We start from the raw sequence: 55,895 nt of genomic DNA on the forward strand, positions 1-55,895 counted from the left end.
GAGCCGCTATCCGCGCTGGCCGGCGCCGACGGTTATGCGCAACGCCTCAGCGTGCGCAGCGGCGAGCACATCCGGGTGATCGCCACGCGCGACATCGACTGGATCCGCGCCGACGGCAACTACCTGCATCTCCATGTCGGGGGCACCCGCCTGCTGCATCGCGAGCCGTTGCGCCAGCTGCTGGCGATGCTCGATCCGGCGCGTTTCCTGCGCATCCACCGCGGCATCGTGGTCAATGTGGAGCGCATCGCCGAAGTGCATCCGCTGTTCCAGGGGAATGCCGAAGTGGTGTTGCGCGATGGCACCCGGCTCAGCCTCAGCCGGCGTTTCCGCGCCGGTGCATGCGTGGCACTCGGCCTGCGCTGAAGCCTCGATGTTGCGCGTCGAAGGGAAGGATGCGCCACATGCTCGTGTCGCGTGCCTCTAGCGCTGCACGATCACCGCGAACCAGTTCCAGCTGCGCACACGTTCGGCGATCAGCTTGGTGCAGGTCAGCATCGGCACCGCCAGCAACGCGCCGGGAATGCCCCACAGCCAGCCCCATACCAGCAGCCACAGCAGGATCGCGATCGGACTCAGCCGCATGCTGTGACCCTGGATCATCGGCGTGATCAGGTTGCCTTCCAGCGCGGTGATGCCGGCGAAGGTCAGCACCGGCAGGAATACATGCAGGCTCATCTCGTTCGCGTAGAGCATGCACACCACCGCCAGCACCGAGGTGGTGACAATCGCACCGACGTAGGGAATGAAGTTGGCGAACATCGCCACCGCGCCCCACAGCAGCGGATCAGGCACCTTGTACAGCCACAGCATGCCCGCGGTGACCGCGCCCAGGCCGGCATTGATCAGCAGTGCGGTCAGCAGGTAGCGCGATACCTCGGTCTGGATGCCGCGCACGATCACCACCGCATGCCGCTTGTAACCAAAGCTGGGCGTGATCTCCACCAGCCGGCGCAACATGGTGTCGCCATAGACCAGGAAGAAGAACACCAGCAGCACCACGCTGAGTACCGCGGCCAGCACCTTGGGCGTGGTGGAGACCACGTCCCAAGCACTGATCGTCATCGGCGTGGCGGGTGTGGCCGATGTGTGGGGGGTGCTGGTACTGCCGCTGACCAGGGTCTGCGTGGCGCGATTCGCCGCCTCCAGCGGCTGGGTCAGGTGCTTCAGCTTCGGCACGAAGCTTCTGATCGCCTGCGGCGCGCCATGGAACCAGCCGACCGCGGGTTGCGCCAGCAGGCCGATGCCGCTGCCGATACCGACGATCAGGCCGATCATCAGCACACTTGCAGTGAGCCAGCGCGGCAGGTGGATGCGTGTCCCCGCGGCGACGATCGGATTCAGCGCCAGCCCGATGAAGGCGGCCAGCAACAACGGAATCAGCAGCGCCTTGGTCAGGGTGATGGTGTACATCAACGCCAGCAGCAGCAAGGCATTCAACACCATGCGGATCGCGCGCAGATGTCGGCGCACCCCACGTATCGTCTGCAGACTGCGCGTCATCTGTTGTCGCGGGCGAGGCGGCACCAGCTGATCCGGCGGTACCCGCGGCGCAAGATCGTCACAGGGGCCTTCATCCAATGGAGAGGGCAGCTGTTCGGGCTCGTTCATGACGATTCGCCAGCCGCCGCATCCTGACCTTCATCATCCTCACGGCGTCTCGCCGCCTCGAATCCCGCGATGCCCAGCTCGGCCAGCAGGCGGGTACCATGGGCCACCACCTCGGCCAGCCCGCCACCGATCAGCGAACCCAGTCCCGGCACCCGCAACGGATGCACGTTGAGGCTGCCCAGCACGAAGCCGGCGCCAGCCGCCACACTCACCGTGGTCAGCGGATGCTGGTGGCCGCGCGTCAGCAGCGATGCGGCGGGCATGCTCACCTCCTGCCGCGCCGCGCTCATGTGCAGCTGCGCCACCTGTACCCGGGCAAGCTGATCGAAGACGTTCACGGCTGACCCTCCTTCTCGTCACCCGGCACTGCGCCGGTCCGGATCCCGGTCTCGGCCTGCTGCAGGGTGTCACGCATCATCGCACTCCACTCGTTGCGCGTGGCCGGCAGGCTCATCCAGTGCATGCAACGACGGAACAGCGCGATCGCACCCAGCAGGAACAGCACCTGCAGCACCGCCAGCACCAGCAATGCCCAGATCCACGAACCGAGCCACGTCGCCAACACTACCCCGAGCAGACCCAGTACGGTCAGGCCCAGGCCTACGCCGGCGACGGTGGCGGCCAGCCCGGCCAGCAACATCCACGACACCGCGCTGCGCGCCAGTCCCAGTTCCGCCGCCAGCAGATGCAGCTGCGCGCCGAACAGCCGCTTGACCGCACGACCGAGCTGGCCGATGTCGTTCAACAGCCCAGACGACGACGGCGCCGGATTTGGCGCCGTCGCTTCGCGGGGTGAATCACCCTCGTTGTGCATTCCCTGGCTCCGCTGTGGCGTGGCTCAACGCCGCAGGATACGGCCAAGCAGCCAGCCCGCGCCAAGCGCGATGGCGACCGATTGCACCGGCTTCTCGCGCACGTACTCGCGTGCCTGTTCCAGCCACGCGTCGGCACGGTCCATGGTTTCGTCGTAGACCTCGCGACCACGCTCGCTGATTTCGGCCGCCTTGTCGGTGGCGCGGTTGGCCGCGCTCGCTGCCTTGTCGGTAGCGTGGTGCAGGCCTTCCTCGACATGGTCGGCAGCGCGATCCATCGCCTCCTTGGTGCTCTCCACGACATTCGAGGTGGCCTGCTTGATCCGCTCGGCGCGCTCGTCGATGCGGGTGGGCGACGGCTCGGGATTTTGTACCTGCTTGTTCATTGCATGCTCCGGAAAAGACTCAGTGTGACGCAAACACTCTGCAGCGGACGGCCAGTCAGCTGGCGCGGCGGAAGAACGCGATGACCGCCAGAATCAGAAAGATGATGAACAGGATCTTCGCAATTCCCGCTGCGGCACCCGCGATACCGCCGAAACCGAGCACGGCGGCAATGATGGCGATGACCAGAAAAACCAGGGCGTAATGAAGCATGGCAGTGTCCTCTTGAATGAAAGCCGGCTGCGGTCAGCGTGACCGCATGCCGCCATTCACCCATAGCCCGTGCCATGCGGGCGTGAAGGGAACCGACGACGCCCTGCACGCAACGCCGACGTTTGCTCAGCCCGGAAGCGCCGGATTCGGGACGGACGGATTGAGACTGTAGGTGCCGACCAGCTCGGCCTCGGCCAGCACATGGCCGACCATCGCCCCACGCAGCTCGGCCAGCGAAAAACCCTGGATGAGCGGCAGTTTCGCCACATCGAGTGCATACACCTTGAAATGATAGTGATGCAGCAGCGCATCATTCCACGGCGGGCATGGGCCGTCATAGCCAAGATACTCGCCGCTCATCTCGGCATCGCCGGCGAACCAGCCGGTGTAGTCGTTCACGCCCTGCACACTGCCGGGTGGCCCGAACGGTTCGCGCTTGCCGCGCGGGGCGATCTCGTCGCTGCATGCGGCGGCCGCCAGCTCGCCGCATTCAGCCGGGATATTCGCCATCAGCCAGTGCACGAACTCCACCCGCGGCAGGTCGGCCGGCACCGTGCGACCTGCCTGGTTCACATCGTCGCCGCGGCTTGGCACATCGGTGTCGATGCAGGTGAGCACGAACGATCGCGTGGCGTGCGGCGCATTTTTCCACGCCAGGTGCGGGCTGAGGTTGTCCGACAGCGCGAACGGATCGGCACGCTTGCCGAAGGCGAATTCGGCGGGGATCGGCTGGCCATTCCCGAAATTGTCACTGCGTAGTTGCATGTATCTCTCCGTATGAACCTTTAATCTTGTCATTCCGGCGTAGGCCGGAGGAGCTTTTCAACAGCGAAGCCGGTCATCGCATTCCAACAACGTCACTGACCACTCGCTTACAGAATAGTTGGATACAGATCGCACCACTCAGCATTCCCGCCGTCGATCAACCGCACCTTCCAGGCCCGCTTCCAGCCCTTGAGCGTCTTCTCGCGCAGGATCGCCGATTCCATCGTCGGGTGAAGCTCATACCAAACCAACGTGTGCACGCCATAGCGGTTGGTATAGCCCTCCACCACATCGTTCTTGTGTTGCCAGATGCGTTTGACCGGATCGCTGGTGACACCGATGTAGAGAACGCCATTCTTCTTGCTAGCCAGCATGTAGACGCAGGGTTGTCGCCGGTCCATGGCGTTTCTCCAATGTCGAAGTGCGATTCCGGCCTACGCCGGAATGACAAATATGAGAGTGATCGGTAATCGGGAGATTGTGGGCTTTCGCCTTCTAGCTCGTCATTCCGGCGTAGGCCGGAATCGCACTTCACTGCAACGCAGGAATGCGTGGTCGGATTCAGGGCTTGTACGTCACCCGATACACCGCCCCCGCCAGATCATCACTGACCAGCAAACTGCCCATCCGGCAGCGGCTGCACGTCGGCTGGGCGATCTCGCGTGCATTCGGTACCTGATCCGAATACACCGCGATATGGAAACCCTTCGGCAGGGTCAGTTTGTCCAGTTGCGGCGCGGCGAATGCCGGGGTGGCCAGCAGACACAACAGGGAGAGAAGCAAGGTGCGCATCGGCGTCTCCACTTCGTGGCGATAGCCGTGAATGCTAAACCCGATCGCATCACACCGAAGTGACGGCGACCGCTATTGCAGCGCCGCCTTTACCAGCTTGCTGACGTCACTCCACGGTGTCGGTCCTTCGTGCATCGCGAATACCGTGTCGACCTGCAAGTGTTCGCGCTCGACCGCCTGCACCACCTCGTGCATCAGCTCCGGGTCGTACAACGAATGGTCGGGGTTGAGCGCCAGCGTGTCGCTCGCATACAGCAGCCGCTGCTGCGGGAAATAGACCATGTACTGGCGCTCGGTCGAAGCGCCGCGCAACGGATAGAGCACGATTCGGTTGGCGCCACGCCCGATCTCCAGCCTGCCCGCCACGATGTTCCAGTGTGCCGCCTTCGGTGTGGTCTGCAGCCGGTCCGGATTCAGCCGATGCGGCGCGCTCACCAACTTGTCGAGCAACGGTTGATTGAGATCGAGCGCATATACCGGCAGCCCCTCGGCCACCGCTTCGCGCACGCCAGCGATATGCGGCCAGGAATCGGACGTGCTGAGCACACCCTTGATCGGCACGCCCGGATATTCGCTGCGCGCCCTGGCGAACACGCCCTGCGCATACCTGGGGGAAATCGGTGCCTCCAGCACCAGCACGCCGTCATCCTGCTTGATCAGGGTGGCATTCCACGATCCGCGGTACAGCTCGATGCCCGGTGCCAGTTCGACACGGTGCTTGTCGCTGAATTCACGGTTCCAGCCCTTCGACTGCGCACTCTTCGCTGCCACCGCCGGATCCATCGCGAAGGTCTTGTCGTCCAGCGCCGTGTTGAAGCTGGCATCGAGGATCTGCATGGATTGCCACAGCACGCCGTTGCGCTGCTCGATGCGGTTGGTCGGCAGCACCATGCCGCCCAGCAACTTCCAGTTGTCGTAGTAGACGCGCTGTTCCACATCGCCCCAGGCGAACCAGAAATCCTGGAACGTCGCCGTGCGCTCGAATGCATCCGGCAGGTGGTTGAACACATTGAGCAGCACGCGCACCGGCTGCCCGTTCCAGCTGAATTCCAGCACGCTGTGCGGCGTGGAACGCAGCCATTCGCCACGGGCGTAATGCAGGTCCGGTGCCGCCGCCGCGGTAAGCAGCAGCCGTTCCGGTCCCAGCGCCAGGGTGGTGCGGGTATCGTCCAGATCGGACAAACCGCACGGCGAGTCACCGCTCTTTCCGCGATACACGCCAGCCTGCGCGGTGGCCACCAGGGTCTGCTCGATGTCCGCCTGATGCGGGTCGGACTCCGGCCATACGGCACGGGCATGCTGCAGCAGCCGGCCCTTGTCGAAATCCAGCGTGAGCTGGTCGCGCTCGTAACTGCTGATGAACGGCGCCTGCCGGTACGACTGCTCGGTAAGTGCGGTGTGCCCGATCACGTCGAGCTGCACATTGTGGATGCCGGCCAGCTTGTCACGGCCGCCCATTGCCGCCAGCGCCAGATCGAGACACGCATGCACATCAAGCCGCTCGCAACCGGGATGACCCGCGATGCCTTCGCGGGAACCATCCTGCGGCGGCGGCGCGGACGCCTGCGCCGCCGTCATACCGACCAGGCTCAATGCGGCAAGGACGGCGATCGGAAAAGAGCTGATCCAACGCTGGCGGTTGTCCATCGCATGTCACTCGATCGGGCCCGACGGGCGATGACGCAGCCTAGGCGGTCTGCCTCGTGACGACGCATGAGAGAAGTCATGCCGTGCGGGAAGTCATGCCTCGCCGGTGGAACGGCGCGGCGCTCTGCTAACGTGGCGTACTTCGAAGGGAGGATGCATGAGCGAGTTGCAGGATCTCACCACGCTGGTACGCGCGGCCACGCCGTTGCTGGTGATCGAGACGGTGGACGAACAACGGGTGATCGAGTGCTTCCGCCACGTGATCGCGCAGGCGCTGCATCCGCTGTGGCGCTGGACGCTGACCGACGGCCTCAGCCGGCTCGACTTCGCCCAAACCGAGGGCGAGGTGGCGCCGGATGCCACCGCCACGCTGGAGGCGATCCGCGCGCAAGGCGAGCGCGGCATCTACCTGATGTTCGATTTCCACCCCCTGCTGCGCTACGCGATGAGCCTGCGCCAGATGCGCGAGATCGTGCAACGGCAACGCTGCGCCGCGCACACCATCGTACTGGTCGGCGCGAAGATCGAATTGCCCGAGGAACTGGAAGCGCTGGCTCTGCGCGTGCCGTTGTCGCTACCTGACATCAGGGAACTGGCCGGCATCCTGCGCGGCGAAGCCGTGGCCTGGCAGCGCGAACAAGGCCGCAAGGTCGAAGTGGACAACGATGCCGCACGCACCATCGTGCGCAACCTGCTCGGTCTGTCCGCGCCGGATGCACGGCGCATCGTGCGCAAGCTGATCTACAACGATGGCGCGCTCAACCACGCCGACCTGCCCGAGCTGATGCAGGCCAAATTCGACCTGCTCAACCGCTCCGGCCTGCTGCATTACGAATACGCCACCGCCAGCTTCGCCGACATCGCCGGCGTCAGCCGCGTGCGTGAATGGGTACAGCGCCGCCGCGCGGTATTCCTCGATCCGTCCACCACGCCGATGCTCGATCCGCCCAAGGGCGTGCTGCTGCTCGGCGTGCAGGGTTGCGGCAAGAGCCTCGCGGCGAAGGCGATCGCCGGCGGCTTCGGCGTACCGCTGGTGCGGCTGGACTTCGGCACGCTGTACAACAAGTACCAGGGCGAGACCGAGAAGAATTTGCGCGAGGCACTGAGCAGCACCGAACTGCTGGCGCCGTGCGTGCTGTGGATCGACGAGATCGAGAAAGGCCTCGCCGGTGGCGGCGATGACGGCGGCGTATCGCGCCGCGTGCTCGGCTACCTGCTCACCTGGATGGCCGAACGCAAGGCCAAGGTGTTCGTGGTCGCCACCGCGAATGCGGTCAACGAGCTGCCCGCCGAACTGCTGCGCAAGGGCCGCTTCGACGAGATCTTCTTCGTCGACCTGCCGCAGGCCTCCGTGCGCAGCGAGATCTTCGCGATGCACCTCGCCCGTCGCAAACTCGATGTCGCCGGCTTCGACCTGACCGCGCTGGCCGAAGCCAGCGACGGCTATTCCGGCGCCGAGATCGAACAGACCATCGTCAGCGCGCTGTACGACGCAGCCGGCAACGGCACGCCGCCCGATCAGGCGACCTTGCTCCATGCGCTGAAGCAGACGCGGCCGTTGTCGGTGCTGATGCGTGAACAAGTGGACGCATTGCGGGCGTGGGCTCAGGGACGGTGCGTGGCGGCGGATTGAGCACGACCTGCCCGAGGCATGAAGCCGGGGCTACACTAGCTGGCATGCAGAAACCGTATCGGATATCGGTGCACCGTCCTCCGCGAGGCCATGACCATGCTGCTTGATCTGTTGCATGTACAGAGAGAGGCCATTCATGCCGCATGCCGTCAATACGGCGCGCGTCGCATCCGCGTGTTCGGCTCGGTGGCGCGCGGCGAGGAGGGTCCGGACAGCGATATCGACTTCCTGGTTGATTTTCCACGCGGCTACGACCTGTTCGCCCAGCGCATGCCGCTCGCCGAACGGCTGGCCGAAATCACCGGGCGACGCCTCGATCTCATTCCCGAACATGAGCTCAACCGCCATGTGCGCGACACCGTGCTGAGTGAGGCAGTGGATCTGTGAGCAAGGTGTGGCAGGCCTATGCGCAACATATCCTCGACGCCATCGAGAAGATCCGCCGCATCCAGCAGCGTGGCGACCTGACCCGGGATGAGGTGCTGTACGACGCCACCCTGCGCAACCTGCAGACTCTGTCCGAGGCCACGCAACGCTTGCCCGATGACCTGAAACAGCCTTACCCGGCGATCCCGTGGCAACAGATCAGCGGCTTCCGCAATATTCTTGTGCACAACTATCTCGGCGATATTGACGCCGAAACCGTGCAGGCCATCGTGCAGCAACATCTGCCACCGCTGGAAGCTGCCGTCCGCAGCATGCTCGACGGCTGAACGAGTTCAGGGACAGCGTCAAACCCTGGATTTCCCCACCTGGATTTCTCCATGGTGTTGAATCGGGCAGCCATCCGGGCCTGTTGACGATGCTGAATCGGCGCGCCTGTTTCGGCGTACTCTTGAACACTCATCGTCAGGAGGGTCGAACCATGTTTCGTCGAACCTGCAAGCTGCTCGTCCCATTGCTCGTGACGTTGTTGCTCCCCACCATCGCCAGCGCCACGCCCGCAACCGACACCACCACCACGGCGCTGCAGCAGGCAGTGAACGGTCACTGGCGTTCGCCCGCCAACCAGGCGCGCGATCCATACCGCCACCCGGTCGAGACCCTGCAATTCTTCGGCATCAAGCCGGACATGACGGTGATCGAACTCTCGCCCGGCGGCGGCTGGTACACCGAAATCCTCGCACCCTTCCTCTACGCACACGGCCACCTGATCGAAGCTGCGCCGCCGAAAGCCGCGAAATTCACCTCCAGGCTCAAGGCCGATCCCGCGGTATACGGACACATCGCGAAAGTCATCCCGTTCGCACCGCCGGATCAGGTGAACCTCGGCGCCGACAACTCCGCCGACATGGTGCTCACCTTCCGCAACACGCACGACTGGCTCAACCACAGCCCGGCCACCCTCGATGCCGTGTTCCAGGCTGCGTTCAACGTACTCAAGCCCGGCGGCGTGTTCGGCATCACCGAACACCGCGCCAAACCGTTCGCCGATGCCGTGGAAAGCAGCAAGGCCCTGCACCGCCTGCCCGAGGATTACCTGATCACGCTCGCCCTCAAGACCGGCTTCCGCGTAGCCGGCGTATCGGAGATCAATGCCAACCCGAACGATCCGGAAGACATCAACGTGCATCACCTGCCGCCGGATCTGGCCGGGCCTGACAGCGAGCACGCGAAGATGAAGGCGATCGGTGAATCGGATCGGATGACGTTGCGGTTTGTGAAGCCGTGAGGGTAACTTGGGGGTGTAGCTTGGTCATGCCACTTCTGCTGGCGTATCGGAGTACCCATAAAAGGCTCTGACCCGCGGTTCCCGCTGCCAATCCAATCTGGAAATAACGTACTTTTGAACGATGGGTCGACTGCCGCGCCGTATTTGAGACAGCTCAGGGGGACAATATGGATGTCATGGGACAGAGAATTGCTTTCAACTTGGTGTATGACGGACCGGCGCTTCAAGAGCACCGGATGGACGTGCGTGCACTTGCACCTGCGTTGTTGGCCATGGGCGACTTGGTAGAACGGGCGAATGAAATTCTAAACGGCGAACAAGCGAAAGTTTCAGTCGATGTACACGCGTCGTTCCGACAGGGATCGTTCGGTATTGAACTCGACCTGGCGCAAAGTCTGTGGCAAAAGATGCTCGACTTTGCAGGCAATCATGAGATCGCAAGCATAGGCACCTTGATGGGCCTTCTTGGCCTATCGGTCAAGGATGGTGTTATCGGTGTTGTGCAGTTGATTTTGAAGCTTCGCGGCCGCGGCATTCGCAAGATTGAGCCAATAGGCGACGGCAAGATTCGCTTCATCGTGGATGATCAAGCCGTAGATGTCGAAGAAAGCGTTTATCGACTGCTTCAGGATTACAAAATTCGCAAGGCACTCCAGGGACTTATTACGGAGCCGCTTGAACACGAAGGTATCGATTCGATCTCAACCGTAGACAAGCAAGCTCGGCACGTCATGGTACATGTGGAGCGCAGCGAGGCACACTACTTTCGTGCACCTGAACCGCAAGAAGAACAACTGGAAAGTGACGAATACACTGCAACTCTCCAAGTGCTGACCTTGGCCTTCCAAGATGGAAACAAGTGGCGCTTCACGGAGGGTGGCGGCAACACTTTTTACGCCAACATCCTTGATGACGAGTTCCTTCAACGAATACGTTCGAACGAACAGTTCGCTAAAGACGACATCATCCGCGCTCTTGTTCGCCGCACTCAACGGATAACTAAGGATGGTCTAAAAGCGGACTATGAAATAGTCCGCGTGATAGAGCATCGCAGCGCGACACCCAAAGTGCAGCTAAAAATGGATTTTGGAAGCGACACAAAATAATTCGATAGTGGTACGGGGGTCAGAATCATTTATTTACCTGCTGCGTTGACTTAGAACTCATACGCCTCAGACCCTCGCACACTTTTCCCTCTTGAACTCAATCATGCTCGATCTCCCACCCTTCCACCTCGCCTTCCCGGTGACCTCGCTAACCAACGCCCGCACGTTCTACGGCGATCTGCTCGGCTGCCCCGAAGGCCGCTCCAGCGACAGCTGGGTCGATTTCGATTTCCACGGTCACCAGATCGTGGCGCATCTGGCGCCGGAGGAAGCACGCGCCGTGGCGGCACACGATGTCGATGGCGACAAGGTGCCGGTGCGTCACTTCGGCGTGGTGTTGTCGATGGAGGCGTGGCAGGCGCTAGCCGAGCGGTTGCAGGCGGCCGGTACGCGTTTCGTGGTGGAGCCGCATGTCCGCTTCAAGGGCCAGCCCGGCGAGCAGGCCACGATGTTCCTGCTCGATCCCTGCGGCAATGCGCTGGAGTTCAAGGCATTCGCGGACCGCACACAGTTGTTCGCGAAGTAGCCCGACAGGAACGATGATGGAAGCGGAAGACCTGCCGAAGCTGGTGAGCGCGCGCATGCCGTATGGCAAGTATCAGGGTCGGCTGATCGCCGACCTGCCCGGCGCGTATCTAGCGTGGTTTGCGCGCAAGGGCTTTCCGAACGGCGAGCTGGGCCAGCTGCTGGCGTTGATGCTGGAGCTTGATCACAACGGGCTGTCGTCGCTGCTCGATCCGCTGCGCAAGCGTTAGGGATGGTCTGAATAAGCCATTGCTCGTCATTCCAGCAAAAGCTGGAATCCAGCGTCTTCCGTGACTTGCAACCACACTGGATCCCAGCTTGACCAGCCTTCGGCTGTTGAAAAGCGCCTCGCTGGGATGACGAGTTATTCAGAGCATCCTTAGCTTTACATCGCTGGGTACACTGCGCCTGATGAACATTCCTTCCCATGAATTCAGCGGCGTGACGAACGCGCTGGCCACCGATGGCTGGTGCGTGGTGCCGGATCTGCTGTCGATCACGCAAACGCAGGCATTGGTATCCGAATGCCGCGCCATGCACGAGGCGCAACAACTGACGCCGGCGCGGGTCGGCGCCGCGCGCACGGCCACGCCGTTGCGCGGCGACAGCACGCACTGGTTCCAGGCCGGGGCGATGAGCCTGCCGCAGCAGGCGTTCACCGATCGCCTCGACGCGCTGCGCCTCGCGCTCAACCGCCAGCTGATGCTCGGCCTGGTCGAATGCGAATCGCACTATGCGGTGTATCCGCCGGGTGCCGGTTACACGCGGCATATCGACCGGTTGCGCGACAGCGATGCGCGCGTGGTGTCGGCGGTGTTCTACCTCAACGAAGACTGGCAGGTCGCCAATGGCGGTGCGCTGCGACTGTATCTGGACGGTGGCTCGCATCGCGACATCTATCCGTATGCTGGCAGCCTGCTGCTGTTTCTCTCGGCGCAGTTCGAGCACGAGGTGCTGCCGGCCACGCGCGACCGCATGAGCATCGCCTGCTGGATGCGGCAGCGTGCGCTCGGGCCGACGTTCTGAAACGTCGGCGATTACGGGCTCGCCGCGTCTGATCCGAGCAGTTCGATCTCAGCCAGCGCCGTGGGCGCCGCGCCCGGCGACGGATCAAGCTGCAGGCGGTAATACGTGTAGCTGCCCGGCGCATGCACGGCAAAGGCGCGCGTTTGCCGTGGCCAGGCAAAGCGCTCGTGCTGGCGTGCATCCAGCGTGTGCCAGTGCTGGCCATCGCTGGATGCCTGCAGCTGCCAGCTGGATGGGGCGGCGGTGCTGGCGCCTGAGGTGAGCGTGAGCAGCGCGACCTCGCGCGGCTGCGCAAAATGCCAGCTGATCGTGACCGGCACCGCGGGCAGCATGGCTTCGGTGCTGCTGTCGTTGTCGGACAGCGCGGCCAACTGCGGGATGGCTGGCGAGCTGCTGACTTCGCCCTGCCCGCCATCGGTGAGATCACGCAACGGTTGCGGATTGCCGTGGGCCGTGAGCGACGGCGGCAACGCGGCCTCGTCGCTACCCCATGTCGAGGGTTTCGGCCCCATCGTGAAATCCAGCGTGGCGCCCTGAGCCAGCAGCGCATGCGGCAGGGTCAGCCGGTTCCACGGCTGGCCGTTGACGCGCAGGCTCTGGATATAGCGGTTGCTGTCGCTGACCGCGGGCGCATCGATCACGATGTGCTTGCCGTTCTCCAGCCGGATATCCATGTGCGGGAAATACGGCGCGCCGATCACGTAGTCCGGCGTACCCATGCGCAAGGGATAGAAGCCGGCCGCACTGAACACGTACCAGCCGGACATTTCGCCGTTGTCCTCGTCACCAAGATAGCCCTGGCCGATCTCGCTGCCGACGTAGAGGCGCGACAGCACGTCGCGCACCTTGTCCTGCGCCTTCCACGGCTGCCCGGCGAGGTCGTACATGTAGATGATGTGGTGCGAGGGCTGGTTGCTGTGGCCGTACTGGCCCATGCGCACCGCGCGCGCCTCCAGCATCTCGTGGATCGGCTCGCCATAGCTGCCGACGTGGAAGTTGCCCGGCGTGGCGAAGAACGCATCGAGCTTCGCGGCCAGTCCCGCGCGACCGCCGTACAACGCGGCAAGGCCGGCGCCGTCCTGCGGTGCGTGGAAGGCCATGTTCCACGCGTCGGTCTCGGTGTAGTCACCGCCCCAGCGGAGCGGGTCGAAATCCTTGGCGTCGTAGCGCCAGTGGCCGGCGGCATCGCGGCCGACGAAGAAGCCCACCGCGGGATCGAACAGGTTGACGTAGTCGAGCGCGCGGTTGTGGAAGTACGCCGCATCATCGGCGTAATGCGCGGCATACGGATCGTCCGCCACAGGTTGCTGCGCCAGCGCGGCGGCCAGGTTGCCGATCGCGAAGTCGTTGATATAGCCGTCCATCGACCATGACAGTCCTTCGTCCACGCCGGTATCGGTGTAGCCGTTGAAGACTGAACGCTGCAGGCCCTTGCGGCCGGTGCCGGCAAGCGGGCTGACCACCGTGGCGTCCTTCAGCGCGGACTGGTAGAACGCACGTACATCGAAGTTGTGCACACCCTTCAGCCAGGCATCGCTGAACGCTACGTCGGCGCTGGTGCCGACCATCAGGTCGGCGTAGCCGGGCGAGGACCAGCGCGCGATCCAGCCGCCATCGCGGTACTGCTGCACGAAGCCGTCGATCATCTCGCCGGCCTTCGTCGGGGCGAGCAGGACATAGGCGGGCCACGCGGTGCGGTAGGTATCCCAGAAGCCGTTGTTGACGTAGGGCTTGCCGTCGAGGATGCGCGCGCCGGTCTGCGTGTCGGTATCGCTGCCGGTCGGCGCGGAGAACGGGCTGGCGTACTGGTAATGCGGCTGCGCTGCACTGCCGGTGTTCTCGTACGCCTCGTTCGGATACAGGAACAGGCGATAGAGATTCGAGTACAGCGTGGTCAGCTCGTCGCGGCTGGCGTCCTGCACCTGCACCGCGCCGAGCACCTTGTCCCATTGCTGCTGCGCCCGCTCGCGCACGCTTTCCAGCGTGTCGCCGGGGGCGATCTCCAGCGCGAGATTGTGCCTGGCCTGGTCGAGGCTGATCAGCGACGTGGCGATGCGCAGGTTCACCACTTTCTGCGTACGCGTGTCGAAGCCGAACCACGCGGCGATATGATCGCGGCCGGCACCGGTCAAGCGGCCGCTGCGCTGCACCGGCTGATCGACCGTGCCGTAGAAGAACAGCCGCGTAGCGCCGGTGGAAAGCCGGCTTTTGACATCGGACCAGCCGCTGAAGCTGCGCCCGGCGGCGTCCAGCGCGATGCTGGTGTGGTCATTGCCGCTGTGATCCGTAATGTTGTCGAACAGCAGCTGCGAGCGGTCACCGGCGAAGGTGAAGCGGAACATCGCCGCGTGGTCGGTCGGGGCGATCTCGGTGACGATGCCGTTGTCGAACGCCACGCGGTAGTCGTGCGCATGCGCCGTCTCGTTGGCGTGACTGAAGCCGAGCGAGCGCGCCATGCGATCGAGCAGCGGCACGCCACCGGCCTGCGCCTCGGGCATCAGTTGCAGGGTCTGGCGGTCGCCCATCCACGGGCTCGGCTCGTGCGACAGCGCGAACGCCTGCAGCCGTGGCCGGTTGTCCGGGCCGTTGTGATCCTGGTACTGGTACAGCCAGTTGCCGCTCGCGTCGGTCACCGGCGTCCAGAAGTTGAAGCCGTGCGGCACGGCCAGCGCCGGAAAGGTGTTGCCTCGCGAGAAGTTGGCATTGGCATTGCTGCCGCGGCGCGTGTCGACGAAGTCGCTGGGCCGCCTGCGCGTATCGGCGGGTTTGGCGCCGATACGCAGGTCGTCGACATAGCCGTCGAACATGGCCGCCGGACCGTCGTGGTCGAGCACGATCTGGCGGATGCGTCGCCCCGCGGCGACGCGGCCAAGATCGATCGACACGAGATTCCACTGATCCGGATAAAGCGTCCGGCCCACGCCCTGTCCGCGCGCCGTGGCGGCAATGCGGTGCTGATCCCGCGCGCCATGCATGGACAGGCGCGTGCCGTCGTCGAAAACCAGATCCACCGCGACGTAGTTGGCCGGGTCGCTCAGGTCGCCTTCGACGTGCTGGGGAAAGACCAGATAGGACAGTTGCGTATCGGCCCGTACCGGCAGGTCGACATCGAACAGGCGCTGCTGCTGATGGCCGGCCGCTGTGCCGTGGTAGTGCAGCGAATGCAGCCCGCTGAAGCCGGCGCCGGATTTGGCGGTAAGCGCAAACGCCTTGGCGGGGCCGCCCGCCACCTGCGCCGTGAACACGGCATGCGGCGTCGCCGGCAGGGGCATGGGTTCGCCGGGTTCGAACGAGGTCTGGAACAGGCCCGGACTCGACACGGCCGGGGCTTCGCCATGCAGCGCGGCTGCCCGGACGGCGGCGGCTCCCATCACTGCCGCCATGCCCAGATACAGGGTGCGACGCCATGTCGAAGTCTTCATGACCGGGCCTCTGAAGTCGCTGCTCAAGCTTTGTGAACAACGGCGTTGTGGCGGTTGCCGGCCTCGAAGTGACCGGAATGTCCGATTTGACTCGATCTAAATTCGCACTGTCAAACTGCAGTGCGGCATAAAGCCGGCCACGGAATCAGTGCTGGTCGGCAATCGCGTTGAAACGCGCGGCGATGTAGTCGTCGGTGAAGCTGGTCATGCCGTAGCCGCGGATGAAACCGCAGTGGCCGCCGTAGTCGGCGATGTCGAGTTCCACGTTTGGTGGCAGTTGGAGCTTCTCGAAGGCGTCGACCGGGATCACCGGATCATCGCGTCCGGTGAGGATGGTGGCGGGTATCTGCATCGCCTGCATGATGTCACCGGCCACCGAATAGCCGTCCAGATACTGCTGCAGCGACTTGAAGTCGGTATGCCGCAACACCATCGCCTCGGTCAGGCCGCGCAGGTTCTGCTTGAGCTCGGACATCTCGAAATACTGGTGTTGCGGAAACGCCTTCTGCTTGGCCTGCAGCGAGTGGCGCCACTTGCGCATGAAGTAGGCCTGGTAAAACCACGGCGCGGTTTCTTCCAGCGAGAACAGGCCTTCGCCGGGATCGATGATCGGGCATACCGCCAGCACATAGCTCAGCGGAATGCCGACGCGCGACGTCTGCAGCGCGGCACGCAGTGCGAAATTGCCGCCCAGCGAGAAGCCGGCCAGCGCGATCGGACGTGCCGGCCAGCGTTGCGCGATGTCACCCAGCGCATGCACCACCTCGTCGATGCGGCAGGAATGGAACAGCGCCTCGTTGAGCCCATGGCTGTCGCCGTGGTCGCGGAAGTTGAGCCGGAAGATGTCCCAGCCATCGGCGAGCAGGCGGCTGCCGGTCTGCAGCACATAGGTGGAATCGACGCTGCCTTCCCAGCCATGGAACAGCACGGCGAGACCGCGCGCCTGCGGATGCGTCTTCTGCGCCGTATAGGCACCGGTCAGGCGCACACCGCCACCGCCGTCGACCACCACCGCCTCGGCACCCTCCAGCACCGTCTGGGCTGCACGCGGCAGCAACATGCGGCGTACACCGCTGGACGACAGCATGGTCTGGATGTGGCCGCTGCGCAGCGGCCAGGGTGGACGGAAATCCTTTCCGCGCGGCAGGCTCATGCGTGACGATCGTCCGGCATGGTGTCTTCCAGCGCTGCGGCGATGCGCTCGCGTGACAGATCGGCCATGCGCCGCCGCGCATCCGGCGTGGCCGGTACCGGCGTGAGGAAATGGACTTCGGCATCCATCGGCGCCTCGCCCAGCATGCGCACGATGTTGCTCATGAAGCTCTCGTCCTCGCGGAAACCGGCGTCGATGACACGACGGCCGGCGCGGGCAAAGCGCAGCGCCACCGGCTGTACCGGAACCCCGGCATCCAGCGCGGCCTGGAAGATGCGCGCATGGAACACCTTGAGCACGCCGTTGTAGCCGGTGCCGCCTTCCGGGAACACCGCCACCGAACGGCCATCGCGCAGCCGCTCGACCATCACCTGCATCACGGTGGACAGCGAATGGTTGCTGCCGCGGCGGTGGAAGATGGTGCCACCGTTCGCAGCCAGCCAGCCGACCAGCGGCCAGTCGGCGATCTCGGCCTTGGCCACGAAGCAGGCGGCGCGCTGACTGTGCAGCATCTCGATGTCGATCCACGAGGTGTGATTGGCGACAAACAGCACCGGATCGGCCAGCGGCTGGCCGCGACGCACCGAACGCAGGCCGAAGATGCGCAGCAGCTTGACCGACCACCAGCGAATCATCCGGTGCGCGAACGGCTCCCTGCCGTCCTTCATCACCGCATGCTGGTTCCAGCTGAGGATCAGCGAGCACAGCAGGATGCCCAGCACGATGTGCAGAAGCACCAGCGGCACGCGCCACAGGTAACGCAGCGGGCGCAGCAGGTCGCGTTCGGGGGTGGTTGCGGTGTCGATACTCATCAGTCGATTAGTTTAGCGTTAGTCGACACGGGCAAGGACACTCAACGCTCCAGCTGGCTCAACGGCAGCGATGGCGAACGCTTCACCGTGCGCAGCACGAAGCTGGAATTGACGTCGGCCACACCGGCGGCGTTGAGCAGATGGTCGAGCAGGAAGCGCGAGAAATCCTGGAGGTCGGCCACATAGACGTGCAGCAGGTAGTCCATGTCGCCGGTCAACGCGTGGCAGGCGACCACCTCGTCCCAGCCGTTGACGTGCTCGACGAAGCGTTCGATCGCTTCCGCTTCATGCTTGCTCAGCTGCACGCGCACGAACGCCTGCAGGCCCAGGCCGACTGCCTGCGGATCGATCTGGGCGGCATAACCGGTGATGATGCCGTCCGCTTCCAATCGCTGCAGCCGGCGCAGGCAGGCCGACGGCGACAGGCTGACCCGTTCGGCCAGCTCGGCATTGGTGATGCGGCCCTCGCCCTGCAACACGGCGAGCAGGCGCAGGTCGGTGCGGTCGAGTGTCGTCATACGCAATAAACCTACGTTTTATTTACTTCCATGGCAATGATAGTGCAATACACAAGGTATTTTTGGCAACAAAACAAGCTTCGTGTGGCGAATCGGCCGTAAGCTGTTGCAAGGCATACCGCCACCCGGAGTCCAGCATGGAAAACACCACGCCCCGCAAGGTCGAGCACCAGCAGACCGATCGCGGTTATGTGCCGGTGTACGCCACCGGCGTGGTCGAGCAGCCATGGGCCAGCTACAGCCAGGCCGACCACGAGGTGTGGGACACCCTGTTCAAGCGCCAGCGCGAGATGCTGCCCGGCCGCGCCTGCAAGGAGTTCATGGCCGGCGTCGAACGCTTCGGCCTCGGCGAAGGCGGCATCCCGAAATTCGCCGAGCTCAACAAGGTGCTTGGCGCCGCCACCGGCTGGGAAGTGGTCGCGGTGGAAGGCCTGCTGCCGGACGAGGTGTTCTTCGATCACCTGGCCAACCGCCGCTTCCCGGTCAGCTGGTGGATCCGCAAGCCCGACCAGCTCGACTACCTCAGCGAGCCGGACCTGTTCCACGACCTGTTCGGCCACGTGCCGCTGCTGCTCAACCCGGTGTTCGCCGACTACATGCAGGCCTATGGCCGCGGCGGCATGAAGGCGTTCGCGATTGGCCCCGAAGCGCTGATGAACCTCACCCGCCTGTACTGGTACACGGTGGAGTTCGGCCTGATCCACACCGACGAAGGCATGCGCATCTACGGCGCCGGCATCGTCAGCTCCAAGGGTGAGTCGATCTATTCGCTGGATTCGCCATCGCCGAACCGCATCGGCTTCGGCCTTGAGCGCGTGATGAGCACGCGCTACCGCATCGACACCTACCAGCAGACCTACTTCGTGATCGATGGCTTCGAGCAGTTGTTCGAGGCGACGCATCCCGACTTCACGCCGATCTACGCGAAGCTGCACGAATTGCCTGCGCATGCTGCCGGTGACGTACTCGACGAGGATCGCGTGTTCACGCGCGGCAATCGCGAGGGCTGGGCGACTAACGCGGATACCTGAGGCTTACCGCGGCAACGCATCTACCCAGGGCCGGATCACACCGATCCACAGCAGATAGCCCTTGCGATTCATGTGCAAACCGTCCGCGCCGAACAACTCGGGCTGTGGCCGGCCGTCCTTGCCGAGAAGGGGCGTGAAGGCATCGAGATAAGTCACGCCCTTCTGTGTCGCGGCATACGCGCTGACCAAGGCATTCGCCTGACGGATCTCGGGCAGCAACGCGGCGCGCGCCACGCTGGGCTTGATCGCGATGAAGGCGATCGGCACGCCGGGGTCGACGGCACGCGCCTTGCGCACGAACGCGGCGAAATCGTCGCGTACCTGTTCCGGGCTGCTGCCTTCCTGCAGGTCGTTGTCGCCGGCATATATGACGATGGCGCGAGCGTGGTACGGCGCCACGATGCGATCGGCGAAGAAGGTCGAGTCGCTGATCACGGAGCCGCCGAAGCCGCGGTTGATGACGTTCACTTCCGGGAAATCCGCCGCCAGCGATTTCCAGTGCTCGATCGACGAGCTGCCGATGAACAGGATCGAACCCGGTGCCGATGCATGTGCCCGATCGGCTGCCTCGAACGCGGCGATCGCCGGGTTCCACTGCGCATGATCGTTCTCGCGGGCATGGGCCAGCAGCGGCAGCAACGCGAACAGCAGGATGATCAGTCGTTTCATCGTTCCACCTCGGCTCTGGGGCAAGCCCCGAGATTAGCGCGGACGAGAGAGCTCGGACACCTTGAGTACCATCGCGATGTGTTGTCCGTTCCAGCGATAGATCATGTGCTCGGACTGCACGCACGGCGCCACCAGGTCCGGATAGAAGACGGCCACGCATTCGCCCGCATGGCGGGCGCTGTTGTAGACGATGCCGTTGGAACCCGCCTTGCGCAGCTGTTGCGCCAACGCCACGCTGGCGACGTAGCTGTGCGGATCCTGCGCTTCGGGCCAGCCATCACGCACGTCGTGCAGCTTGCCGGCGATGCTGGTGCGGTAACAGCGCATCTCGATGTCGCAGGCTGGCTCGGCGGTGGCGGCAAGGAACTGCTCGCGGTGATACACGGTTTCCTCCACTGCGGTGGCGACGCTGTGCGCGGCGTAGAACACGCCCCAGCTGCCATCGGAGAAGCGACTGCCTTCCGGATTGAGATGGGTAAATGCGGCCATCACCGGGGTGGAGCCCGGCCCGCTGATGCGGCGCTCCTTCGGCACCAGCTTCAGTGCGCCAGCCTCCTCGCGCAGACGCGGATTGGTCATGGCCTCGATCGCGAATACGGCGTCCAGATCGGCCGGATCGGCAATGCGATCGTATACACCCACCGGCGGGAAGCGGCTGGGCACGATGCGATACGCCTGACTCCAGCGGATGCGCTTGACGGGAGGCAGATCGGTCGACATCGGATCTCCATTGGACTGAACCCTTGCATCAAAAAGCCCGGGCCTGGAACAGCAACAAGAGCATCGAAACTTTCAACGACGTCACTCCGGCGAAGGCCGGAATCGCTTCATGCAGATGAGCTGTCTGTTCTTCGCAAGATTGATGAATCGATGAACCGCATGATCGTCGTAAAGCGATTCCGGCCTTCGCCGGAATGACGGTCGGGAAGGTCGTTTCTGCAGCGCACGTCCATCAGCATCGCAAGAGCCCGTCTCGTCGGCCGCGACCGCCTGCAAAGTCCTGCTCAACCGCGCTGCGCATCCAGGTACTGGCGCACCACGTACAGGTCGGCGACGTTGCCCGACAGCATGCGTTCCAGTGCGGAGTGGCCGCCGAACAATAGCGCCTGGTTCGGCTTGTGCAGCCATGCGTCGGCCTGCGCCGGATCGGGGAACAGGATCTGCAGCGCCTTCCAGATGCCGAGCAGGTAGCTGATCCGCTCGATCGTGTCGCGGCCGAGACTGCCCTCCTGCTGACGCTTCCACTTGTAGAACGTGGATTCGGGCGGATCGCCGAGCAGCTTGCGCTGGTCAGCGATGCGCAGCTTCCACTGCTCGGCGAGGCGGAAGAAGCTGCGCAGGGCCGGGGCGGCCAGCGTATCGATGGGCTCCGCGTAGCGAGGCGAGATTTCGGCGACGCGAGTCGGATGAGCGGTCATGGCGATACTCTCTCCGTGAAGTACGACGACATATTACTTCATATCAAGATCTTGCGCCAGAAACCGTCGTACGGCCTCAGTGCGCGGCAGCGTCCTTCGCCTTCGCACACTCGCAACCGTAGTCCGGCTCCGGGCCACCCTCGGCGATGAAGCGGTCGATGCGCTGCTCCAGCACAGGCAGCGGCACCGAGCCGGTCGAGAGTACGGTGTCGTGGAAGTGGCGGAGGTCGAACTTCGCGCCCAGTGCCTTCTCCGCCTTGGCACGCAACTCGAGGATCTTCAGGTAGCCGAGTTCATACGACAGTGCCTGTCCCGGCCAGCTGATGTAGCGATCCACCTCGTTGGCAATCTCGCGCGAGGACAATGCGGTGTTCACGGTCAGGTAGTCGATGGCCTGCTGGCGCGTCCAGCCGAGGTGGTGGATGCCGGTGTCGACCACCAGCCGGCAGGCGCGCCACATCTGGTAGGTGAGGAAGCCGAATTTCTGATACGGCGTCTGGTAGATGCCCATCTCGTTGCCGAGGTATTCCGAGTACAGGCCCCAACCTTCGCCGTAGGCGGAGATGTAGCCATTGCGGCGGAACGCCGGCTGGCTGTGGCCCTCCTCGGCCAGCTCCAGCTGCAGGGCGTGACCGGGATAGGACTCGTGCAGGGTCAGCGCAGGCATGTTGTACAGCGGTCGCGACGGCAGATCGTAGGTGTTGACCAGATAGACGTCCGGACCGCCGCGGCCGGAGGTGTAATACGGCGCGATCCCCGCCGGCACCGGCTCGATGGTGAAACGCTCGCGCGGCAGATGGCCGAAGAATTTGGACATCTGGCCGTCCACTTCCTTGGCCACCCAGGCACTGCGCATCAGCAGCTCGTCCGGTGTCTTCGCGTAGAACTGCGGGTCGCTGCGCAGGAACTGCAGGAAGTCGGCAAAGCTGCCCTTGAAGCCGGTCTGCTGCATCACGTCGAGCATCTGCGCGTGGATCTTCGCCACCTGATCCAGCCCGATCTGGTGGATCGCATCGGGGCTCAGGTCCAGCGTGGTGTATTCGTGGATCTGCTGGCGATAGAACGCCTTGCCGTCCGGCATCGCCTCGGCGGCCAGGGTGGTGCGCGCCTTCGGCACGTACTCGTCGTGGAAGAAGGCCAGCAGCTTCGCGTAGGCGGGAATCACCTCATCGCGGATGCGTTGCAAAGCCTGCCCCTGCAGCGCCTGCGCCTGGTCGGCCGGAATCGTTGCCGGCAACTGCTTGAACGGTGCGTAGAAGCTGCTCTGGGTCGGGTCCTTCAGGTCGGCCACGGCGGCAATCGACACGTCGCGCCCCTTCAACACCTCGCGCGGCACGCTGAAACCGCGCTTGAGGCCGGCGCGCATGTTCGCGATCTGCTGGTCGAAATACGCGGGGATCTGGTCGAGTCGGTCGAGATACTTGCGGTAGTCGTCGACCGTGCGCAGCTTGTCGCTGCCAAGGTCGTAGTCGATGTCGGACCAGAATGCCGAGTCGCTGTTGAACGGCATCTGCCAGTTCATGAATTTCTGGTCGGCGACGAAGTTGCCGATCTGCTCCCGATAGACCGCGTAGTTGACCTGGTCCTCCGGCGACAACTGCGCCACATCGATGCCGTCGAGCTGCTTGAGCACGTGCTGCCAGTAATCCAGCCGTTGCTGCTGGCTGGTCGCGTCGACGTCATCGAGCCGACCATTGTTGGGCTGCGACTCGCCCGACGCGCTGACGCCGGCGTGGCCGGTGCGCCAGGCCCACTCGGTGCCGTAGATCTGCCTGAAATGCGCATCGGTGTCCTGCGCCGCCCATGCCGGCGCCGCCAGCGCCAGACCCAGTACCAGCCATTGCATGCCCGTGATGATCTTCACTGCAGAGATTTCCCCATCGGTTGCGGCGCGGGTGCAGCCGCCCTGGCGGCATCTTCCACGCTCCAGTAATTGAGCGCCTGTGGCAAAAGCTGGGGGAGTGCCGCACGCAGCAGCAGTTCGCGCACGGCATCCTTCAGGCGTGCCACCCGCAGCATGATGTCACGCGTGCCGAGCCAGGTCGCGAAATCGGCCAGCGCCTCCAGCGCGGTACCGTCCAGATCCGGCGACTCCTCCAGGCTGAGTACCACCACCCGGCTGCCGGGACTGCTTTCGACCTGCTGCCGTGCCAACGCCAGGATCGATTCCGCATTGGCGAAGAACAGCGGTTCCTCCGGCCGCAGGATCAGCACACCCGCCGGTGCCACGGCCTGTGGGTGCCGTTCGATGCTGACGAAGTCGTGGCTGCCGTCGAGCCGGCCAAGCACGCTCATGCGCGGCGTGGCGAGCTGGCGCAGCAGCATCACCAGACTGAACGCGATCGCCGCCAGCAGACCGTTGAGGATGCCCAGCGCCAGCACCGCCAGTACGGCGGCCAGTGCCACCAGCCGGTCGCGCTTCCATTGCAGGTAGGGTTTGAACACCGACAGCCGCCACGACTTGCTTACCGCGTGGATCACGATCGCCGCCAGCACCGGCTCGGGAATGCGCTCGATCCAGTGCAGCAACAGCAGCACCATCAGCAGGATGGTCGCTGCGGCAACCAGCCCGGCCAGCCGCGAACGCGCTCCGGCAGCCTCGTTCGCCGAGGTACCGGAGTAACCTGCGCCGAGCGGCATGCCGTGCAGCAGTCCCGACAACGCGTTCGCCACGCCGATCACCAGCAGGTCGCGGTTCGGGTTGACCGGATCGCCGTGCTTCAGGGCAAACGCGCGGATCGCCCCGTACGATTCCGCATACAGCACCAGCAGCAGGGCCGCGGCCAGCTCGATGCTGGGCAGCCACTGGCTGCTCGACGGCCATGCCGGTAGCGCCCAGTCCGGGGCGAGATTGATCGCACCGGTCAGCGCCACCCCGTGCCGTGCCAGCCAGCCGGACGCAGCCACACCCAGCACGATCACCAGCAGGCTGCCGGGCAATCGCCGCACCCGTTCGCACAGGAACAGCAACAGCAAGGCAATGACACCGGCGCCCATCGTGGCCGGCTGGATCTGGCCGATGGATTTGAACAGCGCCACCAGCAACAGCGGCACGAAGTCGCCGTGCAGACCTGGCAGACCAAACAGGTTCGGCAACTGCTTCAGCGCGATCACGCAGGCCAGGCCGAAGGTGAAACCGCGCAGCACCGGCCGTGCAATCAGATGCGAGAGTCCACCAAGACGCGCCGCACCGGCGACCAGGAAGCAGCCACCCGTAAGCAGCACCAGGGTCGCCGCCACCGCGGCGCGCGACACTGCCTCCGGCCCGGCCAGCGCCAGCGTGCCGGCGGCCAGCACCGCCGCCGAGGACGAGGTGGCCGAGACGATCGCGTAACGACTGCGGCCGAGCAGGCCATAGCAAACCAGGCCGATGAGCAACGCGATCACGCCCGCCTGTGGCGGCAATCCGGCAATGCCCGAATACGCCACCGCCTCGGGCAGCAGCAGGCCTGCGATCGACAGCCCGGCCAGCACATCGACGCCAGGCGTGAAGCCCGGGGCGACCGCGGGTGCCGCGCCCGCGCTCATTCGATCGTCCCGCTCCAGCCAGGCAGGTACGCCGTGTCGTGGCTGTGAGCAAGCAGCAGCGCCTGCTGCATCACCTTCGCGCTGATCTTGCCGCCTGGAAGTTTCAGATGGCGGCGATAGAAGTCCGCCCACAGGAATTCCGCGTACGGCACGGCGTCCTTGGCACAGCCGCCGGCCATGCGTACCCGCGCGGCGAGCGTGCGGTAGGGATCATCGGCCATGCCGGTGAGACTGGCCGGGATCGTGGTGTAGTCGGTGCGGGTGCCGTGCTGGTCGTACGGATGTGCCCAGCGGTTGAACTCCATCGTGCGCCAGAACACCGCCGGCTCCAGCCAGGAGAAATCGCGCTGGATCATCACCGGCACGCTCTTCACGCGCTCTTCCAGCAAGGCCAGGCCAAGGTGATGGTGGTCGACGATATAGACCTGATGCTTCGGCCCCAGCACGCCGGGAAACCAGTGCGATTCGAGCAGTTCCTTGCGCTTCTTCTTGCCGAGCTCCTTCCACTCCGTGCGCTTGGCCGCGACCTCGGCCTTGCCCACGGTCAGCTGGGTCGGCCGCAGCTTGGCCGGAGCGATCGACAACAACGGATGATGCAGACCTGACGACATGGCTCGACTCCCTCGGACAGACGCAGTGTTGCCGAGCGTACCCGAGCCGGCACGATGATGGCGTCATGTGTCACGCGAAATTTCCTGCGATAGCAGGACTATTCCATGCCGACGTAGTGACCGCCCACCGATTGCAGATAGGCATCCAGATTGCGGTCCGGATGCTCGTCGAAGCATTCGCCGGATGCCGTGCAAAGGACAATGCGGTCGGGGCGGAAATTGCGGAAACCCTCGCGCAACCGGCACCACGTGCCCAGCGTCCACTTGCCGCCCCAGAACGCCAGGCACAACGGTTCGACCTCGCGCGTGCTGGTGCTGCCGGCCTCGTCGCTGTATTCGATCTGCAGCACGTGGCGCGCCTCGATCGCCGCGTGCAGCTGGTCGATCCGCGCGGCGAAATCGGCCTTGCCCTGGTTGCGCCAGATCGGCGCATAGATGCGCGTTCGCGCCGAGCGCTCACGCAGTTCGGGCGGCAGCACCGCCTCGATCTTCAGCAATGCGGACTGCGCGCTTTCAGCCAGATGGGTGCCTGCGAACGCGCGTACAAAACGCGAACCGACCACCAGCGCTTCAAGCTCGTTGGCGGTGAACATCAGCGGCGGGATGTCCGAACCCTTGCGCAGCACGTAGCCGACGCCGGCTTCGCCTTCGATCGGCACGCCGGACAATTGCAGGTCGGCCACGTCGCGGTACACCGTGCGCAACGAAACACCCAGCGTCTGCGCCAGCGAGCGTGCCTGCAGCGCAGTCCGGCGACCACGCAAGGCATGGATGATGAGGAACAATCGATCGGCACGACGCATCCGTACATCATCGCCGAGACGGACGATGCCGAACAGCGCCGAACGTCACGCCTGTTGCGGTTCATGGCATCAAACCTTTTACATCGAACCCATCGAAATCAGGCCGTCTGCGCGGCTGCCAGCTCGGCATCCTTCGCCGCGGCGCGCTGCATCGCAGGTCGCGCCAGTACGCGATCGACATACGCGCGGATCACCGGCAGTTCCGGCACCAGCTTGAACATCGTGGTCCAGTTCAAGGCGGTGCCCCACAGCACGTCGGCCGCGCTGAAAGTGTCGCCGAGCAGGTACGGCCCGTTTTCGAGCTGGTCGGTGAGCGTCTTCAGCATGGTGTCGAAGTCGCCGTACGGGCAGGTCGACGGTGCCGCCGGCTCGCGCTGCATCGACTTGTCGACCAGTGCCGGTTCGAAGCACGAACCGTAGAACACCAGCCAGCGCAGGTACGGACCACGCAGCGGATCGCCGATGGGCGGGGCCAGTCCCGCTTCGGGGTAGAGGTCGGCCAGATACATGAACACCGCCGGCTGTTCGGTGATCAGTGCATCGCCATGACGGATCGCCGGCACCTTGCCCATCGGATTGACCGCCAGATATTCCGTCTGGCGCTGCTCGCCCTTCTTGAAGTTCAGCACGTGCATGTCGAACGGTATGCCGAGTTCCTCCAGCAGCGCCCGGGCGCCACCGGAACGGCTGTTCGGGGCATGGAAGAACGTGACTTTCGGATTCATGGCGATTTCTCGCTATGGCGACCAGGGCTATGACGATCAAAGATGCCGTGTCTCGGCAGGCGGCGATTGCCAGTTGTTGGCACGACCATCAGAGTAGTGCAGCGGTGCATCGATCAGCTCCTGCGGCTCGACATCGTCGAGGCAGGCCAGGTTGATGCTGTAGAAGTCCCCGCCGAGCACATCAAGATGACCGCGACCGAACGGACGCACGCCGCAATGGCGACAGAACAGGTGATGCATGCTGTTCGAACCGAACTGGTAGTCGGACAGCACATCCTCTCCCGACAGCAGGCGAAACGCCTCCGGTTTCACGATCACGCCCCACGACCGTGTCTTGCTGCAGATCGAGCAATTGCAGCGACCGGTGCCGGCGGCGAGGTCGATCGTCGCTTCGAGACGCACCGCACCGCAATGGCAGCTGCCGTGATAGGTCTTGTTCATGACTTGCTCCGCTTGAAGAAGTTGCCGTGATGCAGGCCTGTCAGCGCGGCCAGCAGCATGCGCCGGCGAGGTTGGCCAGCTGGCGACGATTCCTGCCGCTCGTTCGAAGCATCTGTAGCCGGCCAGCGGTACTGTCCATCCATCAGCAGGCCGCGCAGACAAAGCGGCCGATAGGCCATCAGGGTGCGTTGCAGAATCGGATTCATGCAGGTGTCCTCATGCCGCAGCCAGGGTTTCGCCCACGCACCACGGCGGCAGCTGGGCGTGCTTGAACAGTCGATACCAGTGCTCGCGGTCGCTGGGGCTGTAGAGATCCAGCGTGTGGATCACCTCGCGGGCGAACTCCACGCTGCCGAGGTGGCTGGCGGTGATCGTGCCGCCGTCGCTGACCGCCAGCACCCCGCTGTCGTACTGCCCGGCACCGGCATAGCCGGGCACCTGGCTGACAATCTGACCAGGCCAGTTTCCCGTGTGTCGGCAAGCGTCGAGCAGGCCGGCGCGGGCCAGCGCCAGCACACCGCTGTCGAGGGCAGCCACCGGCGCACCGCCTGCATGCAACTTGCGGATGGCGGCCACGGCCGGCTCGCCTTCGCCGCGTTGCCACAGGTGACCGCCGGGCACGATCAGCAGCGCCGCACACCGGGAATCGAGCTGGGCCAGCGACAGTTCCGGCTGCACGATGAGGCCGCCCATCGAAACCACCGGCGCCCGCGAGAAGCCCACCGTTCGCACCTGCCAATCACCCGGGCGGCGGATTTCGCACAGGGCCAGTGCGGCCTGCCAGTCGGCAAAGCCGTCAAATACCAGGTAATAGACCGTATCGCGCATGTCGTGTCCCTCCGCTGTGGACGTACAGCATGCGCAGCCCCTGCTGCCAACGTAGTGTCAGCAATGGGTCTGTGCTCGTCATTCCGGCGCAGGCAGGAATGACGGCTTTTACTGGTGTCATGGCTTTTACGAATGCCATGACTTTTGCTGGCGCCGTTCAGCGAGAGCCGGGACAATAGGCGTTCCTTCTGCCACGGACCCGACATGAAGCCCATCTCGCTGATCCAGTTCCTGATCGAGGAACGCCGCGCCGGCCACATCAATGCCGAACTCTCGTTGCTGATCGAGGTGGTCGCACGCGCCTGCAAGCGCATCGCGGTGGCCACCAACAAAGGGGCGCTCGGCGGCGTGCTGGGCATGGCCGGCAGCGACGATGCGCTGAGCATGAACATCCAGGGCGAGGCGCAGAAGAAGCTGGACGTGATCTCCAACGAGATCCTGCTGGAAGCGAACGCCTGGGGCGGCCACCTCGCTGCCTGCGCCTCGGAGGAGATGGAAGACCCGCAGCAGATCCCGGACGGCTATCCGAAGGGCAACCACCTGCTGTTGTTCGATCCGCTGGATGGTTCGTCGAACATCGACGTGAACATCTCGGTGGGCACGATCTTCTCGGTGCTGCGCTGCCCGGATGATGTCACCGAGCCGAAGGCCGAACACTTCATGCAGCCGGGCACCACCCAGCTCGCCGCCGGCTACGTGGTGTACGGGCCGGCCACCGTGCTGGTGCTGACCTTCGGCCACGGCACCCACGAGTTCACCCTGGACCGCGAGGTCGGCAGCTTCACGCTGAGCCGGCGCGGTATCAAGATCCCGGAAGAGACCGCCGAGTTCGCCATCAACATGTCGAACCAGCGCCACTGGCAGGCGCCGATGCAGCGTTATATCGGCGAGCTGCTGGCCGGCAAGGAAGGCCCGCGCGGCAAGGATTTCAACATGCGCTGGGTCGCCTCGATGGTGGCCGACGTACACCGCATCGTGACCCGCGGCGGCGTGTTCTATTACCCGCTGGACGCGAAGATCCTCAAGCAGGGCGGCAAGCTGCGCCTGATGTACGAGGCGAACCCGATGGCCTTCATCATCGAGCAGGCCGGCGGCGCGGCGACCACCGGGCGCGAACGCATCATGGAACTGCAGCCGACCGGGCTGCACCAGCGCGTGCCGGTGTTCCTCGGCTCGAAGAAGGAAGTCGAGGTGGCCACGCATTACCACCTCGAAGCCGACGGCGCGCAGGGCTGATACGGCAGTGCCCTCTTCCCTTGGAGAGGGCGCAAGCGCATGGCCCGTTTCATGCCCTGGTCACGCCATGACCAGGGCATAGACTCACCTCCATATCTACCCTCTAAGCGCGACACCGCCGATGTCATTTCGCCGCTACCTGCTGCCGCTGCTCGCCACGCTCGCGCTGAGTGCCTGCTTCAGCGGTAGCAAACCCACGCCGGCACCGCCGGTCATCGTGCCACCGCTGGCTCCCGTGAAGCTGAAGATCGGCCTCGCGCTCGGCGGTGGTGCCGCCAAGGGCTTCGCGCACATCGGCGTGATCAAGATGCTGGAAGCCAGCGGCATCCATCCGGACGTGGTGGCCGGCACCAGTGCGGGCAGTGTGGTCGGTGCGCTGTACGCCAGCGGCATGGATGCGTTCACCCTGCAGGAAACCGCGTTCGGCCTGGATGAAACGAAGATCCGCGACGTGCGGTTGTTCTCCGGCGGCCTGGTACAGGGGCAGGCGCTGCAGGATTACGTCAACCAGCTGGTGCATCGGCAGCCGATCGAGCAGTTGAAGATCCGGTTCGCCGCGGTTGCCACCCAGCTGGAGACCGGCCAGCGCACCGTGTTCGTGCGCGGCAACACCGGCCAGGCCGTGCGTGCCTCGTCCAGCATTCCCGGCGTGTTCGAGCCGGCCGAGATCAACGGCAAACACTATGTCGACGGCGGCGTGGTCAGCCCGGTGCCGGTCGACGCGGCGCGTCAGCTCGGCGCCGACTTCGTCATCGCCGTGGACATCTCGACCAAGCCCAATGGCAGCAATCCGCAGGGCATGGTCAACATCGTCGGGCAGACCATCGCGATCATGGGCCAGCAGCTTGGCGCGCAGGAAATGGCGCGCGCCGACGTGGTGATCCGGCCCAATATCAGCGGCATCGGCCCAACCGATTTCGAGCAGAAGAACCAGGCCATCCTCGAAGGCGAGAAGGCGGCGCTGGCGGCGATTCCGGGTATCCGCGCCAAGCTCGCCGCGATGACCGCGGCACGCGAGGCAGCCGTCGCGCCGGCAGCACCGCCTCACTGATCATGCCCGCCCGGCCATGCCGTCCTGCACTTGGCGTATGTGAGATCGGGTTGTAGCGTGATGATTTTCCCGCGCCGGAACACCTCATGCTGAAACGTCCGTCCCTGCCAGTCCCGCTGCTGTTGCTCGCCATGGTGCTGACACCTGCGGTGTTCGCCGAGCCGGCCCATGTCGACCCACGCATCGAGCAACTGCTGACCCAGTTGACCAAGGTGCAGCCGATCGAAGCAGTGGCGATCTCGCCGGATGGCAAACAACTGGCCTGGGTGATCGAGCGCGAGGGCAAGTCGACGATCGAGGTGGCTGCGGCCGATGGCAGCCACGTGCATGCGGTGAGTGCGGCGGCGAAGCCCGGCAGCTGCGCCGAATCCGGCATCGCATGGGCGCCCGATTCGCACCATCTCGCGTTCGTGTCCAACTGCAGCATCGACCTGACCAGCACCAAGGTGATGCAGAACGACATCTATCTGGCGGACATCACCGGCAACGACGCACCCGCACGACTGGCCCGGCTGCAGGGTTACGCACGCGCGCTGCAATGGACCGCCGACGGCAAATCGCTCGGCTTCCTGTATGTCCCCGGCGCCACCCGCCACGCCAGCGCGCTGGCGCCAGCCAAACCTGCGGCGGGTGAAGTGGGTGTGACCGGTGTGGAAGTGCAGCACGTCGCCAGCATCGACATCGCCGGTGGCACGCTGCATGAGCTCACCCCGGCCGGCATGTATGCGTACGAATTCGACTGGTCGCCGGACGGTTCACGGATCGCCTATACCGCCGCCCCACCACCCGGCGACAACAACTGGTGGATCGCCAAACTCTACGTGCAGCCGGCGCAAGCCGATGCCGCCCCGACCGTGCTGGTCGACCCCGCGAATGCCCGCAGCGGATCGCTGCATGGCCTGCAGATCGCGCTGCCCCGCTGGTCGCCGGACGGCTCGCGGATCGCCTTCATCGGCGGCCTGATGAGCGACCAGGGCGCCACCGGCGGCGACATCTATGCGGTGCCGAGCGCGGGCGGCACGCTCGGCAATCTCACGCCCGGCATCCACGTCACGCCGTCGTGGCTCAGCTGGAGCAGCCCACAATCGCTGCGGGTGAACCAGATCAGCAACGGCCAGGTGCAGCTGGCCGACTATGCCGTGCACGGCGACCGTGCGACCCAGCAGAAAGTGTGGTTCACACTGCCGGCCAACGTCGGCGACGGCACCGCGGCGCTGGCAATGTCGTTGTCACGCGACCAGCAGCGGATCGCCTTCATCCAGAGTTCCTATACCGCTGCGCCGGAGGTGCATGCCGGCGCACTCGGCAGCACGCCACCGCCAGCGGTCACCTCGATCAATGCCGCACTGAAACCGGCCTGGGGCAAGTCCGAATCGGTGGAATGGAACAACGAAGGTTTCCATGTGCAGGGCTGGCTGCTGTATCCGGCCGACTACGATCCGAAGAAGACCTATCCGATGATCGTGGTCGTGCACGGCGGCCCGTCCAGCGCGGTGATACCGAGCTGGCCGGGCGTGGGCTACGGCGGCGCACCGCTTTCCGCACTGGGCTATTTCGTGCTGATGACGAACCCGCGCGGCAGCTACGGTCAGGGTGAGAAATTCGTGCAGGCGAACCGCAAGGACTTCGGCTACGGCGACCTGCGCGACACCCTCGCCGGCATCGACGCCGTGGAGAAAAAATTCCCGGTCGATGACAAGCGCCTCGGCCTCACCGGCTGGAGTTACGGCGGTTTCATGAGCATGTTCGCGCCGACCCAGACCCAGCGCTTCCGCGCCGTGGTGGCCGGTGCCGGCATCTCCAACTGGCAGAGCTACTACGGCGAGAACCTGATCGACCAATGGATGCCGCCGTTCTTCGGCGCCTCCGTGTACGACGATCCGGCGGTGTACGCGAAGAGCTCGGCGATCAACTTCATCAAGCAGGTAAAGACGCCAATGCTGATCGTGGTCGGCGATCGCGATGCCGAATGCCCGGCACCGCAATCGTTCGAGATGTGGCATGCGCTGCGCGCGCAGGGCGTGCCGACCTCGCTGGTCGTCTATCCGAACGAAGGGCACCACTTCGTCGATCCCGCCCATCAGCGCGACGTGCTGCAGCGGGCGCTGGGCTGGTTCGAGAAATATCTGCCGGCGACGAAGTGAGCCAAGCGTGGCACCACCGGAGCTGACCGCCGCCATAGGCGTCAGACATCGTTGGTGCCACGTTCACTCGATCATGTTCGCAATGCCCCCTTCGCGCTCAGAACAACTCACCTTGCGGTGAGGGCTTTCGCGGCGGCACGAAGCGCGAGGTATCGAGCTGCAATTCGCGCGCCCGACCGAAGCCGTGCTTGCGGCAAGCAATCTCGAAACGGCGGCGCAGCAGATCGGCGAACACGCCCTGGCCGCGCATGCGGGTGGCGAAGTTGCTGTCGTAGTCGCGACCGCCGTTCATCTGCTGCACCAGGCTCATCACGTGTTCGGCACGCTGCGGTGCGTGCAGGGCGAGCCACTCGCGAAATAACTGCTTCAGTTCGTACGGCAGGCGCAGGGTGGTGTAGCCGGCGCAGCGCGCGCCGGCCTCGGCGGCCTGGCCCATCACTGCCTCCATGTACTTGTCGTTGAGTGCCGGAATGATCGGCGCCACCGGCACGCCGACCGGCACGCCGGCCTCGGCCAAGGTGCGGATCGCCTTGATCCGCCGATGCGGCGCGCTGGCGCGTGGTTCGAGTTTCGCGGCCAGGTGGTTGTCCAGCGAATTGACCGAGACGAATACCTGCACCAGCCGTTCGCGCGCCATCGGTACCAGGATGTCGAGATCGCGCTCCACCAGCGCGTTCTTGGTAACGATGGTGCATGGGTGATGGCATTCGGATAGCAGCTCCAGCGCGGCGCGGGTCAGCCGCCAGCGCTTCTCGATCGGCTGGTACGGATCGGTATTGCTGCCGATATTGATCGGGCTGATCACGTAGCCGGGCTTGGCCAGCTCGGCACGCAGCACTTCGGCAAAATTGCCCTTCGCGCGCAGCTTGGTCTCGAAATCCAGCCCCGGCGAAAGATTGAGATAGCTGTGCGAGGGTCGCGCGAAACAGTAGATGCAGCCGTGTTCGCAACCGCGATACGGATTGATCGCCTGGCTGAAAGCGATATCCGGCGAATCGTTGCGGCTGATCACGCTGCGCGCGTGTTCTTCCGTGACTTCGGTGCGCGGACGCGGCGCATCCTCGTCCAGCAGTTCACGCGACCAGCCGTCGGCCTCGGCCTGGTGGCGGATATGCTCGAAACGGCCCTCGGGATTGGAGGCGGCGCCACGGCCCTTGATCATCCGGCTCGACTGAGCCTGATCGTGCGGGGTTGGCGGTGGCAGCGAATCGTCCATCGGCACAGTTTTCCGCGCTGATGTCTCAGCCGCCGCGACATCTTTCGTCCGTGTGATGCAGCGCCTGCCGGGCTCGCTTCGGCAGCGTTATCATGCGCCGGTCCGGCCGCGGCAGGCGGCATGTTCCATGTGTCAGGGGCCCATCATGCGCTGGCTGTTGTTCGTCCTCACCCTGTTCGCCTTCGTGCTGTGCTTCACCCGCCACAGTGCCGGTGCCTGGGGCTTCTGGCTGCTGGTGGGCCTCGCTGGCATCATCGCCACCACGCTGGCGTTCGCGCAGTCGCGCATCGCCGGCAGTTCGCGCGGCGACAGCCTGTCCGAGTACGACCTGATGCGACTGCGCGAAGGCAAGAACCCGCTCGGTCACGATGGCGATCGCTCTGCGCAGTAAGGCCGCTGCTTTCAGCGCGACACGCCGGCCAGCTCGGCAGTCATCGCCTCGCGCATCAGGAATTTCTGCACCTTGCCGGTCACCGTCATCGGGAACGCGTCGACGAAGCGCACGTAGTGCGGCACCTTGTAATAGGCCAGGTGATGACGGCAGTAATCCTGGATCTCGGCCTCGCTGGCCGCGCAACCTTCGCGCAGGCGTATCCATGCACAGGCCTGCTCGCCGAACCTCGCATCGGGCACGCCGAACACCTGCACGTCCTGAACCTTCGGATGGGTGTAGAGGAATTCCTCGATCTCGCGCGGATACACGTTCTCGCCACCGCGGATGATCATGTCCTTGAGCCGGCCGACGATGCTGCAATAGCCGTCCGCGTCAAGCACCGCCAGATCGCCGGTGTGCATCCAGCCGGCCCGGTCGATCACCTCCTGCGTACGCACCGGGTCGTCCCAGTAGCCGAGCATCACCGAATAGCCGCGCGTGCACAGTTCGCCCGTCCCGCCACGCGGCACCACGCGACCCTGCTCGTCGACCAGCTTCACTTCCAGATGCGGATGGACGCGCCCGACGCTGTCGACGCGGCGCTCCAGGGGGTCGTCGGGCACGGTCTGGAAACTCACCGGGCTGGTCTCGGTCATGCCGTAGGCGATGGTGATATCGGCCAGGTGCATGTCGACGACCACGCGGCGCATCACCTCGGTCGGACAGGGCGAGCCGGCCATGATGCCGGTGCGCAGGCTGCCCAGGTCGAACTCGGCGAAGCGCGGATGCTCGAGCTCGGCGATGAACATCGTCGGCACGCCATGCAGCCCGGTGCAGCGTTCCGCCATCACCGTTTCCAGCGTCGCCAGCGCGTCGAAACCCTCGCCGGGAATCACCATGCAGGCGCCATGGGTCACGCAGGCGAGGTTGCCCAGCACCATGCCGAAGCAGTGATAGAACGGCACCGGGATGCACAGCCGGTCCTGCTCGGTGAGGCGCATCGCCTCGCCGATGAACCAGCCGTTGTTGATGATGTTGTGATGGGTCAGCGTGGCGCCCTTCGGCGCGCCGGTGGTGCCGGAGGTGAACTGGATATTCACCGGATCGTCGAAGCCCAGTTCCGGCTCCAGCGCATGCAACTGCGCCAGCGCCGCGGCGTCACCGAGCACTGCCAGCTGCTGCCAGCTGCGCGTGCCCGCAGCCGCTTCGTCGTCGAGCAGGATCACCTCGCGCAGCGCCGGCAGTCGTGTCGCATTCAACTGGCCGGGGATGCTGACGGCCAGTTCCGGCACCAGCTCGCCCAGCATGTCCAGGTAGCGCGAGGTCTTGAAGCGGCGCGGCAACACCAGTGCACGGCATGCGATCTTGTTGAGCGCGTATTCCAGCTCGTGCGCGCGATAGGCCGGATTGATGTTGACCAGGATCAGCCCGGCCTTCGGTGCAGCGAACTGCAGCACCACCCACTCGGCCCGGTTCGGCGACCAGATGCCGACGCGGTCACCACGCTGCAGTCCCAGCGCCAGCAGGGCAGCCGCCACACGCTCCACCTCGGCGTGGAATTCGCGATAGCTCATCCGCACGTGCTGCGCGCGCACCACCAGCGCCGGTCGCTCGGGGTGGGCGGCGGCGATGCGGTCGACCAGTGCGCCCAGCGTGTCGCCCAGCAGCGGCTGGGAACTTCCGCCATGGACATAGCTTGGTGCGGCACTCATCGGTGGTCCCCCGAGGTCGTCGTGCGAATCCGGTAACCAGCATAGCGCCAGCGTTGGCGCGCGGATCGCGGCATCTCGTGTACCGCGATGAGCCGGCAGATCACCATTCGATCACGATCACTGCACAGCGGAACACGGACGCTTGTGCTGACGCGGTGCCGTCCGGCACCACCTGTGCAAACCTGGGAGTTCATGATGACTTTATCCGGCCTGATCGTCTTTCTGCTCATCGGCGCGATTGCTGGCTGGCTCGCCGGCCTGATCGTTCGCGGCTTCGGCTTCGGCCTGCTCGGCAATATCGTGGTCGGCATCATCGGCGCCTTCCTCGCCGGCTGGCTGCTGCCGATGCTGGGCATCGGTTTCAGTCTCGGCAGCCCGATCGTCACCAGCATCGTCTACGCGATGATCGGTGCCATCGTGCTGCTGGTGATCATCGGCCTGATCAAGCGCGCCTGAGCCTGAGCGTTCCCGTCCGATCCGGGCCACCGCTGGCCATGCCGCGGTGGCCCTCGCACAGGCGGCGCGCTACTCTCGCACGCCTATGAGCGAACTCAACCAGCGCGATTTCACCCTCGATCCCGAAGACAACGGCCGCCTCGCCAACCTGTGCGGACCGTTCGACGAGCACCTGCGCCAGATCGAACTGCGTCTCGGCGTGGAGGTCAACCACCGCGGCAGCATCTTCCAGGTGATCGGCGAGGACGCTCCCACCAGGGCGGCGGAGAAAGTGTTGCGCGCCCTGTACGTCGTCACCGAGAACGAGGCGCTGACCGGGGCGAAGATCAACCTGCACCTGGCCGAATCAGGCATCGATGCGATCACCGCCGATGCGGCCGAGGGCGCGCAGGAGGTGGCGATCAAGGTCAAGCGCGGCGTGATCAAGGGCCGCGGCCCGAACCAGGCGCGCTACCTGCACGCGATCGCCAGCCACGACATCAATTTCGGCGTGGGCCCGGCCGGTACCGGCAAGACCTACCTGGCGGTGGCCAGCGCGGTCGAGGCGCTGGAGGCCAACCGCGTGCAGCGCCTGCTGCTGGTGCGCCCGGCGGTGGAGGCCGGCGAGAAGCTCGGCTTCCTGCCCGGCGACCTGTCGCAGAAAGTCGACCCGTACCTGCGCCCGCTGTACGACGCGCTGTACGAGATGCTCGGCTTCGAGAAGGTGGCCAAGCTGATCGAGCGCAACGTGATCGAGATCGCACCGCTCGCGTATATGCGCGGCCGCACGCTGAACGATTCCTATGTGATCCTCGACGAGGCGCAGAACACCACCGTCGAGCAGATGAAGATGTTCCTCACCCGGATTGGTTTCGGCACGGTGGCGGTGATCACCGGCGACGTGACCCAGGTCGACCTGCCACGCAGCACCCGTTCCGGCCTGCGTCAGGCGATCGAAGTGCTGCGCGGAGTCAACGGCATCAGCTTCACCTTCTTCACCTCGCGCGACGTGGTGCGCCATCCGCTGGTGGCGAAGATCGTGCGTGCGTACGAAGCGTTCGAGCAGAAGGACGAGGACGGCAGTGAGCCGGCCGCGCGCTGACGTCGCACTCGCCGTCGGCTACGCGGTGCCGCGCCGCGGCCTGCCCGCACCGGCGAGTTTCCGTCGCTGGGTGGAAGCGGCACTGCGCGGCGCCAGGCGCCGCAAGCCAGCCGAGCTGGCGATCCGTATCGTCGACGCCGACGAAGGGCGCACGCTCAACCGCGATTATCGCGGCAAGGATTACGCCACCAACGTGCTGTCATTCCCGGCCGAGCTGCCACCCGGCGTGGCGCTGCCACTGCTTGGCGACCTGGCGATCTGCGCCCCGGTGGTGCTGCGCGAAGCCGCCGAACAGGGCAAGGCCGCGCGCGATCACTGGGCCCACCTGACCATCCATGGCGTGCTGCACCTGCTCGGCTATGACCATATGGAAGACACCGAAGCCGAGGCGATGGAGGCCCTGGAAACCCGCATCCTGGCCGACCTCGGCATCGCCGATCCCTACGCCTGAGCGTTCTCCGTGGCTATCTGGCGCAGGCTTGTGCTCTGAATTGTCACGGATTTTCCGCTAGACTCGTGGATACCGCCCGCTTGCGGGCAGCACTCCAACAGTGAATGAACGACGACCCTGGCAGTACCAACGGCCCGGCACACCGCACATGGTGGGACCGGCTGGGCCACATGTTTTCCGGCGAGCCACGCAACCGCAGCGAACTGCTTGAGGAGTTGCGCGCCGCCCAGACCAACGGACTGCTGTCCGTCGACACCCTCACCATGGTCGAGGGTGCCATCAAGGTCACCGAGCTCAATGTCGACGATGTGATGGTGCCGCGCGCGCAGATCGTGATGCTCGCGGCCGAGTCGCCGTTGACCGAGATCCTCGCCACCGTGGTCGAATCGGGCCATTCGCGTTTCCCGGTGCACGGCGAGGACAAGGACGAGATCCTCGGCATCCTGCTGGCCAAGGACCTGCTGAAGTTCTTCGGCGCCGCCGAGCATTTCGACATTCGCGCGATCCTGCGCCCGGCGGTGCTGATTCCCGAATCGATGCGCCTGAACGTGCTGCTGGACGAGTTCCGCCGTTCGCGCAACCACATGGCGCTGGTGGTCAACGAATACGGTGGCGTCGCCGGCCTGATCACCATCGAGGACGTGCTCGAACAGATCGTCGGCGAGATCGACGACGAGCATGACGACGACGAGCCCGAGTTGATGCACGAGCAGCCCGGCGGTGACTGGCTGGTCAGCGCGCTGACCCCGGTCGAGGATTTCAACGAACAGGCCGGCACCGCATTCTCCGACGAGGAATACGACACCGTCGGCGGCATGGTCACCTCGGAGTTCGGCCACCTGCCCGAGGTCGGCGAGGAAGTGGCGATCGGCGGTTTCCTGTTCCATGTCACCGAAGCCGACGACCGCCGCGTGCAGCAGTTTCGCGTGGCGCGGCACACCTCGCGCTGAGGTGTGCCGGCTTTCATCGCATGCATCGACGCCACTGACTCAGGCGGCGCGCGGCGCCCCCACCGGCAGCACCGTGCGTTGCTGCGATTCGTTGATCACCTCGGCCGCGGACAAGTAGAACGCCAGTGCCGCCGTGAGCAACCCGGCATAGCCACCCGCCGTATGCAGCGCCGCCACGCCCGTCCACTCGCCCGCCGCGAGCAGGAAGAAGGTGATCCACAGCACCAGGAAGACCAGCTGCAACGCACGCGGCGCGCGGAACGTGGCCAGCCACATGTAGAACGTGAACACGCCCCACAGGCACAGATACCAGCCGACGAATGCAGGGGGCACCTTGTCGTGCAGGAACAGCACGAACAGCGCGAACGACCACCAGAATGCCCCGTAGCTCAGGAAGGCGGTGGTGCCGAACGTGTTGCCGCGCGGCAATTCCATCACGCCGGCAATCATCTGCACGGTGCCGCCATAGGCGAGCGCACAGGCCAGCACCATGTTCATCGCGTCGCCACTGAACCAGCCGGCATTGATCATGCTCAGCAGCCAGGTGGTCAGCGCAAAACCGGCCAGGCCCAACGGGGCCGGATTGGAAAACTTCAGCTGCGTCTCGGCGTTGCTCATCTGCAAATCTCCCCATCGGTGAATCGGAACTGCGTGTGGCGACGGGCAGCGGCGCTGCCGTCGGGCTCAGAAGTGATACAGCGCACTGACGCTCACCTGGTTGCCACTGGTGGTCTTGCGGTTCACACCGTCGCTGGTCGAGTCGAGCTTGTCATACACCCATTCAACACCGAGCTCATAGGCGCCAGCGGCGTATTGCACGTTCAATGCCGTCTGCCGGTTCCTGAGCAGGCCGGTCGCGCCGTTGCCCATCCAGCGGATCACGTCATCGGTATTCGGTTTGCTCATGCTGTAGAACGCATTGGCGCTCCAGTGGGGCGTGAAGTTGTAGCCCGCCTGCAGATAGCCACCGGTGTCCTTGATGTCGCCGAACTGGGACATGTCGCCGAAGATCTCGCCCAGGCCCTTGCCGGTATAGACGAGGCCCTTGAACATCCACGGACCCGGCTTCCACTGGCCGCCGACTTCGTAGCCCACGCTCTTCACCGTGCTCTGCACCGGTGTCGGCGTGGTGCCGCTCACGCCCCGCAGGTCGACCTCGCTGTAGTGCGCGACCGCATAGGCCAGCCAGTCCTTGTCCTGCACGTGCAGGCGCGCCTCGAGTTGCGGCCGGAATCCGACATTGCCGGCGGTCAGGAAATTGGTGTTGTTCACCGCACCGTCCGGACCGTTCCACGAACCCTCGAACGCACCGAGATCCAGCCGCCACTTCGGGCCCGACGTACCGTGGTTGAGATCCTGCATCCACACCACGCCAGGGAAGCGCCAGCCGATCATGCCGGTACCGAAGCCGAGCGGAAAAGCGATATGCGCGAGTGACGTCGAGACATTGTCCAGCGGGAACATGAGTTCCCATTGCTGACCGATCCGGATCGTGCTGCCGGTCTCGGGATTGGTCAGGTCCATGTAAGCCTGGCGCAGGCGTGGTGTGGGCTGTTGCTGGCTGTAGGCGCCGGTGCCGTTGAAGCCGCCGAAGAAATCCATCTCGATGCGGCCGCCGCCGGTCCAGTCACCGGCGAACTTCGCACCGCTGAAATCGAGCCAGAAACGCGTGTTGCGCACATCGACACCACTAAGCGATCCGCTGGAACCCGCGATCGGATACTCGGCATTCTGGCCGTTGCCATAGGTGAAGTTCCGGTTCTGGCTGAAAGCCGTCGCGCTGATGAATCCGTGCAGGGCCACCGACACCCCCGGGGCACTGGTGAAGGTCGGCGCCGCGGGCGCCGGCGCAGCAGCCACGTTCTGTGCAGGCGCGGCAGGTGCCGGTGCCGTCTGCGCCGGCGCCGTTTTCTGCGCCTGGATCATCGCCTTCAGTTCATTCAGTTGCTGCTCCAGCTGCGCCACGCGCTGCTCGAGCTGCTGTTCGCGCGTGTCACTCTGTGCATGGGCCGCCAACGGCAACAGCAACGCACACGCCATGCTCAGGGCGAGCGCGGTGTAACGGTTTGGAAATCGCGTCGTCATGCGTGCATCTCCCCGAGGTCAAAGTCGGGCCGAGCATGGCCATGCTGCGGCGCGCGCGACTATTCGCCATTGGTCGAAGTTCGACCAAAGTCGACGCCGGTCGCCGCCGCAACCCCAGCGGGGATCGGGCTACACTCGAACTTCAAGTTCCGCCGGGCGTTGGCGCCTGCTGCGGTTTCCGAGTTGCCACGTTCGATATCCCGCCAGCAGGAGGCCAGTCATGTCCAAGCTTTATCCGGTCAACCCCGCGTTTGCCGCCGCGGCGCGCGTTCGCCACGACGACTACACGCGGCTGTACGCCGAATCGGTCAGTGACCCGGAAGGCTTCTGGGGGCGTATCGGCAAGAGACTGGACTGGATCAAGCCACCGACGAAGATCAAGGACGTCTCGTTCGACCCGAAGGATCTGCACATCCGCTGGTACGAGGACGGCCAGCTCAACGTGTCCGCGAACTGCCTGGACCGCCACCTCGCCGAGCGTGGCGACAAGACGGCGATCATCTTCGAGGGCGACGATCCGAACGACTCGCGACGCATCTCCTACCGCGAGCTGCATGCAGAAGTGTGCAAGTTTGCCAATACGCTGAAGAACCTTGGCGTCGCCAAGGGTGATCGCGTGGCGGTCTACCTGCCGATGATCCCGGAAGCGGCGGTGGCGATGCTTGCCTGTGCGCGCATCGGCGCGGTGCATTCGGTGGTCTTCGGCGGTTTCTCGCCCGACTCGCTGGCCGGTCGTATCGCCGATTCTGCCGCGAAGCTCGTCATCACCGCCGACGAAGGCGTGCGTGGCGGCAAGAAGATCGCGCTGAAGGCGAACGTGGATGCCGCACTGGAACGCCCGGGCACGAACAGCGTGGAAACGGTGGTCGTGGTGCGCCGCACCGGCGCCGCGGTACCGATGCAGTCGCCACGCGACCGCTACTGGCACAACCTGATGGACGGCCAGACGGCCGAATGCCCGGCTGAGCCTATGGAGGCAGAGCATCCACTGTTTATCTTGTACACCTCCGGTTCCACCGGCAAGCCGAAGGGTGTACTGCACACCTCGGCCGGCTATCTGGTCTACACCAGCTATACGCATGAACAGGTGTTCGATCTGCGCGAGGACGACGTGTACTGGTGCACGGCCGACGTTGGTTGGGTTACCGGTCACAGTTACGTGGTGTACGGCCCGCTGGCCAACGGTGCGACCACACTGATGTTCGACGGCGTACCGAACTACCCGGACTTCAGCCGTTTCTGGCAAGTGGTCGACAAGCACAAGGTCAGCCTGTTCTATACCGCGCCGACCGCGATTCGCGCGCTGATGCGCGAGGGCGAGGCACCGGTGAAGAAAACCTCGCGCGCCTCGCTGCGCCTGCTCGGTTCGGTCGGCGAGCCGATCAACCCGGAAGCCTGGGAGTGGTACTACCGCGTGGTCGGTGACGAGCGCTGTCCGGTGGTCGACACCTGGTGGCAGACCGAGACCGGCGGCATTTTGATCACCCCGCTGGCCGGTGCGATCGACGCCAAGCCCGGTTCCGCCACGCTGCCATTCTTCGGCATCAAGCCGGCGATCGTCGACACGAACGGCGATGTGCAGGAAGGCGCCACCGAGGGCAACCTGCTGATCACCGATTCCTGGCCGGGCCAGATGCGCACGGTGTATGGCGATCACCAGCGCTTCATCGAGACCTATTTCAGCGCCTATCCCGGCAACTACTTCACCGGTGACGGCGTGCGCCGTGACGAGGACGGCTACTACTGGATCACCGGCCGCGTCGACGACGTGATCAACGTCAGCGGCCATCGCCTGGGCACCGCCGAAGTGGAGAGTGCCCTGGTGTCGCACCCGAAGGTGGCCGAAGCCGCCGTGGTCGGTTGTCCGCACGACATCAAGGGCCAGGGCATCTATGCCTATGTCACGCTGGTCGCCGGCGAACAGGGCAGCGACGAACTGCGCAAGGAACTGGTGGCATGGGTACGCAAGGAGATCGGCCCGATCGCCACGCCGGACTACCTGCAGTGGGCGCCCGGCCTGCCGAAGACCCGCTCCGGGAAAATCATGCGCCGCATCCTGCGCAAGATCGGCGAGAACCTGCCTGACCAGCTCGGCGACATCAGCACGCTGGCCGATCCCAGTGTGGTGAAGAACCTGGTGGATGAAAGATTGATCAAATAAGGAAACGGCAGGAGCGCACCCTGTACACGATGCTCTGAGATTGAAATTGATCCGTCAAAAACATCGCGCACAGGGTGTGCTCCTGCACCCCTCATGGACACCATGCCAGACATCCTGATTGCCGACGATCACCCGCTGTTCCGCGACGCCCTGCAGCGCGCAGTCGTCGCCGCGTTGCCGCAGGCACGGGTGCACAGCGCGGACAGCGTGGCTGCCCTGCTCGGTCTCATCGAACAGTTTCCCGATGCCGAGCTGCTGCTGCTTGATCTGCACATGCCTGGCGCGCGCGGCTACTCCGCGCTGGCGCACATCCGTGGGCAATACCCGGGGCTGCCGACCATCGTCGTGTCCGGCCATGAGGAGGCGCAGGTGGCCCGCCGCGCACTGGCGCATGGCGCCTCAGCCTACATCCCGAAATCCACGCCTGGCGAGGACATCGTCGCGGCGATCCACGCGGTACTCGATGGCGATGTCTGGCTGCCACATCCCCAGCTCGGCGGTGCCAGCGAACTCAGGCCCGACGAAGCAGCGGCCGCCGCACAGATCGCCACACTGACGCCGCAACAGTTCCGCGTGATGACGATGATCGCCGAAGGCCTGCTCAACAAGCAGATCGCCTACGACCTCGGTGTCTCCGAGGCCACGGTCAAGGCTCACATGACAGCGATCATGCGCAAGCTCGGGGTCAACAACCGTACCCAGGTCGCGCTGATCGCCAGTCAGCTGGCGGTCGACCCGGAAGCCATGCCGACGGTACCTGCCGACGAGGACTGAGCCCGTGCTGCGTCAGCGTCGCAGCAACGCCATCAGCAACGCGCGCAGCGCTGCCGGGCGCACGGGCTTGTGCAGCAGCGGATAGCCGAGCGTGCGGGCGCGCTGCTTCAGCTCGCTGCTGCCGTCGGCGGTGATCAGGGCGGCGGGCGGCAGCGGATCGAACGCGCCGCGCAGCTGCTGCAGCGCATGCAGGCCATCGACGCCATCGGCGAGGTGGTAGTCGGCGAGGATCAGGTCGACCGGGCCGCGGCGCAATTCCATCTCCGCCTGGGCCGCGTCACGCGCGGTGCGGCAATCCACGCCCCAGCGACCGAGCAGGGCACGCATGCCGTCGAGGATCGCCGTGTCGTCGTCGAGGCACAACACGGTGAGTGGCAGTTGTTCGTCCGGGCCGCTGCGGCGCACGTCGTGACGACGCTTCGGCACCGCCTCGGCACGCGGCAGGGTGACCGCGAAGCAGCTGCCGCGGCCCAGCTGCGAGTCCAGATCAAGCCGGTGGCCGAGGATGCCGGCGATGCGCTCGCAGATCGACAGGCCCAGGCCCAGGCCCTTCTCACCCCACGGCGAGGGTCGTTCCAGTCGCTGGAATTCGCCGAAGATGCGCGCCTGCTGCTCAATCGCGATGCCAGGGCCTGAGTCCCAGACCTCGATGCGCACGTCGCCGCGCACGCGCCTCGCACCCAGCAGCACGCCACCATGCTGCGTGTAACGCAGGGCATTGGACAGGAAGTTCTGCACGATCCGGCGCAGGAGCTGCGGATCGCTGCGCACTGCCAGCCGGGTCGGCACCACCCGCAGGCGCAGTCCGCGCTGCTCGGCAACTACCGCGAACTGCGCCTTCAGCGAATCGAACAGTTCGGCCAGCGCGAAACCGCCCACGTCCGGTCGGTAACTGCCGGTATCCAGTCGCGAGGTGTCGAGCAGTGCATCGAGCAGATCCTCTGCGGCGCTGAACGAGGCATCGATGCGTTCGGCCAGCAGGCTGGCCTCGGCATCCAGTCCCGGATGCTGGCGCAGCGCCGAGGTAAACAGGCGTGCTGCATTCAGCGGCTGCAACAGATCATGGCTCGCTGCGGCGAGAAAACGCGTCTTGAAGATGTTCGCCGTCTCTGCCACCCGCTGCGCCTGCGCCGTGGCGACCAACGCCTCGGACAGCTCGGCAGTGCGCTGCTCCACCCGCTGTTCCAGCGTTTCGTTCACTTCGATAAGCGCCTGTTCGGCATGCTTGTAGGCGGTGACATCGCTATAAGTGGTGACATAGCCTCCATCCGGCAGGGCGCGGCCGCGCATTTCGATCACCGTGCCGTCCGGCCGCACGCGCTGGAACAGATGCGATGAACCGGCGCGCATATGGTCAATGCGTTTGGCCACATGGCCATCCACTTCACCCGGGCCGCACTCGCCCAGTTCCGCATTGCGGCGGATCAGGTCGGCCACCGGCACACCGACGTTCACCATGCCGTCGGGGTAGTCGAACAGCTCCAGATAGCGTCGGTTCCATGCCACCAGCCGCATCTGCGCATCAACCACGCTGATGCCCTGCGAGACATTCTCCAGCGTGGTGGAAAGCAGCGTGCGATTGAAGCGAAGCTCCTGCGAGGCCTCGTCCATCAGCGCCACCGCCTCGGCCAGGTCCAGGCCGCTGCCCGACAGCGCGCTGATCAGGATGCGCCGTGCATTGGCAGCCCCCACCGCCGAAGCAAGCAGGCGCTCGGTGTACTGGATCAGTGCGCGGTCGGCCACGGCGCCGGCCTGCAGCGGCTGGCCATGGCGCTCGCCGTATTCGGCGAAGGCGCGCGTGCTGTTGCGCTCGCCCACGATGCGTTCCGCAATCGTGCGCAGGTCGGCTACGGCCACCCGGCCGCGCCAGTCACCGGCGCGATGGCGCGTGGCCGGATTGCCATCGACGAACATCGCCGCATGCAGGCGCTCCTCCAGGCTCGGCCGGAAGCGCAGCGAAATGAAAACCAGACAGCCCACGTTGACCAGCAATGACCAGAACGCGCCATGCATCACCGGATCCCAGCCACCGAGATGGAACAGCGCCTGCGGGCGCAACCAGCTCCAGCCGAACGGGCCGTCCCGCAACCAGAGCGGCGAACGGATGACCGCCGGCAGCAGCAACGTGTACAACCACACCGCAAAACCACCGATCAGCCCGATCACGACACCGCGACGGCTGGCGCCACGCCAGTACATGGCGGCGATCAGCGCCGGCGCGAACTGCACCACAGCGGCGAACGCCAGCAAGCCGGTGGCCGCCAGATTCTGTGCATCGGCGGCCACCCGATAGTACGCGTAGGCCATCAGGGCCAGCACCATGATGGCCGCCCGTCGCACGCGCAGCACCAGTTGTGACAGATCGCTGCGCTGCTCCAGCCGCAACCGGCGGATGCGCAACAAGGCCGGCATCACCAGGTCGTTGCTGATCATGGTCGACAGTGCCACCGATGCCACGATCACCATGCCGGTCGCCGCCGAGAGACCGCCGACGAAGGCGAGCAGCGCCACGCCGCGATCACCATTCGCCATCGGCAAGGTCAGCACCCACGCATCCGCCAGCCCTGCGCGCACCGTCGGCAGGTGCATGCCCGCCGCCACGATCGGCAGCACCGCCACGCTGATGACGACGAGATACAGCGGCAGCATCCAGCGCGCGCGCTTGAGATCGTCGATGTTTTCGCATTCGACCACGCCGATCTGGAATTGCCGCGGCAGACAGAACATCGCACCGAACGCCAGCATGGTCTGCGCCAGAAATCCCGAAGGCAGGCCGTCGTGCAACTGCGCCAGCGGAAGCTGCACGGTCGTGGTCAGCCCCGGCCCGCGCCAGAAGGCATAGCCGGCCAGCGCGACGAACACGAGCAGTTTGATCAGCGATTCCAGCGCGATCGCCAGCATCATGCCGTGATGATGCTCGGTCGCATCGATGCTGCGGGTGCCGAACAGGATCGCAAACACCGCCAGCAGCAGGGCGCACCACAACGCACTGTCGATACCGCCCGGCGGTACGCCTTGCGCGGCGCCGCCGAGCACGCCAAACGAGACCGCCACCGCCTTCAGTTGCAGCGCAATGTACGGCACCACCGCCACCACCGCGATCACCGCCACCAGTGCCGCCAGGCCGTGTGATTTGCCGAATCGCGCGCCGATGAAATCGGCAATCGAGGTGATGTTGCGCTGCCCGGCGATCTGCACCAGCCGGCGCACCAGGCCAAAGCCGAACGCGAACAGCAGGATCGGGCCCAGGTAGATCGGCAGATACGCCAGGCCGTCGCGCGCCGCGGTACCCACCGCGCCATAGAACGTCCATGACGAGCAGTACACCGCGAGCGCCAGGCTGTAGATGATCGGCCGCAGGCGGGGCTGGCGTGGATACAGTGGTCGACGGTCGCCCGCATAGGCAACCACGAACAGCAGTCCGACGTACAGCAGCGACACCAGCAGCAGCAACCAGCCCTGGATCAAGTGGTCATTCCTCTTTCGCGCGCCAGATCAAGCCACTGACCGAACGGAAACGGATCGCCACCCCGCATCGCTCGCGCGCTTGTGCGCGGACAAAGCCGGCGGCACCATGCATGGATGATCGCATCCCATGCACAGACGCTTGCCAACGTAGCAGAGCACCTGCGCGATGACGAGATTCATGTCTGGCACCTGGCCTACCGGCACGCCCAGGGCCGCGCGCCCTTGCGCCAGGTGCTGGCCGCGTATCTGGGTACCGAAGCCGATGCTGTGGCACTGATTGATGGCGAACACGGTCGGCCGGCATTCGCCGCTGCCCATGATTCTCCGATCGGTTTCAACTGGTCGCATAGTGGTGACCACGCCTTGATCGCGATTGGTCGACATGTCGTGCCGGGCATCGATCTGGAACATGTCCGACCGCGACCGCGCGCGCTCGACATTGCCCGGCGCTATTTCAGCGCGGACGAAGCAACCGCACTCGCGAGCCTGCCAACGGAAGACCGCAGCGTCGCCTTTCTGGAACTCTGGACTGCCAAGGAGGCTGTGCTCAAGGCGCTCGGACGCGGCCTCGCGTTTGGACTGCATCGGCTCAGCATTGCCAGCAACGACGCACATTTGAGCCTGCAGCAGCTTGAAGGCGAAGATGCCCAGGCCTGGCAATTGCAGCGACTGGCTGTCGATGCCACGCTGTTGGCCGCGCTGGCCTGGCGCGGCACGGCGCGACAGATCCGGCTGCACCGGCTTGCCAGCAACGAGTGATCGGCGCACTGTCGTCGTCCGCCCGCGAGCGCTCGTGTGACTGACACCGCCGTGCCGCGCCACCTCACTGCCAGAGACCGTTCATCCGCGATGACCCTGCTCAGCGTCAACCTCAACAAGATCGCCGTGCTGCGCAATTCGCGCGGCGGCAACGAACCGGATATCTGCCAAGCCGCGCAGACCTGCATCGAAACCGGCTGTGGCGGCATCACCGTGCATCCGCGGCCGGACCAGCGCCATGTGCGGCCGGATGACGTGCGCGCACTGGCCGCCATGCTGGCTGGCCGGGTGGAGTACAACATCGAGGGCAATCCGTTTGCCCCGGCCCGCGGCGAATATCCCGGGCTGGTGGCGCTGGCGCGTGAGGTGCGACCCACCCAGGTGACCCTGGTACCCGATGGCGATGGCCAGATCACCTCCGATCACGGTTTCGACCTTGCACGCGACCTCGATCGCCTGCGTCCGCTGGTGACCGAATTGAACGATCTCGGTTGCCGGGTCAGTCTGTTCGTTGATGCCTGCCGCCAGGACTTCGCCCTGGCGGCAGCGATCGGAGTGAAACGCATCGAGATCTACACCGGCCCGTATGCAAAGGCCTATGCCGACGGGAACCCTGCCACCGCCCTCGCCGCCTGCGCCGAAACCGCGCGCAGCGCGCAGCAGGCCGGCCTTGCCGTGAACGCCGGGCATGATCTCAGCCAGGCGAATCTGGGCACGTTCAAGGCGGCGATTCCCGGCCTTGCCGAGGTCTCGATCGGCCATGCGCTGATTGGCGAGGCGCTGTACCAGGGACTGGCAACGACCGTGCGCAACTATCTGCAGATCCTGCGTTGAGCCGGCCAGCATGTGGTTGATCAGATACGTCCGCGCCTGATGGCGCGACGGCACGAACAAAAACCCCCGCGCGTGGCGGGGGTTTTTGCGATGGTCGGTACTGCCCGGTCGGATCAATCGGCTTCGGTGAAGCCGACCTTGACCAGGTTGTAGCTCTTGGCGTCGGCCAGCACGCGTGCCACGTACTGGTAGGCGACGGCATCGTCGGCAGCAATCTGGATTTCCGGCTGATTGCTCTGCTGGGCGATCACCGCGAGCTGCGCCTTCAGGCCCAGCTCGTCGACCGGTGTGTCATTCCAGTAGAACGCGCCGCTCTGGTCGATCTTGAGATGGATCGGATCCAGCGGATTGGGCGGATTGATCACGTTGGGATTCGGCTGCGGCAGATCGACCTTGATCTTGAGCGCCGGTATCGGCGCCGTGATCATGAAGATGATCAGCAGCACCAGCATCACGTCGACCAGCGGCGTGACGTTGATGTCCGACATTGGTCCACTGGTTTTGGTTGAAAAGGCCATCTCTCGTCACCCCTTCGGCACGTCATGAGTCATGAAGCCGACGTGCACCATGCCCGAATCCTTCGCGTCGCCAATGACCTTCTTCACGATCTTGAACTCGGTCGCCTTGTCCGCACGGATCTGCAGCTCGGGCTGCGGTGACTTTTGAGCTTCCACCGCCAGCCTCGACTTCAGTTCCGCCTCGGTGGCCTGATGGTCATTGAGGTACATGCTGCCATCCTCTTTGATCGCGAGATCCAGAGGCGGTACCGGCAGATCCTCATCCTTGGTCTTCGGATTGGCGGTGGGCAAGTCGATGGTGATGGAGTGCGACATCAGCGGAGCGGTGATCATGAAGATGATCAGCAGTACCAACATCACGTCGACCAGCGGCGTGACATTGATTTCTGACATCGGCCCACCGGTATTGCCACCGGTACTCATTGCCATGGGTCAATCCCTCACTTCTGGCTTTCGACACGCGAGCCGGTGGCGAAGAAGTCGTGCAGGTCATGCGCGAATTCGTCGAAACGGGCGTAGGTCACGCGGTTCTGACGGCTGAAGAAGTTGTAAGCGAACAGAGCAGGGATCGCGGAGAACAAACCGAACGCGGTCATGATCAACGCTTCACCGACCGGGCCGGCCACGGCATTCATCGAGGCGTTGCCGGTAGCGGCAATGCCGATCAGCGCGTGGTAGATGCCCCACACCGTACCAAGCAGACCGACGAACGGCGCCGCGGAACCCACGGTGGCGAGCAGGGTCATGCCGCCTTCCAGACGCATGCTCTCACGGGCCACGGACTGGCGCAGGGCGCGGTCGATGAACTCCGAACGGCTCAGCGACTCAGCCAGACGACCGGTGGTACCGGCGGTGCTCTGCTGGTGATGGGCCACCGCGGAAGCGGCATCCAGTGCGATCTTGGAGAACGGCTCGCTCTTGGGCTGGGCCTCCAGCTCGCGGATCGCGTCCTGGGTGGAGCCATTGCCCCAGAAGCCGTCGATCACCTTGTCGGCGCGTGCCCGCACCGTGGCGTTGCGGATGCCGTTGGCGATGATGAAGTACCAGGACAGGAAGGACATTGCCACCAGCGTCACGAACACGACCCAGCCGAGCCAGTCGAAGTTCTGCATCAGGTTGGCAAAGCCCATCTGCTTCATGGCTTCGGCGTTGGTATTGCCACCCATGGCCTGGGCGGCATCGGTTGTTGCAGGAGTCTGTAGGAACATAACGCTACCCTAGGGAAGTCAAGCGTGAACTGTAACTGTAATCCACTGAAGCCGGATTACAGCGAATTGAGATTGAAGTTGACGGGAACGCGTGCGTAACCTTCAACCTTTTGTCCGTTTCTGATTGTCGGGTTGAATCGCCACTGCCTTGCCGCTTCCATGGCTGCACGATCAAGTTCGCGGAAACCACTGGACTTGTCGACCTTGATGTCCTTCGGTGACCCGTCCACTCCAACCAGGATCATCAGGATAACCGTGCCTTCGTGATGCTGCCGCATGGCTTGCGGCGGATACTTCGGCTGTATACGGCTGTTGTAGCTGAGATCCTGACTCGCCGTGATGTCTGCCGGCGGCGCCGGTGGTGCTGGCGGTGCCGGTGGCGGTGCCTGGGTCGCCATCTGCGAAACCTCTTCCACCGGCGGCGGCGGTGTCGGCGGCGGCGGTGTCGGCGGTGGCTTGACCTGCTGGATGATCTTCGGCGGCGGCTGCTTCGGCGGCTCCGGCGGCGGCGGCGGTGGCGGCGGCGGCGGCGGCGGCGGTTCCTGGAAGGTCACCTGGACGACGTGTTCCTTCTCTTTGTGGTTCTGGTGCGGCGGAGCCATCGGCGCCACCAGCAACAGAAATGCAAACGCATGCAGCCCGATGGCAACTGCCAACGCCCAGGTGCGTTTCCAACTAAACGGCTCGCGCCCGATTTCTTCGTTACTTGAGGCCATCTGTCACTGTCTGGAGCTGATCAATCGGAAGAGAACGTTGCCGCAGGGCGTAACTCGAATCCGTCTGTGATGCCTGGACGGAACTCGCCGCTGAGGTGACGCAGGGAAAGGTTTCAACGGTACAACAGCACATGACTTTTGTATAGCACCCGTGGGGCAGACAGATGGACGTCCATCTGCCTGCGCAAGCACAGAGCCCGGCATTATTTACCGGCACCGACCTGTTTTAGTCGCGCCTTGGCCCGGTCAGCTGTTTCCGGCTGTGCCTCGGCCTGCTTCAACGCTGCAATCGCAGCAGGTTTGTTCTTCAGGCCGATCTCGCTTTCAGCCAGCAGCATATAGGCAGGTCCCTTGTGCTGCACGCCCTTGTCAATGCTCTGCTGGAGCATGCTCTTGGCCTGGCCGTACTTGTTTTCGGTCAGCAGCAGCTGTCCGGCGCGCAGGGCAGCTTCGCCGTTGGTGGCGGTCGATGCGGCCTTGGTATAGGTGTCGAGCGCCTTGCTGCTGTTGTCCGCCATCTCGTAAGCCTGGCCGAGCAGCAATTCATTGTCAGCGCTGGAAGTGATCACGCCCTTGCTCATGCCCTCCTCGAGCACCTGCGAGGCCTTGACTGCGTTCGGCTTGGGATCGCTACCGGACTGGGCGGCGATCAGGTACAGCTTGGCCAGATTCACGTAATTGGATTCGGACTTGAGCGTGCCATTGGCACGCGCCTTTTCCATCAACTGGATCGCTTCGGGGTTCTTCTGCGCCTGCATCAGCACCGCGACGGCATTATTGAGTGCGTCCGGATCATTCGGATTCGCGGCGTAGTTGTCCTCGGCCACCTTCGCGGCCTGATCGCCCTGGCCGGATTCGGAATAGCTGGCCATCAGGATCTGGTTCCAGCTCGCTTCCGGCTTGTCGGTCAATGACTGCGCCTTCTTGATCGCGGCAATCGCCTCGGGATACTTGCCGAGGCGATAATCAGCATTGCCCTCGAGCGCGTAGGAGTTGGCGGTTTCCTTCTTGCCCTCGGCACGCCACTTGGTCACCGTGTCGAGCGCTGGCTGATATTGCTCGTCGGCCAGCTGGAACTGCGCCAGCATGTACTCCAGCTGGAAGTAGGTGTCGTTCGGCATCACGCCGATGGCCAGCGAACGCTGCAGCAAAGCAATGGCGTTCTTGAGGTCGCCGTCGTTGTACTTGATCGTGGCCAGACCCTGCAGCGCGAGCGCCTGGACGTATTTGCTCTTGCTGCCGTCGACCAGCGGCTGCAGCGTCTGCTCGGCCTTGGCCTTGTCGCCGGCACTGACCGCATCCAGACCCTCATTGAGCTGCTTCTGCTCTTTCTCGCTGGTCAGATCGAGTTTCGGTGCCACGCGGGTCGCGTTGGGATACTGCACTTCCTGCTTGGTCTTGGATGTGTCACTGGCCAGCGCCGGACTGCTTGCCAGGGTCAGCAGCAGGGCTGCGCTCGCCAGCATCGTCAACCCACGGACATGCTTCATGGTGATCCTCATCTCGTGTGCGCGTCGCTAGTGACGCGGGGGATTGCGGAGCGTAACCCGAGCGGACAAGCGATAACAAGTCGCACTGCCGCATTAAAGATTGTTAAAAATCAATTACTTGGGAGAAAATACTCGCCGAATCCACGACTTCTCGCGTCATCATGGTGATTCTGCCCCCGCGATCAGCCATGCGCCTGCAGGCGCAGGTGCAGGTGCATGGCTGGCAAGACACAGAAGCGTCAGATATCCAGATTCGCGACCTTCAATGCATTCGCCTCGATGAAATCGCGACGTGGTTCGACCGCCTCGCCCATCAACATCGAGAACATCTGATCGGCGGCGAAGGCATCCTCGATGCCCACCTGCAGCATGCGACGCGTTTCCGGGTTGACCGTGGTTTCCCACAGCTGTTCCGGATTCATTTCGCCCAGACCCTTGAAACGCTGGATGGTACGGCCCTTCTTGGCCTCGTCGAGCAGCCAGCTGCGTACTTCGGCAAAGTCGGTGATACCGCGAGAGGCATTCCCGCGACGCACGACCGCCTCGGGCCGGATCAGGCCGGCCAGCTGCTGGCTGACGGCAAGGATCGGGCGGAACTCGGCGCCGCCGAAGAACGGCTGCGGCAGCAGCAACGTATGGCTGAGGCCATGCTGGTCGCGCACCACCTCGATGGCCGCCGGCTGTTCGCCGACTGCGGGACGCAGCGACAGCTTGTAACGCGGCTTGCCCAGCCCGCTGGCAGCCAGACGCTGCGCGGCGCCATCCAGCCAGGCCTGCATGCCGGACTGATCGGTCCACAGTGCAGGACTGATCGGTGCGTGCTCAAGCAGCGCAGTGAGCACGCTGGTATCGAAGCGATGACCGAGCCGTTCGATCTGGTCCAGTGCACTCTGGTAGTCGCGCAACAGCTTTTCGAGCGCCTCGCCGGAGATCGCCGGAGCATCCGGATCGGCAATCAGTTCCGCGTTGTCGACCGCACTGGAGATGAGGTAAGCGTTGAGCGCCGCATCGTCCTTCAGATACAGCTCCTGCTTGCCCTGCTTGAGCTTGTACAGCGGTGGCAGGCCGATGTAGATGTGGCCACGCTCGATCAGCTCGGGCATCTGGCGGTAGAAGAACGTCAGCAGCAGGGTGCGGATATGCGAGCCGTCGACGTCCGCATCGGTCATCAGGATGATGCGGTGGTAGCGCAGCTTGTCCGGGTTGTACTCGTCCTTGCCGATGCCGGTGCCTAGCGCGGTGATCAGCGTGCCGACCTCGGCCGAGGCCAGCATGCGGTCGAAACGCGCCTTCTCGACGTTGAGGATCTTGCCCTTCAACGGCAGCACGGCCTGGGTCTTGCGGTTGCGACCCTGCTTCGCGGAGCCGCCAGCGGAATCACCCTCGACCAGGAACAGTTCGCACAGCGCCGGATCTTTCTCCTGGCAGTCGGCGAGCTTGCCGGGCAGGCCGGCGATGTCCAGCGCGCCCTTGCGACGGGTCATCTCGCGTGCCTTGCGCGCAGCCTCGCGGGCACGCGCGGCATCGACCACCTTGGAGGCGATCGCCTTGGCCTCGTTCGGATGCTCCAGCAGGAACTCGCCAAGCTTCTCGTTGACGACTTGCTCGACCACCGTCTTCACCTCGGACGAGACCAGCTTGTCCTTGGTCTGCGAGGAGAACTTCGGATCGGGCACCTTGACCGACAGCACGGCGATCATGCCTTCGCGCATGTCGTCGCCGGACAGCGCGCCCACCTTGGCCGTCTTGGCCAGGCCCGATTTTTCGATGTAACTCTGCAGCGAGCGGGTCAACGCGGCACGGAAGCCGGTGAGATGGGTACCGCCGTCGCGTTGCGGGATGTTGTTGGTGAAGCAGAACATCGTCTCCTGGTAGGAGTCGGTCCACTGCATCGCCACTTCCACCACGACGCCATCCTGTTCCGCCGTCAGGCTGATCACGTTCGGGTGCAGCGCCGTCTTCAACTGCGCCAGATGCTGCACGAACGAGCGGATGCCGCCTTCGTAGGCAAACGTGTCGTGACGGCCCTCGCCCCGCTCGTCCTTCAACTCGATGGTGACGCCCGAGTTGAGGAAGGCCAGTTCGCGCAGGCGCTTGGCGAGGATGTCGTAATGGAATTCGATGTTGTTGGTGAATGTGGCCGGGCTGGGCAGGAAGCGCACCAAGGTGCCGCGCTTGCTCGACGGTCCGACCACCTTGAGCGGATACAACGGCTCGCCGAGCGAGTATTCCTGCTGGTGTTCCTGGCCGCCGCTGTAGATCGTCAGCCACAGGTGGTCGCTCAACGCGTTCACCACTGACACGCCCACACCGTGCAGGCCGCCGGAGACCTTGTACGAGTTGGCGTCGAACTTGCCGCCCGCGTGCAGCACCGTCATCACCACCTCGGCGGCGGAGCGGCCCTCTTCCGGATGTATGTCGACTGGAATGCCACGGCCGTTGTCGCTGACGCTGACCGAACCATCTTCGAGGATGGTGACGATCACCGTGTCGCAATAACCGGCCAGCGCTTCGTCGATCGCATTGTCGACAACCTCGAACACCATGTGATGCAGGCCGGTGCCGTCATCGGTATCGCCGATGTACATGCCGGGGCGCTTACGCACCGCTTCGAGGCCTTTCAGTACCTTGATGTTGCTTGAGTCGTAGTGGGATTCGTTGAGCGGTTCGTTCATGCGTTGACCGTGTCCTGGCGCCAGCGACCCGCCCGACACGGCGCCGTGTTGGGCCGGGCAAAGGGTTATGCAATCTTTCGAGGATGCAACCCTTCGATTATAGCAGGCGCGCCAGCTGCCCCTGTTCCACGTGGAACACATGGTGGGTGCGCGCCTGCAGGGCCTGTGGCATCTCGGTCCCGGTTAGCAACACCTGGGCGCTCACCGCGGTCAGTTGCGCCACCACGGCAGCCTGATGTGTCTGATCGAGTTCGGAAGCCAGATCGTCCAGGCAGACCACCGGCCACTCACCGCGGTGCTCCGCATACAGCTGAGCTTGCGCCAACATGCAGGCCAATGCGGTGAGCTTTTCCTGGCCACGCGAAAGATGTTCGCGCAAAGGGGCCTGCTCG

The 55,895-nt window shown here is 64.5% G+C and carries 58 protein-coding genes (2 of these 58 only partly in view); 22 read left to right on the forward strand and 36 right to left on the reverse strand.

Annotation, left to right across the window (positions count from 1 at the left end; genetic code table 11):
- Positions 1–366, forward strand: the 3' portion of a protein-coding gene (locus ACYVKM_RS04760) for a LytR/AlgR family response regulator transcription factor (protein WP_460876189.1). It extends 390 nt beyond the left edge of the window; the window shows 366 of its 756 coding nt (coding positions 391–756); the start codon falls outside the window, past its left edge; its stop codon occupies positions 364–366.
- 57 nt (positions 367–423) lie between these two features.
- Here the strand turns inward: ACYVKM_RS04760 and ACYVKM_RS04765 are convergent, their stop codons facing one another.
- The 9 genes from ACYVKM_RS04765 to ACYVKM_RS04805 form a co-directional block, all read right to left on the reverse strand.
- On the reverse strand, positions 424–1,503 hold the full coding sequence (locus tag ACYVKM_RS04765) for an AI-2E family transporter (protein ID WP_460876534.1): 1,080 nt from the start codon (positions 1,501–1,503) through the stop codon (positions 424–426).
- Positions 1,504–1,607: 104 nt separating this feature from the next.
- On the reverse strand, positions 1,608–1,949 hold the full coding sequence (locus ACYVKM_RS04770; protein WP_460876190.1) for a hypothetical protein: 342 nt from the start codon (positions 1,947–1,949) through the stop codon (positions 1,608–1,610).
- Positions 1,946–2,425 (reverse strand): ABC transporter ATP-binding protein, encoded by a 480-nt coding sequence (locus tag ACYVKM_RS04775; RefSeq protein ID WP_460876191.1) that lies wholly within the window; start codon positions 2,423–2,425, stop codon positions 1,946–1,948. Before ACYVKM_RS04775 ends, ACYVKM_RS04770 begins: the two co-directional genes overlap by 4 nt.
- 24 nt (positions 2,426–2,449) lie before the next feature.
- Complete coding sequence (locus tag ACYVKM_RS04780; protein ID WP_460876193.1) at positions 2,450–2,809, reverse strand: ElaB/YgaM/YqjD family protein; 360 nt, start codon at positions 2,807–2,809, stop codon at positions 2,450–2,452.
- Between the two features lie 55 nt (positions 2,810–2,864).
- Complete coding sequence (locus ACYVKM_RS04785; protein ID WP_077440832.1) at positions 2,865–3,020, reverse strand: DUF1328 domain-containing protein; 156 nt, start codon at positions 3,018–3,020, stop codon at positions 2,865–2,867.
- Between the two features lie 126 nt (positions 3,021–3,146).
- Entirely contained in the window at positions 3,147–3,785 is a 639-nt protein-coding gene (locus tag ACYVKM_RS04790; protein WP_460876195.1) for a YbhB/YbcL family Raf kinase inhibitor-like protein, read from the reverse strand.
- 107 nt (positions 3,786–3,892) lie between these two features.
- Positions 3,893–4,186, reverse strand: a complete 294-nt coding sequence (locus tag ACYVKM_RS04795) for a GIY-YIG nuclease family protein (protein ID WP_460876196.1) — start codon at positions 4,184–4,186, stop codon at positions 3,893–3,895.
- Positions 4,187–4,346: 160 nt separating this feature from the next.
- Positions 4,347–4,577, reverse strand: coding sequence for a hypothetical protein (locus ACYVKM_RS04800; RefSeq protein ID WP_460876197.1), 231 nt, complete (start codon positions 4,575–4,577; stop codon positions 4,347–4,349).
- Between the two features lie 72 nt (positions 4,578–4,649).
- Positions 4,650–6,224 (reverse strand): MBL fold metallo-hydrolase, encoded by a 1,575-nt coding sequence (locus ACYVKM_RS04805; RefSeq protein ID WP_460876199.1) that lies wholly within the window; start codon positions 6,222–6,224, stop codon positions 4,650–4,652.
- Between the two features lie 157 nt (positions 6,225–6,381).
- On the opposite strand from ACYVKM_RS04805, the gene ACYVKM_RS04810 reads away from it, so the two are divergent.
- The 8 genes from ACYVKM_RS04810 (at position 6,382) to ACYVKM_RS04845 (ending at position 12,186) form a co-directional block, all read left to right on the forward strand.
- On the forward strand, positions 6,382–7,857 hold the full coding sequence (locus ACYVKM_RS04810; protein WP_460876201.1) for an AAA family ATPase: 1,476 nt from the start codon (positions 6,382–6,384) through the stop codon (positions 7,855–7,857).
- 90 nt (positions 7,858–7,947) lie between these two features.
- Positions 7,948–8,244, forward strand: coding sequence for a nucleotidyltransferase family protein (locus tag ACYVKM_RS04815; RefSeq protein WP_460876203.1), 297 nt, complete (start codon positions 7,948–7,950; stop codon positions 8,242–8,244).
- Positions 8,241–8,570, forward strand: a complete 330-nt coding sequence (locus ACYVKM_RS04820) for a HepT-like ribonuclease domain-containing protein (RefSeq protein WP_460876204.1) — start codon at positions 8,241–8,243, stop codon at positions 8,568–8,570. Before ACYVKM_RS04815 ends, ACYVKM_RS04820 begins: the two co-directional genes overlap by 4 nt.
- Before the next feature lie 152 nt (positions 8,571–8,722).
- Positions 8,723–9,529 (forward strand): class I SAM-dependent methyltransferase, encoded by an 807-nt coding sequence (locus ACYVKM_RS04825; RefSeq protein ID WP_460876205.1) that lies wholly within the window; start codon positions 8,723–8,725, stop codon positions 9,527–9,529.
- Between the two features lie 167 nt (positions 9,530–9,696).
- Complete coding sequence (locus ACYVKM_RS04830; RefSeq protein WP_460876207.1) at positions 9,697–10,635, forward strand: hypothetical protein; 939 nt, start codon at positions 9,697–9,699, stop codon at positions 10,633–10,635.
- Between the two features lie 103 nt (positions 10,636–10,738).
- Positions 10,739–11,161, forward strand: coding sequence for a VOC family protein (locus ACYVKM_RS04835; RefSeq protein ID WP_460876209.1), 423 nt, complete (start codon positions 10,739–10,741; stop codon positions 11,159–11,161).
- Between the two features lie 16 nt (positions 11,162–11,177).
- Positions 11,178–11,390 (forward strand): DUF3820 family protein, encoded by a 213-nt coding sequence (locus tag ACYVKM_RS04840; RefSeq protein ID WP_460876210.1) that lies wholly within the window; start codon positions 11,178–11,180, stop codon positions 11,388–11,390.
- Between the two features lie 181 nt (positions 11,391–11,571).
- Positions 11,572–12,186, forward strand: coding sequence for a 2OG-Fe(II) oxygenase (locus ACYVKM_RS04845; protein ID WP_460876212.1), 615 nt, complete (start codon positions 11,572–11,574; stop codon positions 12,184–12,186).
- Positions 12,187–12,197: 11 nt separating this feature from the next.
- Here the strand turns inward: ACYVKM_RS04845 and ACYVKM_RS04850 are convergent, their stop codons facing one another.
- The 4 genes from ACYVKM_RS04850 to ACYVKM_RS04865 form a co-directional block, all read right to left on the reverse strand.
- The gene (locus tag ACYVKM_RS04850) at positions 12,198–15,608 is read right to left on the reverse strand and encodes a GH92 family glycosyl hydrolase (protein WP_460876213.1); all 3,411 of its coding nucleotides are present in this window, start codon (positions 15,606–15,608) and stop codon (positions 12,198–12,200) included.
- Between the two features lie 145 nt (positions 15,609–15,753).
- Complete coding sequence (locus ACYVKM_RS04855) at positions 15,754–16,761, reverse strand: YheT family hydrolase (RefSeq protein ID WP_460876215.1); 1,008 nt, start codon at positions 16,759–16,761, stop codon at positions 15,754–15,756.
- A complete protein-coding gene (locus ACYVKM_RS04860) occupies positions 16,758–17,573 on the reverse strand; it encodes a lysophospholipid acyltransferase family protein (RefSeq protein WP_460876217.1) in 816 nt (271 codons plus the stop codon). Before ACYVKM_RS04860 ends, ACYVKM_RS04855 begins: the two co-directional genes overlap by 4 nt.
- A 41-nt stretch (positions 17,574–17,614) precedes the next feature.
- Positions 17,615–18,091, reverse strand: a complete 477-nt coding sequence (locus ACYVKM_RS04865) for an Lrp/AsnC family transcriptional regulator (protein ID WP_460876218.1) — start codon at positions 18,089–18,091, stop codon at positions 17,615–17,617.
- Between the two features lie 137 nt (positions 18,092–18,228).
- Between ACYVKM_RS04865 and phhA the strand changes: the two genes are divergently transcribed.
- Positions 18,229–19,122, forward strand: coding sequence for a phenylalanine 4-monooxygenase (gene phhA, locus ACYVKM_RS04870; RefSeq protein ID WP_460876219.1), 894 nt, complete (start codon positions 18,229–18,231; stop codon positions 19,120–19,122).
- 3 nt (positions 19,123–19,125) lie between these two features.
- On the opposite strand, the gene ACYVKM_RS04875 is transcribed toward phhA, so the two are convergent.
- The 11 genes from ACYVKM_RS04875 to ACYVKM_RS04925 form a co-directional block, all read right to left on the reverse strand.
- Positions 19,126–19,791 carry an SGNH/GDSL hydrolase family protein gene (locus tag ACYVKM_RS04875; RefSeq protein WP_460876221.1) on the reverse strand — a complete coding sequence of 222 codons (666 nt, stop codon included), beginning with the start codon at positions 19,789–19,791 and terminating at the stop codon, positions 19,126–19,128.
- A 33-nt stretch (positions 19,792–19,824) separates the two neighbouring features.
- The gene (locus tag ACYVKM_RS04880) at positions 19,825–20,511 is read right to left on the reverse strand and encodes an RES family NAD+ phosphorylase (protein WP_460876223.1); all 687 of its coding nucleotides are present in this window, start codon (positions 20,509–20,511) and stop codon (positions 19,825–19,827) included.
- Between the two features lie 284 nt (positions 20,512–20,795).
- Entirely contained in the window at positions 20,796–21,209 is a 414-nt protein-coding gene (locus tag ACYVKM_RS04885; RefSeq protein WP_460876224.1) for an antitoxin Xre/MbcA/ParS toxin-binding domain-containing protein, read from the reverse strand.
- A gap of 76 nt (positions 21,210–21,285) precedes the next feature.
- Entirely contained in the window at positions 21,286–23,055 is a 1,770-nt protein-coding gene (locus tag ACYVKM_RS04890; RefSeq protein WP_460876535.1) for a DUF885 domain-containing protein, read from the reverse strand.
- 14 nt (positions 23,056–23,069) lie between these two features.
- Entirely contained in the window at positions 23,070–24,737 is a 1,668-nt protein-coding gene (locus ACYVKM_RS04895; protein WP_460876226.1) for a SulP family inorganic anion transporter, read from the reverse strand.
- Positions 24,734–25,348, reverse strand: a complete 615-nt coding sequence (locus ACYVKM_RS04900) for a ParB-like protein (protein WP_460876228.1) — start codon at positions 25,346–25,348, stop codon at positions 24,734–24,736. Before ACYVKM_RS04900 ends, ACYVKM_RS04895 begins: the two co-directional genes overlap by 4 nt.
- Before the next feature lie 98 nt (positions 25,349–25,446).
- Positions 25,447–26,151: a helix-turn-helix transcriptional regulator gene (locus tag ACYVKM_RS04905; protein WP_460876230.1), complete on the reverse strand. Its 705-nt coding sequence runs from the start codon at positions 26,149–26,151 to the stop codon at positions 25,447–25,449.
- A 98-nt stretch (positions 26,152–26,249) separates the two neighbouring features.
- Positions 26,250–26,876, reverse strand: coding sequence for a glutathione S-transferase family protein (locus ACYVKM_RS04910; protein WP_460876231.1), 627 nt, complete (start codon positions 26,874–26,876; stop codon positions 26,250–26,252).
- A 36-nt stretch (positions 26,877–26,912) separates the two neighbouring features.
- The gene (locus ACYVKM_RS04915) at positions 26,913–27,317 is read right to left on the reverse strand and encodes a GFA family protein (RefSeq protein WP_460876232.1); all 405 of its coding nucleotides are present in this window, start codon (positions 27,315–27,317) and stop codon (positions 26,913–26,915) included.
- Positions 27,314–27,523 carry a hypothetical protein gene (locus ACYVKM_RS04920; protein ID WP_460876234.1) on the reverse strand — a complete coding sequence of 70 codons (210 nt, stop codon included), beginning with the start codon at positions 27,521–27,523 and terminating at the stop codon, positions 27,314–27,316. The genes ACYVKM_RS04915 and ACYVKM_RS04920 overlap by 4 nt, the downstream gene beginning before the upstream one ends.
- A gap of 10 nt (positions 27,524–27,533) precedes the next feature.
- Entirely contained in the window at positions 27,534–28,145 is a 612-nt protein-coding gene (locus ACYVKM_RS04925) for a DJ-1/PfpI family protein (RefSeq protein WP_460876236.1), read from the reverse strand.
- A 204-nt stretch (positions 28,146–28,349) separates the two neighbouring features.
- Here ACYVKM_RS04925 and ACYVKM_RS04930 point away from each other — a divergent pair, with 204 nt between their 5' ends.
- The 3 genes from ACYVKM_RS04930 to ACYVKM_RS04940 all read left to right on the forward strand — a co-directional run bounded on the left by ACYVKM_RS04930 (position 28,350) and on the right by ACYVKM_RS04940 (position 32,576).
- Positions 28,350–29,381 (forward strand): class 1 fructose-bisphosphatase, encoded by a 1,032-nt coding sequence (locus tag ACYVKM_RS04930; RefSeq protein WP_460876238.1) that lies wholly within the window; start codon positions 28,350–28,352, stop codon positions 29,379–29,381.
- Positions 29,382–29,502: 121 nt separating this feature from the next.
- Positions 29,503–30,432 (forward strand): patatin-like phospholipase family protein, encoded by a 930-nt coding sequence (locus tag ACYVKM_RS04935; RefSeq protein WP_460876239.1) that lies wholly within the window; start codon positions 29,503–29,505, stop codon positions 30,430–30,432.
- Between the two features lie 86 nt (positions 30,433–30,518).
- Positions 30,519–32,576, forward strand: a complete 2,058-nt coding sequence (locus ACYVKM_RS04940; RefSeq protein WP_460876241.1) for a S9 family peptidase — start codon at positions 30,519–30,521, stop codon at positions 32,574–32,576.
- Between the two features lie 97 nt (positions 32,577–32,673).
- Here the strand turns inward: ACYVKM_RS04940 and ACYVKM_RS04945 are convergent, their stop codons facing one another.
- Positions 32,674–33,792 (reverse strand): PA0069 family radical SAM protein, encoded by a 1,119-nt coding sequence (locus ACYVKM_RS04945; RefSeq protein WP_460876243.1) that lies wholly within the window; start codon positions 33,790–33,792, stop codon positions 32,674–32,676.
- A gap of 145 nt (positions 33,793–33,937) precedes the next feature.
- On the opposite strand from ACYVKM_RS04945, the gene ACYVKM_RS04950 reads away from it, so the two are divergent.
- The gene (locus ACYVKM_RS04950) at positions 33,938–34,183 is read left to right on the forward strand and encodes a hypothetical protein (protein ID WP_460876245.1); all 246 of its coding nucleotides are present in this window, start codon (positions 33,938–33,940) and stop codon (positions 34,181–34,183) included.
- Positions 34,184–34,194: 11 nt separating this feature from the next.
- On the opposite strand, the gene ACYVKM_RS04955 is transcribed toward ACYVKM_RS04950, so the two are convergent.
- Complete coding sequence (locus ACYVKM_RS04955; protein ID WP_460876246.1) at positions 34,195–35,877, reverse strand: AMP-binding protein; 1,683 nt, start codon at positions 35,875–35,877, stop codon at positions 34,195–34,197.
- Between the two features lie 195 nt (positions 35,878–36,072).
- Here ACYVKM_RS04955 and ACYVKM_RS04960 point away from each other — a divergent pair, with 195 nt between their 5' ends.
- From ACYVKM_RS04960 to ACYVKM_RS04975, 4 genes are all read left to right on the forward strand, one after another.
- Positions 36,073–36,333, forward strand: coding sequence for a GlsB/YeaQ/YmgE family stress response membrane protein (locus tag ACYVKM_RS04960; RefSeq protein WP_077440920.1), 261 nt, complete (start codon positions 36,073–36,075; stop codon positions 36,331–36,333).
- Positions 36,334–36,418: 85 nt separating this feature from the next.
- The gene (locus tag ACYVKM_RS04965) at positions 36,419–37,414 is read left to right on the forward strand and encodes a PhoH family protein (RefSeq protein WP_460876248.1); all 996 of its coding nucleotides are present in this window, start codon (positions 36,419–36,421) and stop codon (positions 37,412–37,414) included.
- Complete coding sequence (gene ybeY / locus ACYVKM_RS04970; RefSeq protein ID WP_460876249.1) at positions 37,395–37,865, forward strand: rRNA maturation RNase YbeY; 471 nt, start codon at positions 37,395–37,397, stop codon at positions 37,863–37,865. The genes ACYVKM_RS04965 and ybeY overlap by 20 nt, the downstream gene beginning before the upstream one ends.
- A gap of 104 nt (positions 37,866–37,969) precedes the next feature.
- Positions 37,970–38,815 (forward strand): HlyC/CorC family transporter, encoded by an 846-nt coding sequence (locus tag ACYVKM_RS04975; RefSeq protein WP_460876250.1) that lies wholly within the window; start codon positions 37,970–37,972, stop codon positions 38,813–38,815.
- A gap of 39 nt (positions 38,816–38,854) precedes the next feature.
- Here the strand turns inward: ACYVKM_RS04975 and ACYVKM_RS04980 are convergent, their stop codons facing one another.
- Together ACYVKM_RS04980 and ACYVKM_RS04985 are read right to left on the reverse strand one after the other, a co-directional pair.
- Positions 38,855–39,433: an acetate uptake transporter gene (locus ACYVKM_RS04980; protein WP_460876252.1), complete on the reverse strand. Its 579-nt coding sequence runs from the start codon at positions 39,431–39,433 to the stop codon at positions 38,855–38,857.
- Between the two features lie 66 nt (positions 39,434–39,499).
- Positions 39,500–40,900: a hypothetical protein gene (locus ACYVKM_RS04985; protein WP_460876254.1), complete on the reverse strand. Its 1,401-nt coding sequence runs from the start codon at positions 40,898–40,900 to the stop codon at positions 39,500–39,502.
- A gap of 220 nt (positions 40,901–41,120) precedes the next feature.
- Here ACYVKM_RS04985 and acs point away from each other — a divergent pair, with 220 nt between their 5' ends.
- Both acs and ACYVKM_RS04995 read left to right on the forward strand, forming a co-directional pair.
- Positions 41,121–43,061, forward strand: coding sequence for an acetate--CoA ligase (gene acs / locus ACYVKM_RS04990; protein WP_460876256.1), 1,941 nt, complete (start codon positions 41,121–41,123; stop codon positions 43,059–43,061).
- 102 nt (positions 43,062–43,163) lie between these two features.
- Positions 43,164–43,835 carry a response regulator transcription factor gene (locus ACYVKM_RS04995; RefSeq protein WP_460876537.1) on the forward strand — a complete coding sequence of 224 codons (672 nt, stop codon included), beginning with the start codon at positions 43,164–43,166 and terminating at the stop codon, positions 43,833–43,835.
- Positions 43,836–43,847: 12 nt separating this feature from the next.
- Here the strand turns inward: ACYVKM_RS04995 and ACYVKM_RS05000 are convergent, their stop codons facing one another.
- The gene (locus tag ACYVKM_RS05000) at positions 43,848–47,303 is read right to left on the reverse strand and encodes a hybrid sensor histidine kinase/response regulator (RefSeq protein WP_460876258.1); all 3,456 of its coding nucleotides are present in this window, start codon (positions 47,301–47,303) and stop codon (positions 43,848–43,850) included.
- Positions 47,304–47,417: 114 nt separating this feature from the next.
- Here ACYVKM_RS05000 and ACYVKM_RS05005 point away from each other — a divergent pair, with 114 nt between their 5' ends.
- Complete coding sequence (locus ACYVKM_RS05005) at positions 47,418–48,062, forward strand: 4'-phosphopantetheinyl transferase family protein (protein WP_460876259.1); 645 nt, start codon at positions 47,418–47,420, stop codon at positions 48,060–48,062.
- 90 nt (positions 48,063–48,152) lie between these two features.
- Positions 48,153–48,896, forward strand: coding sequence for a pyridoxine 5'-phosphate synthase (locus ACYVKM_RS05010; protein ID WP_460876539.1), 744 nt, complete (start codon positions 48,153–48,155; stop codon positions 48,894–48,896).
- Positions 48,897–49,009: 113 nt separating this feature from the next.
- Here ACYVKM_RS05010 and ACYVKM_RS05015 read toward each other — a convergent pair whose 3' ends face one another.
- The 7 genes from ACYVKM_RS05015 to recF form a co-directional block, all read right to left on the reverse strand.
- Positions 49,010–49,414 carry an ExbD/TolR family protein gene (locus ACYVKM_RS05015; protein ID WP_460876260.1) on the reverse strand — a complete coding sequence of 135 codons (405 nt, stop codon included), beginning with the start codon at positions 49,412–49,414 and terminating at the stop codon, positions 49,010–49,012.
- 6 nt (positions 49,415–49,420) lie between these two features.
- On the reverse strand, positions 49,421–49,843 hold the full coding sequence (locus tag ACYVKM_RS05020; RefSeq protein ID WP_460876262.1) for an ExbD/TolR family protein: 423 nt from the start codon (positions 49,841–49,843) through the stop codon (positions 49,421–49,423).
- Positions 49,844–49,854: 11 nt separating this feature from the next.
- Positions 49,855–50,580: a MotA/TolQ/ExbB proton channel family protein gene (locus ACYVKM_RS05025; RefSeq protein ID WP_449429627.1), complete on the reverse strand. Its 726-nt coding sequence runs from the start codon at positions 50,578–50,580 to the stop codon at positions 49,855–49,857.
- 98 nt (positions 50,581–50,678) lie between these two features.
- Complete coding sequence (locus ACYVKM_RS05030; RefSeq protein ID WP_460876264.1) at positions 50,679–51,338, reverse strand: energy transducer TonB; 660 nt, start codon at positions 51,336–51,338, stop codon at positions 50,679–50,681.
- A 203-nt stretch (positions 51,339–51,541) separates the two neighbouring features.
- Positions 51,542–52,828 carry a tetratricopeptide repeat protein gene (locus tag ACYVKM_RS05035; RefSeq protein WP_460876266.1) on the reverse strand — a complete coding sequence of 429 codons (1,287 nt, stop codon included), beginning with the start codon at positions 52,826–52,828 and terminating at the stop codon, positions 51,542–51,544.
- A gap of 239 nt (positions 52,829–53,067) precedes the next feature.
- On the reverse strand, positions 53,068–55,503 hold the full coding sequence (gene gyrB, locus ACYVKM_RS05040; RefSeq protein WP_460876268.1) for a DNA topoisomerase (ATP-hydrolyzing) subunit B: 2,436 nt from the start codon (positions 55,501–55,503) through the stop codon (positions 53,068–53,070).
- Between the two features lie 97 nt (positions 55,504–55,600).
- Positions 55,601–55,895, reverse strand: the 3' end of a protein-coding gene (recF, locus tag ACYVKM_RS05045; protein ID WP_460876541.1) for a DNA replication/repair protein RecF. Its footprint extends 785 nt past the window's final position; only the last 295 of its 1,080 coding nucleotides appear in the window; the start codon falls outside the window, past its right edge; it ends in the stop codon at positions 55,601–55,603.

The organism is Rhodanobacter koreensis, assembly GCF_054782855.1.

Coding starts and splice junctions, on each gene's coding strand:
- ACYVKM_RS04765 (WP_460876534.1), bottom strand. CDS start 1,503: ATGACGCGCAGTCTGCAGACGATACGTGGGGTGCGCCGACATCTGCGC.
- ACYVKM_RS04775 (WP_460876191.1), bottom strand. CDS start 2,425: ATGCACAACGAGGGTGATTCACCCCGCGAAGCGACGGCGCCAAATCCG.
- ACYVKM_RS04780 (WP_460876193.1), bottom strand. CDS start 2,809: ATGAACAAGCAGGTACAAAATCCCGAGCCGTCGCCCACCCGCATCGAC.
- ACYVKM_RS04785 (WP_077440832.1), bottom strand. CDS start 3,020: ATGCTTCATTACGCCCTGGTTTTTCTGGTCATCGCCATCATTGCCGCC.
- ACYVKM_RS04790 (WP_460876195.1), bottom strand. CDS start 3,785: ATGCAACTACGCAGTGACAATTTCGGGAATGGCCAGCCGATCCCCGCC.
- ACYVKM_RS04795 (WP_460876196.1), bottom strand. CDS start 4,186: ATGGACCGGCGACAACCCTGCGTCTACATGCTGGCTAGCAAGAAGAAT.
- ACYVKM_RS04800 (WP_460876197.1), bottom strand. CDS start 4,577: ATGCGCACCTTGCTTCTCTCCCTGTTGTGTCTGCTGGCCACCCCGGCA.
- ACYVKM_RS04805 (WP_460876199.1), bottom strand. CDS start 6,224: ATGGACAACCGCCAGCGTTGGATCAGCTCTTTTCCGATCGCCGTCCTT.
- ACYVKM_RS04810 (WP_460876201.1), top strand. CDS start 6,382: ATGAGCGAGTTGCAGGATCTCACCACGCTGGTACGCGCGGCCACGCCG.
- ACYVKM_RS04815 (WP_460876203.1), top strand. CDS start 7,948: ATGACCATGCTGCTTGATCTGTTGCATGTACAGAGAGAGGCCATTCAT.
- ACYVKM_RS04825 (WP_460876205.1), top strand. CDS start 8,723: ATGTTTCGTCGAACCTGCAAGCTGCTCGTCCCATTGCTCGTGACGTTG.
- ACYVKM_RS04830 (WP_460876207.1), top strand. CDS start 9,697: ATGGATGTCATGGGACAGAGAATTGCTTTCAACTTGGTGTATGACGGA.
- ACYVKM_RS04835 (WP_460876209.1), top strand. CDS start 10,739: ATGCTCGATCTCCCACCCTTCCACCTCGCCTTCCCGGTGACCTCGCTA.
- ACYVKM_RS04840 (WP_460876210.1), top strand. CDS start 11,178: ATGGAAGCGGAAGACCTGCCGAAGCTGGTGAGCGCGCGCATGCCGTAT.
- ACYVKM_RS04845 (WP_460876212.1), top strand. CDS start 11,572: ATGAACATTCCTTCCCATGAATTCAGCGGCGTGACGAACGCGCTGGCC.
- ACYVKM_RS04850 (WP_460876213.1), bottom strand. CDS start 15,608: ATGAAGACTTCGACATGGCGTCGCACCCTGTATCTGGGCATGGCGGCA.
- ACYVKM_RS04855 (WP_460876215.1), bottom strand. CDS start 16,761: ATGAGCCTGCCGCGCGGAAAGGATTTCCGTCCACCCTGGCCGCTGCGC.
- ACYVKM_RS04860 (WP_460876217.1), bottom strand. CDS start 17,573: ATGAGTATCGACACCGCAACCACCCCCGAACGCGACCTGCTGCGCCCG.
- ACYVKM_RS04865 (WP_460876218.1), bottom strand. CDS start 18,091: ATGACGACACTCGACCGCACCGACCTGCGCCTGCTCGCCGTGTTGCAG.
- phhA (WP_460876219.1), top strand. CDS start 18,229: ATGGAAAACACCACGCCCCGCAAGGTCGAGCACCAGCAGACCGATCGC.
- ACYVKM_RS04875 (WP_460876221.1), bottom strand. CDS start 19,791: ATGAAACGACTGATCATCCTGCTGTTCGCGTTGCTGCCGCTGCTGGCC.
- ACYVKM_RS04880 (WP_460876223.1), bottom strand. CDS start 20,511: ATGTCGACCGATCTGCCTCCCGTCAAGCGCATCCGCTGGAGTCAGGCG.
- ACYVKM_RS04885 (WP_460876224.1), bottom strand. CDS start 21,209: ATGACCGCTCATCCGACTCGCGTCGCCGAAATCTCGCCTCGCTACGCG.
- ACYVKM_RS04890 (WP_460876535.1), bottom strand. CDS start 23,055: ATGCAATGGCTGGTACTGGGTCTGGCGCTGGCGGCGCCGGCATGGGCG.
- ACYVKM_RS04895 (WP_460876226.1), bottom strand. CDS start 24,737: ATGAGCGCGGGCGCGGCACCCGCGGTCGCCCCGGGCTTCACGCCTGGC.
- ACYVKM_RS04900 (WP_460876228.1), bottom strand. CDS start 25,348: ATGTCGTCAGGTCTGCATCATCCGTTGTTGTCGATCGCTCCGGCCAAG.
- ACYVKM_RS04905 (WP_460876230.1), bottom strand. CDS start 26,151: ATGCGTCGTGCCGATCGATTGTTCCTCATCATCCATGCCTTGCGTGGT.
- ACYVKM_RS04910 (WP_460876231.1), bottom strand. CDS start 26,876: ATGAATCCGAAAGTCACGTTCTTCCATGCCCCGAACAGCCGTTCCGGT.
- ACYVKM_RS04915 (WP_460876232.1), bottom strand. CDS start 27,317: ATGAACAAGACCTATCACGGCAGCTGCCATTGCGGTGCGGTGCGTCTC.
- ACYVKM_RS04920 (WP_460876234.1), bottom strand. CDS start 27,523: ATGAATCCGATTCTGCAACGCACCCTGATGGCCTATCGGCCGCTTTGT.
- ACYVKM_RS04925 (WP_460876236.1), bottom strand. CDS start 28,145: ATGCGCGATACGGTCTATTACCTGGTATTTGACGGCTTTGCCGACTGG.
- ACYVKM_RS04930 (WP_460876238.1), top strand. CDS start 28,350: ATGAAGCCCATCTCGCTGATCCAGTTCCTGATCGAGGAACGCCGCGCC.
- ACYVKM_RS04935 (WP_460876239.1), top strand. CDS start 29,503: ATGTCATTTCGCCGCTACCTGCTGCCGCTGCTCGCCACGCTCGCGCTG.
- ACYVKM_RS04940 (WP_460876241.1), top strand. CDS start 30,519: ATGCTGAAACGTCCGTCCCTGCCAGTCCCGCTGCTGTTGCTCGCCATG.
- ACYVKM_RS04945 (WP_460876243.1), bottom strand. CDS start 33,792: ATGGACGATTCGCTGCCACCGCCAACCCCGCACGATCAGGCTCAGTCG.
- ACYVKM_RS04950 (WP_460876245.1), top strand. CDS start 33,938: ATGCGCTGGCTGTTGTTCGTCCTCACCCTGTTCGCCTTCGTGCTGTGC.
- ACYVKM_RS04955 (WP_460876246.1), bottom strand. CDS start 35,877: ATGAGTGCCGCACCAAGCTATGTCCATGGCGGAAGTTCCCAGCCGCTG.
- ACYVKM_RS04960 (WP_077440920.1), top strand. CDS start 36,073: ATGACTTTATCCGGCCTGATCGTCTTTCTGCTCATCGGCGCGATTGCT.
- ACYVKM_RS04965 (WP_460876248.1), top strand. CDS start 36,419: ATGAGCGAACTCAACCAGCGCGATTTCACCCTCGATCCCGAAGACAAC.
- ACYVKM_RS04975 (WP_460876250.1), top strand. CDS start 37,970: ATGAACGACGACCCTGGCAGTACCAACGGCCCGGCACACCGCACATGG.
- ACYVKM_RS04980 (WP_460876252.1), bottom strand. CDS start 39,433: ATGAGCAACGCCGAGACGCAGCTGAAGTTTTCCAATCCGGCCCCGTTG.
- ACYVKM_RS04985 (WP_460876254.1), bottom strand. CDS start 40,900: ATGACGACGCGATTTCCAAACCGTTACACCGCGCTCGCCCTGAGCATG.
- acs (WP_460876256.1), top strand. CDS start 41,121: ATGTCCAAGCTTTATCCGGTCAACCCCGCGTTTGCCGCCGCGGCGCGC.
- ACYVKM_RS04995 (WP_460876537.1), top strand. CDS start 43,164: ATGCCAGACATCCTGATTGCCGACGATCACCCGCTGTTCCGCGACGCC.
- ACYVKM_RS05005 (WP_460876259.1), top strand. CDS start 47,418: ATGATCGCATCCCATGCACAGACGCTTGCCAACGTAGCAGAGCACCTG.
- ACYVKM_RS05010 (WP_460876539.1), top strand. CDS start 48,153: ATGACCCTGCTCAGCGTCAACCTCAACAAGATCGCCGTGCTGCGCAAT.
- ACYVKM_RS05015 (WP_460876260.1), bottom strand. CDS start 49,414: ATGGCCTTTTCAACCAAAACCAGTGGACCAATGTCGGACATCAACGTC.
- ACYVKM_RS05020 (WP_460876262.1), bottom strand. CDS start 49,843: ATGGCAATGAGTACCGGTGGCAATACCGGTGGGCCGATGTCAGAAATC.
- ACYVKM_RS05025 (WP_449429627.1), bottom strand. CDS start 50,580: ATGGGTGGCAATACCAACGCCGAAGCCATGAAGCAGATGGGCTTTGCC.
- ACYVKM_RS05030 (WP_460876264.1), bottom strand. CDS start 51,338: ATGGCCTCAAGTAACGAAGAAATCGGGCGCGAGCCGTTTAGTTGGAAA.
- ACYVKM_RS05035 (WP_460876266.1), bottom strand. CDS start 52,828: ATGAAGCATGTCCGTGGGTTGACGATGCTGGCGAGCGCAGCCCTGCTG.
- gyrB (WP_460876268.1), bottom strand. CDS start 55,503: ATGAACGAACCGCTCAACGAATCCCACTACGACTCAAGCAACATCAAG.